The following is a 54,787-nucleotide window of genomic DNA, read 5'->3' as shown; positions in this document are numbered from 1 at the left end:
TTCAAAGGAAACGGTGAGCTTGCCGTACGGCACCTCTTTGATCGTCGAGATCGTGCCCTGCAAAATCGCGAAGTTGACCCCGGTTTCCCGGACCACCTGCGATAATACCGATTCATACGTCTTCGCGCCAAGGAAGGTGATCTTCACCAGCTTCGACCATGCCGGATGCGGCACGGAGCTTGCCAGCTTCAACCCCTCCCCGCCATCTTCGCCCGACGCGTCCCGGTTGATAAACTCCCGGGTTACAAAATGCCGCGGCTTGAGGAAAACCTCGGTCACCGGCCCTTCCTCGACGATGCCGCCCTGGTGGATGACCGCCACCCGGTCGCAGATGCTCTGAATGACATGCATCTCATGCGTAATGAGCAGAATCGTGAGTCCGAATTTCCGGTTGATGTCCAGCAGCAATCGCAGGATTGAGTCCGTCGTCTGCGGATCCAGCGCGGAGGTCGCCTCGTCGCAGAGGAGAACATCCGGATCGCTGGCCAGCGCCCGAGCGATGCCGACCCGCTGTTTCTGTCCGCCGGACAGCTGGGACGGGTATTTCCCCCGGTGCGCCTCCAGACCGACCAAGGCCAGCAGTTCATCCACCTTTCGTTGGATCTCCGCCTTCGGCGTCCCGGTCAGCGTAAGCGGAAAAGCGACATTGTCATAGACCGTGGCGGACGACAGCAGGTTAAAATGCTGAAAGATCATCCCGATCTTGCGGCGCTTCTGCTGAAGCTCCCGCTTGCCGAGCTTGGTCAGGTCGACGCCGCCGACCCAAACCTCGCCTTGCGTCGGCCGCTCAAGCAAATTGATGCAGCGGATGAGCGTACTTTTGCCCGCCCCGGAGTGGCCGATGACCCCGAAGATTTCTCCCTTGTTCACCTTCAGGTTCAAGCTGGACAAGGCGGTGGTGGTCTTTTTCTTGGTGCCGTATATTTTAGTCAGTTGTTTGAGTTCAATCAAACCGATTAGCCTCCCGCTTTCGAAGTTTCCTAAAATTATTAAGATAAAAAAATAAAGAGCCCGGCAGATTCAGAGGGCTCTCTTTACGTAAAGACAATGCCTTCTCATCTGCCAAAACCGCGTCTTCCGATTTCACGTTCCACGGTTTTGAAGGATTTAGCACCATGACACTCGTTTCTCGGCTGCGCGAATCACGCGTCTTTCCGCCGGAATACGAATCGGTTGCTGGGCTTCATCGGGCCTTTCCCTCCGCCTCTCTCGATAAGAAAAAATATGAAATTAATGATGAACATTTCCTGTAAGATCATGAAACTATTTTAGAGTATAGAAGCTTTCCGTACTTTTGTCAAAGGAAAAATAGAAAAAAGATTTTCCAGGATCACCGCTACTTGGCCGAGATTTTTTTCCAGCGCTCATTGGTATAGGTGAACACCGCTTCCAGCGTTTCGGACACCATGAGGTACCCGTTCTCCAAGTCGCGGAGATGCCGATCCAGATCCTCCAGCTCGATTTTGCCGTGGAGCGCCTGATGTCGCTGCCATAAATCATCCTGCATTTCCGAGTTCATATAATGAATCTCCGTGTTTCTGCGCTTTCTCAATACGGCCAACGCTTCCTTGTGCCTCTCTTTAATGGCGAAGAGCCGTTCCTCGAGGTCCGGATGAACCTTCAAATAGCGAAATTGCCGAAGCACCGTAAAATAGGAAAAATGCGCCTTCACCCTGGACGTTTTCAAATCATAGAGATCGTTCAGCACCGTCCCCAGCTTGTCCAGGGTAGAGAAAACACGGATAAATCCGTCTTTATAAAAGAACACATACCGCGCGTAGTCGCCCCGCTCGGCCGGATCCATGTCCTCCACATAATTGCGTTGCACCTTCCGGCGGAAAAAGCCGGCCGCGTGCAAGCACTGCTCCAACTCATCCAGTGAAGAGATCAGCCCCAGCGTCCAGATCTCCAGCTTGCGAAAATCATGGGTCGGATCCTTGGATAGCTCCGTCTGTTTGTGCAGCAGCCTTGTTGTCTGTGTCATCGCATCCATCGCCTTGGCGAGCAGTCCTTCATTTTGCCTTGGCGGTTCGCCCAGCAAGCTTCGCAGCATAATATTCCTCCGCTTCTATCGTTTATCCCGAAAGTTCCCACGGATACCACGAGATCCGGTCGACCTGTGATTATATCCTTTCCCGATCCCGCGACAGCTCTGCCAAGCGAAGATTACGGGGCGTTCCGGTGAACCTGTGGAGCTGCTTCCAAATCGGCATCCGCGCTCCGGGTTTCCTTGCTCTTCCGGCTTCCGGCCAGTTGCCACGTTCTGACGCTCATATAGCTGAGCACCCCGAAGAGCGCGGCCAGTACCAGGATATGGGCTAACGAAGTGAACAGATACACCTCGTAATTGGTCAAAGTAAACACGATGCCGGCCCCGGTCAGCACCTGCACCACGACCAGCCCGGCTGCCGCAATCCCGAGCGACCGCATTTCCTTGTTGCCCGGGTGCTTCCAGAAAGCAATGTGGCCCAGCGCGGCGATCACTATCAGCAGTATAGCCGCGGCGACCCGGTGAATGAAGGCGATTCCAACACCGCCCGAAAGTTCGGGAATCAGCGCCCCGTTACAGAGGGGCCAACCCGAGCAGCCTCCGGCCGAATCGGTATGGCTGACGTACGCGCCGATATACACCACGATATACGTATAGGCCGTAGCGAACCACGTAAAATTACGGAACCGCCGCGACACGGTATAGCTTTGAGCCTTGGTCCCCTGCTTCTCCCGCGTTTCGTCCTCCCGGATGCCCAGCACGAGCATCACGGAGCTGGCAAACGCGATCAGGGAAAAACCGAAATGCAGAGCCATTACGGCCGAAGAGGTCGGGTAAATTACCGCCATGGCGCCCATAAACGCCTGGACCATGACAAAGACGAGCGCCAGGAAGGCGTAAAACTGCAAATCCCGCCGCTGTTTGCGGTACAGCCAGAAAGCCACGAAAGCGGCCACGGACAAGAGCCCCGCCGCCCCGCTCACCGCGCGGTGCGAATATTCGATCAACGAAGCGACCGTATGGGCCGGGACAAATTTACCGTGACATAAAGGCCACTCATTGCCGCAGCCCAGCCCCGATTCCGTCTTGGTCACGACGCTTCCGCCCAAGGTGGCAAGAAACATCACCAGGCAGGACATATAGCTGAGCCATTTCAATTGTTTCGTATTCAAGGATTCTCACCCGCTAGATCATATTGGAGTCGAAGCACAAAAAAGAAAAGAGTCCAGGTTTCCGTGTACAAATCATACTCATTATACCCGATCGGACGGGTGGAATCATAGAGGTCTGTGACAGATTGTTCACCAAACAAGCAAAACCCCGGAATTTCTCCCGGGGTTGTTGTGATCTTCTTCATTTTATTAAACCGGATTATCCTTCTTTACGCTCCGGCGTATCATGCAGGGTACGGTAGACATCGATCGCCTTATTCAAGAAGTCTTCGATCTCCTCCCGCGATTTGCGCAGCTTGTTGACGAACCGGACCAATTCCCGTCCGTCGGCGTACGCCACAAAGCTGGGAATACCCAGTATGTTCTGTTCCTGGCTAACATCCCCCACCTTGTCCACGTCGACTTCGATCAAGGTAAGGCGGTCTTTGTACTTCTCCTCCACATCCGGCATAAACGGATCGATAAACTTGCAATCCCCGCACCAATCGGCTTTAAATACCGCGACGACCAGATTGCTCGATTGGATGCTGACCTGAAATTCGGCTGCGCTTTGCACTTGTTTCATGATTTCTTCCCTCCTGGTTGAATCAAAATGGATTTTTCGCGTTCCTATGTCAAGTCAACCAAAAGCGCGAGTGGAAGTCAAATTTCTGGTCATACTGGAAATAGAGTTGTTTCAAGGTACGTGACAAGAAAAAGAAAGCGAGGAGTCCCATGAAACACCTGCCTGAAAACCCGGACGGACCGTTCAAGCCCCGGGGGATCATGGAGTTCATCCGCCGGCTGCCGTCGGCGATCGGCGAGGTTGTCAAAGGCAAGGCGGCCGGGATTGCCGACTCCAACCGGCTGCGGGAGGAACGAATCCCGCTGGGCTGGGACGAAATCGCCGCCCGTACCGTGGCCCGGGAGCTCGAAGAGCTGCTGTGCCGCGGTACGGCCGACCGGGGCGGACAGGCTGTCTGGAGCGAAGCGGACCGGGCGCTTGCCGAGGAGATCGCGCTGGAGACCGGACGGGCCGGCGTCAGCAATATCACCCGCACCGAAGCCTATTTGGCCTGTTACCAGGCTTATCCCGAACTGCATTGGGCTTTTCTTGCCCATATGGTGTCCCGGAACGCCGGCTGGAATATGACGGATTTGCAGGGGCGCGTGGCCGATCTGATGGACGAGCAGCAGAAGCGCTCCAATTACCGCTTTTTGGAACGGAGCAATGCGCTGATTTTTCAGGACGCCTACCCGCAGCTCCTGCTCTATATGAAAAGCCGGGAACGGGGGGCGAGCCATTTTCACCTGCTCCCGTTCTTTCACGTGTCCCGGTTTATGCGGCCGTTCTGGGAACGGTTCTGGATCGATCGCGGCAGCGCGCTGCTGACGGTCGGCCTGATTATCAACGAGCAAAATTACATCGAAAAGCGGGTTATCCGCCATCCGTTTTACCGCAAGCACGTCACCAAGCAGCCGGCCTTCCATGTGAACAGTCTGGCCGGGCTGAACCAAGTCGTCTTCCCGCTCCTGGAAGACGACGGGGAGGGCCGCCGGGAGGCGGAAGCGGTGCGCCGGCTGGCCGGGCGCGTCGTGTCCGACTTCGGCGGCCTCGCGGACCGCATCGCGTTAGGCAAAAGCCTGTACGCGATGCTGATGGGCCTGCGCGCCGTGCGCCGCGGCGCGGAGTGCTTCGCCGCGCGCGTGCCGCACAGCGGCTCGCGCGCGGACTATTGGCCGGAATGCTTCACGGCCAATAGAGAAGAAGCGCTGACCTCCGCGGCGCAGGGGTCAGCGCTTCTGGCCGGCGGGGCGCTGCCGCCCGGCCGGCGTCTGTTCAGCCCCAAGCTGCTCGACGCTTGGGGCGACACGCCCTATGAGCCAATCTCCCGCGAGGATTGGCTCAAGGACATGAGCGCGCTGAACGCCATCAGCGCGCCGCAGCCGCCGTATTTGTGCGACATCAGTCGCGAACATCGCGGCGGCATTCTTAAGGCCGCCCTGGCGCATGATGCGCTCGCGCTGGGCGACCCAAACGAAAGGCCGCACTAGCCAATCGGCTGTGCGGCCCCCGCCCCCGTCCGCGGGCGCTTAGTCCGCGGACCCGGCGCGGCTCTGGCGCTGCAGCCGCATCAGCGGCGACAGCAGCTTGCGCAGCGGCCCGGGATAGCTGGACAGCTCGTCCCGGCGGACCACCCGCAGCAGCACCAGCATGACTGGGTACAGCGCCACCACGGCCAGACCGACGATCGCGCAGGTCAGGAAGAAGGCCACCCGGTCCGGCAGGAACGAAATCATTTGAATGCCGGCCTGATTCAGCCCGTAGCCGACGCCCGCCAGGATAACCAGGGTCGGCAGGAAGCCAATCCACCGGCCGCCCATAATGGAGAACGGAACGATCTTTTTCATCGCCCGGACATTCAGCAGCGTAATCAGGAAGAAGCCGAGCCCCGTGGCGGCGATGATGCCGTAAATGCCCCAGAACGGAGCCAGCGCGTAGCTGGCGCCCAGCTTGACGGCAATGCCGACCGCGACATGAACCATTGACAGGTTCGCTTTGTTGATGCCGAGCAGAATCGAGTTGCTGGTCATCATCGTAATCTGGAAGATGGTCATCAGGGTCAGCAGCGCCACGATGCTGCTGCCGTCCCGCGTACTGAACAGCAGGCCGTTGACGGAATAAGCGGCGGTGCTGAGCGCCAGGATAATCGGCATCCCCGTCAGGATGGACACGCGCATCGCCAGCGTCACCTGTCTCTTCAAATGCTCGCTGTCCCCGCGGGCATACGCCGCCGAGATGATCGGAACGAGCGATTGGCTTAGCGCGATGGCCAGAATCGGCGGAATGCCCGCGATCATTTGTGCGCGGCTGCCGAGAATCCCCAGGATATATGTCGCTTGATCCGAACCCAGCTGACCGCTCAGCAAAGGCTTGAGGATCGAGGTATCGATGAAGTTGACGGCCGGCACGGCCAGCGCCGTCAGCACGATCGGAATTGACAGCTTAAAGATTTCTTTATAGATCCGGGACAGCGGCAGCCGATTCTCCGGCGTTACCTTTGAAACAAGGCTTTCCGCACGATCTCCCTTACGGACCTTCGCACTGAAATAGAGCATGACGATCAGGGCGGCGACCCCGCCAAGGACCGCGCCAAACGTAGCGCCCGCGGCGATTTTTTCACCTGAAAAGCCCCAGTAGTAGAACAAAAACGCCAGGAGGATCCCTGTAATGACGCGGACGATCTGCTCGATGACCTGGGAAACCCCTCCGGCGATCATGATGTTCCTCCCCTGCAGATAACCCCGAATGATCGCAATCAGCGGGAAAATCAGGAGTGCGGGCGCCAGCGCGCGAATTGCCACGGCCGATTCCGGCACCTCCGTGGAGGCGGCATAGTAAGGGGCCATCACATACAGCAAAGTAAACATCACCACACCGGCGACCGCGGCGAAAATGAGGGCCGCCTGATAGACCCGGCCGGCTTCTTCTGGGCGGTCCAACGCATGGCGTTCGGACACCATTTTGCTGAGTGTGCTGGGAATGCCAGCCGTCGCCAGGGTAAGCAGCATAAAGTAAGCGGCATTGGCCTGACCATAGGCCGCGTTGCCGATATCCCCCAAAATATGCTCCAGCGGAACACGCTGAAACAGCCCGAGCACCCTGGCGATCAGGGCGGCCCCGGCCAAAATCAGTGTGCCTTTAATAAAAGACTCTTTCTTCGACAACCAAAACGCCTTCTTTCTAGAACGAAATGACCCAGATAAAGAAAATAATGATCATGGCCAGTTGGAGCACGATTTTGACGACAATGCTGCTGAACAGGCCGACGACGGAGCCTACCCCGACTTTAAAAGCCTGCTTGGGCGATTCCCCTTTGATCAGTTCCCCGATCATGGCGCCCAGCAAAGGACCAAGAATCAGGCCGAACGCGGGAATCAGAAACGGCCCGACGATAATGCCGATCGTGCTGAGCCAGACGGAGAGCTTGCTGCCGCCGAACTTTTTGACGCCCCAGGCCCCGACCGCATAGTCCGCGATCAGCAGCGCCACGACAATCAGGGTCTGGATGGTCCAGAACAGCCAGCCGAACGGCTCGAACGAGAAGAACCACCCGTAGACGAAAAAGGCAAAATATACGGCGAGGACCCCCGGCAATACGGGGTACACCGCCCCGGCCATGCCGATGGCAAACAGGGCGATGACCAAAATCCAACCGAGTACAGCCATCCTTTACGCTCACTCCCCCGTCAAAATATAGTCGCGGATAATCCAAGCGATGCCATCGTCATTATTCGAAGCGGTGACGACGTCCGCGTTCTCCTTGACCGCAATCTGCGCGTTGCCCATCGCTACGCCGAGCCCGGCCGCTTGAATGGCCGCCAGGTCGTTGAGGCTGTCGCCGATTGCCACGGTCTCCGACATATCCAGTCCCAGCAGGTCGCATACGATCCGAATGCCCGTGGCTTTGTTCACCCCGGCCGGGTTAATCTCCAAATTATACGGAGAGGAATTGGTAATCTCCAATCCGCCCAGGTCCTGCAGCCGCACCATTATATCGTGGCGAATGGCATCATCTTCCGTATGGTAGCCGAACTTCATCCACTGGTTGAGGTCCAGCAGCGCCGGGTCCCAGTTTTTCTCGTTATAGCTGCCTTCCACGGCATAAGCCCAAAACCACACGCCATGCTCCACCGCAATCGCGTGCATGTTCGCGATCAACGCTTTATCCAGCAGCTCCCGCCGGTACAGTTCGGTCGGCGTTTTCCAGACCTCGCTGCCGTTGACGGTGATCATCGGCGTCTCCAGGCCGAGCTGCTTGCCAAACGGCGCCGCTTCGTCGTAGCCTCTCCCCGTGGAGAAACAAACATGAACCCCCGCCTCCGCCGCACGATGGATCCATTTTTCCGTCTCCGGCGAAATTTGGTGGTTATCGTTCAACAGCGTTCCGTCCATATCCAGGGCCAGTAATTTGTACTTCAACTTCAACAGTACTCCTCCATTCCGCTTTTACGACTCTGTTCTTTATTTATCGGTTCTCATAGCATAACGCCATTTTATCACAAACGGCAGAACCCAACAAAGACGGGACGCGCCGGATGGCAGACTGCTCCGGCATTTCGTAAGAAAGCTCCTGCAGATGATTTGCAGGAGCTTTTGATTATCGTGCAGGAAGGTTCTTCAGAAATCGCTCGATTTCATCCATATATCCGGGAATTGTGATTTGCCTCGGGGCAAACAAACTGATCAGTACGGCGCGTAATTCGGAATTCGCCGTTTTGGGACTTAACATCGAATGGTCCGCAGCCGGAAAAACAGCGACGCTCAGCAGCTCCGGTGCCACATTCTGACGGTATACCCGTTCCGTTTCTTTCGCGTCGACATGAATGTCTTCCTCACCCAACAGCAGCAGGACTGGAGAATGAAAATGACGGAGATCGCCGGTAGCGTCCGACCGGAAGTTTTTACCGACAAAGGTCCATCGGTCTTCCGTCATGGCGTTGTTTGCGTCGGCTATAGCAAGATAGTCTTCATAGGATGCTCGCCGCTCCAAAAGTTTGAGAACCCGGCGGTCATCCGCTTCTTTGGCTTGAATTTCCGCTTCCGTATGCCCCGCGCGCTCCATTTCTTTGCGTGTATTATACTGTCCCTGTCTCACCCAATCCATCGCGGGCGATACCAGAATGCTAAAGGCGAGGGGCTCCTTCCCGGCCAATTTCGGGATGACCCACCCCGCCTGGCTCGCTCCCCATACGCCGATCCGCTTCCCGTTAATCATCGGCTGCTGCCTTGCCCAGGCCAGCGCATGACGCGCTTCCTCCACCCGGTCATCCATGCTCTGATGCAGCCAATTGCCTTCCGAGCCTTGAATTCCCCGTTTGTTCAGGGACAGGGACGCATAGCCGATCGAGGCCAGCCTTTCCCACAAGGGTTTGTATCCCCCATCGGCGGAAGCATCCCGGGGGCCGTCGCCATGTATAAACAATACCAGTCCCAGCGGGGCTGTGTAGTTTTTAGGCAGCACAAACGTGCCGGTCAGTTTCCCCTGGGGCGTCTGAATCTCAATCGGCTGCTCAACCATATGAAAACTATTTTGCCGCAAAATATAGGTTCCGGTGCCGCCCAACAGCACTGCAATGATCATGCAAAATATCAATAACTTCTTTCGCATCGTTACCCTCTCTTCGCTCCGAATTCCCCTTGTCCGCAGTCGTTCACCATGTAATACCATCTCGCTTCATTGAACAGTAAATACCAAAGGGGATGATACTCCCCCGACCGGGTGCGGAACGAGAATTGCTCGTAAAGCCCCTTGGCCCGGGGGTTACGCTCCGAGACGTACAGGCTTAACTTCTGCAAGCCGGGTTCCGACTGTACAAAATGCTGCGCCCACCGCAGGAGCCGCTTTCCAATTCCTTTGCCCCGGCAGTCCGGATGTACGGCCAAGTCCGCGATGTAACATTCCCCCACCTGGGGTTGATGGTCCATGAGGTACAGCCCGACTCCCAATTTGAACACATTCCATTGGCCAAACTGCCTGAAGCTTTTCCAAGAAGGGGAAGGCTGCCTTACCGGCTTCACCTTCGCCTTAACTGCTGCCTTCCACTTTATGGACAGCGTTCCCAGGACCACTCCCTCTTGGAGGGCGATTACTCTTTGACTTGCGGGTTCGTAGGGATACAGTTCCAACATTTTCTCGAAAAAAAGCGACAATTCCTCATCATTCAGCTTCGCCAGACGTTGAAACTTCCCGCGAAACCCGTGTACCAGCAGCCGCCCCACCTGGGGATTATACTTGGCTTGCATCGGTTCAATCGTGATCGGCGCTTCGTTCATTGCCACTCCCCACCTTTTTCAGATTGCGAACCCGGTTCTTTTTCCATCAGGGACTGTATCTCGAAATGCAAGGCGTGAGGGCTAAACAACGATAAGTAGGATCGTTCGATCAGGATGAGAGGTCCCGCCAAAATATAAGACTGCGCATCGGCATAGGCATAAAACGCTTCAATCGCTCGGTCGAGTTCGGCTTCCTCATAAATCAGACTCTGTTTGGACAGATAATAGCCTCCCGGTAAGGAAAGATCGCCGGGCTCTTCCGTTTCCAGACATAAAGCCATTGAGTCCGAACCCGTATAGATATAATGAATGTCGGACTCAAACAAGTTCGTCGCACGCTTGGCCTGTTCCGCCAAAAGTTTGGCATGGAGCGTCAAGTTGGCACTCACTTCAAACCATTGTTCCAAAAAAACCATCTCTCTTTGCTTTATTTGGTAAGGAGAGGATGAAGTGGATGACTGGCTGAAGTTTTGTTGTTCCTGCAACACTTTTTCGATAAACCGCTGTAATTCCTGCAATCGTACCACCTCGGCGTCTATGTCCCGCAAGGATTGCCGCAATAGCTCCCGATATTGATCTGTCGAGAAGTCCGACATACTTTCTCCAATCGACTTGACGGGTACCTCCAGCTTGCGAAGCAACAAAATATGAGCCAACCGGTAAATTTCGGTCATGCCGTACATTCTATACTGATTGCTGTCGGTGTAAGCGGGTTGCAGTACTCCTTTCTCCTCAAAATAACGAATTTGATGAACTGACACATTCATCAGTTTGGCTAACTCACTAATCGTGATCTCTTTTTTCATGGGATTCACTCCTAATTGCTGAGGCTTGGCATAGGTCTACGTTACACCTTAGGTCTGACCTAAGGTCAAGCGCAAAATTTTATAAAGGAGAGCGGGGCGATTCGGGGGGAAGGGGATTGAGGTATAATAAAGACAGACAACCAAAGTAGAAAGGGAAGTTTGTTAACGATGAAGCATGACGTATTTGATCAAATTTTCGCCATCATGGAGGCTTCTTTTCCGGAAAGCGAACGAAGAACCTATGCCGGACAACAGGAATTGCTGGCCGACCCGCACTATCGGCTGATCACGGAAACGAATGACCATAACCGGGTCATTGCCTTCATGGCCATATGGGAATTTCCGTCGTTTCGCTTTGTGGAACATATTGCCGTGGATTCAGCCATCAGGGGAGGCGGCTTAGGCAAAAAGTTAATGACCGCCTATATCGGGGAATCATTCAAACCGATTCTTTTGGAGGTGGAGCCTCCCGACACGGAGCTGGCGGGGCGGAGGATCGGCTTTTACGAACGTTTGGGATTTCATCTCAATCCTTTTGAATATGTGCAGCCTCCGCTTCAGGAAGGACAGCCCGATTTGCCGCTCAAGATCATGAGCTACCCCGAACCGCTAGCAGAGGCGGCGTTTAATTTATATAAAGATGTCTTATATGAAAAGGTGTATAAACTGGCGAAGCGGGCGTTTCGGAGTTAGGCAAAAGGGCATCTAGTGTCCCATCAGACATCCAAATCCGTATTAAGCCCACGGACTATCAAGGTGCCGAGCTCACTTCCAACTCCAAAAGATGCAAATCTGCAGGTATTTTGACCGATCCACGAGGGTATGCGAAAAAAGATGCAAATCTGCAGGTATTTCTAGCGGTTTTAGAGAAACGAGCCTATTTCGTCGAAAATTCCTGCAGGAATTGCAGGAATTTTGAAATTTTTGTTCCGAACAGGAAAAAAACCTGCAGATATGCAGGAATTCTATGTTAATCAAGGATTGTCTGACGGGGCACTAGTCGAAACGACTCCGATTCAACCGGGCGGCCCAGCGAAGCGTACGCAGGGCCAAATCTCGCGGGATGGCGAACGAACCCGCCCCATGTTGTTGCATTCTCGCTCTAAATTCATAACTAATTTGACCATCCAGAGATTTACTTCCTCTCACTTCGTAAAGTCCGCAATTTCTTCTCCCCAAAATGTCCCCTCCGTTAAAGACAGTGGATCCACCTGACGAAGACGGTCGGAAACCCAATCCAGGCATTCTTTGGGGGCATTTTTGTCAAGGTAGGCGCCCCTTCCATTGATGGTATTTATTTTATTGATAAATTCCACATACACCAATAGCGATTCCGCGAGCTGCGGAATAGAGCTATTTATAAATACTCTGGCATTCTCGTTATCCCCATCTATAAAAACAACCTCGCCATTGGATTCATCGATACAAACCGGGGAGCCGCTCCCCGTAAATCCCAGATAGATGTACCGCTCGTACGCCTCGCCCAATAGGTCATTATATTGGGTTAACCGGACTCCCCCTCCCTCAGCCGTTGATTCGAACGTGAGAAATGGCGGAGCCGATTCGGGCAAACCGGCTTGAAGCAGAAAATTCCTGGTCTCCTTAGGTAAAAAGAACGGCTGCAAACTCGATTCGTCATATTGAACCAAACCGTAAATCTCACTGTTCCACTTGTCCAAAAATGCTTGCGGTGAAATCATCTGTCTCTCTCCATTCATAAATTGAATTCATTGCCCCTCCAATCACGGGCTAAAAGCCGTGCTCAAAATCTATCTTATAAAGATCTATCCAATTCACATTGATCTCTTTCAAGAACTCATCATCGGGGTTCATCATCGTTTCACCGGTAGGCCCATGATAGGTTACCAAGCTCATTCCTTTCCCTCCCTAATTGGTGTGTCATTTTCCGCGACAAAGTTCGTTTTTCTTACGTCTAAGAAATAGTATACTAAATATTCCAATAAGGAGCGTACGAATAATGAAAAGGTTGCGGGTGGTTTTATGCCTCCTGGCGGTGGTTGCTGCTTGTTCCATGGGCCATACGTCTGGGGCGGCTGGTGAGATCAGCTTGAATGTGAACGGGGAGAAGCTCGCTGAGTTTAAGCCTGTGATTGTGGACGGTTCCACTTTTGTCCCTATACGGGCGGTTTCCCTGCTCCCTGTTTTTAAACTGGACTGGGATAAGAAAACGAAAACCGTAAGCGTAACGAATACCTCCTCCAAGGAGGTCCTCAAATTAACGTTAAATAAGAACTTGGCCTACAAAGGAAACCATAAGCTAAAAATAGATGCTCCACCTCGTAACATCCATGGATCGATTTATGTTCCTTTAAGGTTTATCGGCGAATCGCTCGATGCTCATGTGGCATGGGATACGGAAACCCGCACCGCTATGATTTACAGTTTCCCCGAGAATCCGGACCTGGAAAGCCCGGACCTGGTTACCGCCCGGCAAGCCGCATTGGGACTGCCAAAGGTTTGTTTACGCGAATCTCTGGGTTACACGAATGATGTTCGGGTCACGAAGTATTATTTTCCCTATGGGCAAGCTCGGAAGTTCTTTATTCAAAAAGGGGAGTATATCGGATATTTCGAAGTGAGAGAGGGTGCCGCTTGGCAAACTTGGGAGGGAAAAATCACCTCTAAGAAAAAACAGGAACCCGATGCCATCCCTGGTCTCGTGCCTGCGATCAGCAAGGAGTGGGGAAAGCGTCCGGATTATAAAGGGGCTTATGTTTATTATTCTCATTGGTGGATGGGAGGAACCGTCAATTATGGCATTATTGAAGAAGACGGACCCACAAAGGAAACGGGAAGCATCGATAACATCTTCGACAGGGTAAAAATAACTCCCATTGATGGAGAGAAGCGCATAGACTAGAGGGCATCCTCTCAACTTATAAACCTGCCACGACAATGGAACGTGGCAGGTTTTGATTTGCACCAAATATTCTGCACCTGAATGAAAAAACACAAGAATCATCGGACTTATGAAACAGGCTGGGGGAGGGGAGGCACCTTATGGAAAGCTTGCTTGACATTAATTCAGAGCGATGCTATCTTCAATGTAAAGCAAACTTTCCATCCAGGAATTTTCCAGAGGTGATTGCGTGAAAAATAAACTGGAAGAAATACGTAAACAGCGTGGAATTAGGCAAGAGGAACTCGCTGAAGTACTCAAGGTATCGCGGCAGACGATCGGCTCGCTGGAGAACGGGAGGTATAATCCGTCGATCATGCTGGCCTTCAAAATCGCCCGTTACTTTGGGATGAGCATAGAGGATATCTTCATTTACGAGGAGGAGCCATCATGAAAAGAAACACATCGGTTTATATAGCCGCGCTGATCACGGGTATTTTTTGCATCGCGGCCAGCTTCTTTTTCAAAGGCGAGGAAGTGAAAACCATCTCCGGGGTACTGATTGGAGTTGGGGCGGGGTTGGTCGGGATGAGCGTAGCTCAACTCTATATGAAACGGGTTGAATTTAACCATCCCGAACTTGCAAAGCAGACTGAAATCGAACTCAAAGACGAGCGGAACACGATGATTCGCCATCGGGCCAAAGCGAAAGCCGGCGACATCACCCAGTGGCTCATTATGGGCATTGCTTACTTGTCGATCATCATTTCGGCTCCCTTATGGGTCACGCTGGCGATTGTGGCCGTTTTTCTGGCCCATACCGTAATCGGTCTTTATTATATGAACAAGTATCAGAAGGAAATGTGAGCCGTAAGGAACGATACCTTGCTTTTGCCAAACAAAGAGCGGGAACCGCCAGAACGGAAGAAGCCCCGTACCAGCACTACGGTACAGGACTTCCTCCATAAGCGGATTTATGAGAGTCCGATCGCTTAGCGGTCCTTCCAGCGCTGTACGGTAGCTGTAACCGTATCTCCGCTGCCGGCGGTGGTCTTCGTGCGGTTGCCGATGTCGCTGCCGTTGCTGTTCACTTCGACGGAAGCCCAGCTTCCGCGGGTGAACTTGTACAAAAGCGTCGTGCCTGCCGCCAAATCAAGCTTGATTGTGTAGGTTCCATCCGCTTGACGAGTGAGCTGATAGGCCGGGTCCGCCGGATTCCACCCGTTGAAATCCCCGGCGAGATATACCGTGTCGCTTTCCGTGGTGTCGGACGGGACATTTACCGTAAAGGTCAGGCTGTCCGACTGCGGTTCGCCTTCGGCAATATTGCCGTTCACCAGCGTCCAAGTGCCTGTGGAGAAACGATAATTTTTGCCGTTATTGTTGTCCCATGTTCCGCTGCCGTTATTGAAGGCGGCCGTTATTCCCGTCGCCGTTCCCACCGGCAGATCAATCGAATAGTAGCCAGGCTGAGCCGCCGGTGTCATCGCCACGCCCGGTACCGTCGTCCATTCGTCCTGCCCATCTATTTTGTAGTGAATATAGGGGGTTGCGAACGATGTTTTGTAATAGATGGTTACGGTACTCCCTTCCGGTGTCGTCACTGTGGCGGAGTTGCTCGACCCGGATACATTCCCCGCTGCATCCTTGGCCTTTACGGTATAAGCGTACGTCGTATTCGGCTGCAGATTCGTGTCCTGATAGGAGGTTGTGTTTACCGTAGTCAATAAAACATCATCCCTATAAACCTCATACCCGGTTACCCCTACATTATCGGTGGACGCGTTCCAACTGATCTGAGCTCCATTGGAACCAGCCAAAACTGCCGTTACCTGACCGGGGACAGACGGCGCCTCCGTATCCGGAACTCCGCCAGGCGTCGTTATTTTCGCCGCATTGCTTAATGTGGATGCATTTCCGGCGGCATCTTTCGCTTTGACGGTGTAGGAATAAGTCGTGTTCGGCTGCAATCCCGTATCGTTGTATGAGGTTCCCGTTACCGATGCGATCTTGACCCCATTCCGATAAACCTCATACGCCGTAACCCCTACATTATCCGTCGAGGCGGTCCAACTGACATCCGCTCCCGTATTTCCGTTCAACACGGCCGTCACATTCCCCGGAACGGTCGGCGCTTCCGTATCCCCAGCCGCCTTCTTCGCCGCGTAGATTTTGTTGGAATTGCCGTTGACGGTGATGGTGATTTGCTTGCCGCCGACTCCTCCCGCTTGAACCGTGATCGTCTCTGAAGGATTCATCAGATTCGTTAATGTTGTTCCGACGGCCAGTGCGCTTTCCGCACGAAGCGGAATGGTCTGGGTAATCGAATTCCCCGAGTTGTTGAAAGCGGCGATGACTTCCTCACCCTTATGGGTACCGGAATCGATCTTCCGCGAGAAGGCATAGAGATTCGCAGCCGACCACATTTCCCTTTGTTTGCCGGTGCGGAGCGCCGGATAATCCTGACGAAGCTTATTCAGCTTGGCTACAAATTGGTACGTGTCCGTATTCGGATTAAAATAATCGGTGATCACGTTCCCGTTGTTGTCGCGCTTCACCATGGACCAGCGGTTCCACGTATCGGCAATACCGCCCGTGATGATGGAACCATTGCCGTTGCCCTTGTTCTGCTCCGTCCCCTGGAATACGACCGGTACACCGCGCACCGTGAAAATAAAAGTCAGCGCATTCTGCAGCTTCTGCACATTCCCTCCGACTTCCGTCAAGAAGCGGTTGCGGTCATGGTTGTCGATGAACGTAACCATATGATTCTCTTGGCCTTTGTACAGGTGATCCTGCGCCAATGTCGGCTTGATGGTGGTGTCGAAGGACTGGCCGTAAGCAAAACTGCTCAGGATCTGGAAGAACAGCGGAAAATCCAGCATCCCCCATTCGCCGTTGCTGCCTACCCAACGGGATACAAACTCCGTGTTTCCGTCAAAATTTTCGCCAAAGGAATTCACGCCGACATATTGCTCCAATTCGCGGATCACCGAAGGCTTGATCAGCTTGGCGGCATCCACGCGCATCCCGTCCGCTCCCGTATAGTCGAACCAGTCTTTAATCGACTTGAAAATGGCGTTCTTGGCGGCCGCATTGTCGTGGTCGATATCATCCAGGCCCGCCAGGTCATGATTTTCAATATAATCCTGGGCCCACTGGGTATAGTTGCCGTCCACCAAAGACCAGTCGATATCGCCGTTGTGGTGATACCAGGAAGGGTTGTTGAAGGGTGCGGCCGGCTCCAAACCGGGAATATCATAGTAATTATTTTTTCCGAACATGTAGTCGCCGATATGATTGGGAACAACGTCGATAATGACTTTAATCCCGAGATCATGGGCGCTATCGACCAGCTCTTTCAGCTTTTCCTTTGTGCCGAAATAAGGATTGGCCTTGTTGGGATCCTTCACGTTAAAACCATGATAGGCCGTGTTCCGTCCCGTCCCGTTGTTGTCGCGGCTCGTCACCTGCGGCTCGGCTACGGGCGAAATCCAAATGGCGGTATAGCCCATGCCCTTAATATATGGCAGCTTGTCGATCACACCCTGCCAGTCGCCGCCCTTCATGTAGCGGAAATCTTCTTCCGAATTTTCCCCGTAGCGAATCTTCGCCCCGGTCGCATTATTTGACTTGTCGCCATCGTGGAAACGGTCGACCATAATTTGATAGACGGTGTCGTTCTCGTCAAAACCGAGTCTCGCGGCTTCGGCTTTCCCGGCAGGCCCCGTAATCCCCCATAACAACGATACAGCTATGGCAAATGCTGCAATAAGGCTTGTTCCTTTTCTTATAGTCTTGAACTTCAACTACTATCCCTCCCAATTCGAATAGAATCGTCATTTTAGAATGAGGAAGCCCAATGAACCATTTGTCACATTTAATTGATAACGCTTACAATATAGTTATGTTTAACTCTTCCCTCCTCCCATAGGAATAATATCGTGCTTTAAAATCAACATTTTCTTTGCAACCAAACTGGAATTATCATGTGAGATTGCCAATTTCGCGTTTCCAATTGGAGGAACCGGTTTCCTAAAATAAAAATAGCATCTGTTTGTTCGGGGGTCAATCTAAATTTTCATATTTTTCAATATTTTGAAAAATGAGCTTTCCGGCCGGTGCGGCTTTTCCGTTTCGGTCCAATTTTCGATATAAAAATAAGCCCTTCGAACCATTCAGGCTCGTCGAGCTTCTTTTAATCATAACGCGCTTCCGGATTTTACGCTCGACTCTCTAACGATCAATTGAGGCTCGATCCAGGTCTGGCGGTTCTCCGCCTCCTCATCCGGCATCGTTTCCTCATCCTGAATAAGGTCCATCAGCAGTTCGGCCGCTTTCGTGCCGAGTCCGAAGGTATCTGTATGAAGACTTGTTAAAGTCGGGGAGGTATAAGGCGCTAAGGGTTCGTTGTCAAAAGTGACTATGCCCATCTCATCGGGAACGGAAATTCCCCGGTCCCTCAGGCACCGCAGAGCGCCAAAAGCAACGTAATTGTTCATGCATATGACCGCATCCGGAACAATGGGGAGCCTGAGCATTTTCTCCGCTGCGGCGTATCCGCTCTCTTCGGCACCACCTTCAGGAAAACTCCATAAAGGATTGACCCCGTAGCCCTGCCGGCGCAGCGCCTCGGAGTAACCGGAGAACCGCTGCGAGAATAAGTACTCCTTCTTCCGGCCGCCGATGAAGGCGATACGACGGTAGCCCTCCGCAAGCAAATGCTCCGTTATTTTTACCGCGCCCAACCGGTTATCGATGTCCACGCAAGGGAACTTAAGCGCCTCGCCCCAGGCGCCGAGCACCACAAAAGGGGATTTCGCCTTCAGCAAGTCGTCAGCAGCTTGTTTCTCCAGGATCGAAGTATCGATAATAAGTCCGTCCGCTTTCTGGCTTAACGCGTACCGATGGAGAAAGTCCCGGCTGTCCCCCTGCGGTACGTTGCAGATCGTCAAATCGTATCCCTTCGAGCCGACCACGCTCTCGATCCCGCCGATAATGTTATAGAAAAATTGATTTAAAAAATCGTTCCGGCGCGAAAGATCGATCATCACCGCCACATTGTTGCATTTCCGTTTAGCCAAGCCGGTTGCCATGCTGCTGGGGATATAATTCATCTCCCTCATAATGGCCCGGATACGCTCTTTCGTAGCGAGCGGGATGCTGGGCGAATCGTTCAGCACCTTTGAAACGGTCGATTTCGCTACGTTTGCGGCTTTGGCGATATCGTTTATGGTTACTTTCACAGGAATGCATACCCCTTTAGCCTTTATAAATAACGGCCTGTTCTGGCCAATCGCTACTTCTAAATTAAATTAAAAAGGCTGCATGTCGCAACCTATTCCGAAAATTTTAATTAAGCACGTTGAGCAAGCGATGGATCAATACGGCAGCCCCCTCGTCCAAGAATCCAATTCACGGATAAGCATGACCCATCCATCTTCAAGATCAACGGGTACGAGATCGAGATACTTTTTACCGAACGCATAGCCCATGAGAAAATGATCAAAGCTGCCGAAACATTTCCCCGGCGAGTCTACAGGTATGTCCCTGAAGAACATGCATACCTTTCCATCGGTTTTGTTGATGACCAGAGGCTCATACAGAATGAGTCCTATGAAGAGCCACGTTTCCGTTCCTCCGGCCAAGGTCTCTACATAAAACTGATTGCGGGAAAGCTCACGAGAAGGAAAAAGATCGATCTCCCCAAAGGACGCCCCGTCACATTCCTGCAAGAATTGAGTATATTCCGCCAAGCCCCCGTGCTTGTCCTCAATCTCTGGATGGGGATTCCCTTCATGAATCTGGCCGATGAGTATGCTGTCCGGATGAGATGCGAGTTGTTCTTTTAACTTATTTATATTTCTTTTTAGGCTTTCATTCATCTTTAGTCTCCTCGTTCAATAACATTAACGGGAAAACCTCCCGGTAATTTATCGCTCTTGGCCCTTGGAGCCGATTTAGCTGGAAAATTTCCAGCTATTTCGGGGCTCAACCGCCTATATTCGCAATTTCAGGAAAATTAGCGGGAGGTATTCCAGGTATTTTGTCTCTGCTGCAGCTTTGGCACCTCATTAGCGGGAGGAAATCCCGTTAATGTGCGACTGGGCTCAGGGCAAACAGGCGAAATCCATCCTATCATGTACTTTAGACAGATGTTATTCATAGTACTGAATGAATCGGGCTTCGAGCGGCAGCCATTCGTCGTCTTCGATCTCGACTTCCAACAACTTGGGCTTATGCTCCAGCTTGGCAATAAACAGGGCGTAAAAGTCGCCGTCGGTGGGATAGGAGAATAAGCCGTATCCTTTTGGCGAAATGAGCTGGTTGACTTCTTTGATCTTTTCCGGGACGTACTCATATTCAAATTTCCCCAGTTCCTCAAGCTCCTCCTCGGATGCCAAATCAAGGTGATGGGCAAATTCATAATCCAGAATAAAATTCACAATTTCTTGATCCTCTTCCCCGCGATGGTCGAGATAAAGGAATTGCTTCGTTTGAAACCCGTAATCCACCAGATCGGTGTAGTCGTACAGGATATCCGGGTTGCTTAATAGCTCCTGATTCCCTTCAAAAATCAGCGGGATAATGGCTCGTTCTGACATATTCATGTCCTCCTTGGAAATAATGTAGGATTTAAAATTATGACGTTTGAAACAGCTCCCCATGTTGGTTCGGAATATATTCGGCGTAATGCCGGCGGTAAAAATCGTCGATCACACACAGCAGGGGGTCCCACTCCGGGTAAGGCTCGGGACTTGCAAACTCCATTTTGGCTTCAGGGGTACTCATTAAAAAATCGTCACTATGCGCGGGAAGCGGCAGGCCTCGCTTGGTTCTGATATGCCTGAGGAATAAAATTTCATAAGGATAGAAACCGTATCGATAATCGCCAAATTCGTGGAACTTCCCGACCTCAGAAGCCTGTATCGCATGGAATAATGCCATGCTGTTGATCAACTGCGCTATCTCTGCCGGGTCAGACGACAACCACCGATCCAGTGCCTGCCGGTACATCCCCAGATCATCCGGGATCGAGCCATGCGGCAGCCCCGCTTCTTTCAACTGTTGCCACACAGCGATATGTACGTTCTGGTCGGTTCCCGCGACGGTCTTGTTCCTATACTGTAAGTACAACTCCAGCAAAAACCAGATGTGTTTGTTCTCCTCGTTACCGTCCAACATGTTGCCGCCCAAGCGGGTTACTATGAAATCAAAGAGAATATCTTCTTCCTTCTCCCACCCAAACATCGCAAAATGAATTAAGGCTACGATAACTCCACGAAAAGTGTAATTCTTTATCATTTTGGGATACCTGACTTTATAAAGATCCTGCGCCATACACTGATAGAAGACGACCACCTGCATCTGCTTCAGGCCGTCCAGCCGGTTTCCTCCGGTAATCAGCACGTCGCTTTTCCATTGGGATAAGTAATAGGAGGCGATGGAATTCAAATCAATCAGTAAAATATGATCTTTTTCCGTTTGGTTCGAATCGACGATTTCAATCACTTCTTTGTGATTCTCTTGATATCGTCTTTGAACTGTCTCAAACTTAATTCCATCTACGAAGTTTTTGCTGTATCTTCTGAACGACATGTTGAGCTTCTTGGGGTTAAGCAAGTTGTTCCTCCTCCGTGACCATCATGCCAATAATCAGGGAATCCATCCAGTATAATCTGCTCCAATTCTACAAGATTCTGCAAAACCCGTTCAGAGCCCGTCGGAGCTTGATAGACTAACACTACAGATCAACCCCAACCCGATACTCCATCCGCAAATCAGCCGTACTTTTTCTAAACACATCGATGAGCTTCAGAGCATTTTCGGTAGGAGCATATTTGAATTTCAGCTCAAAAATAAATCCGTCTACGGACTTCGCGTCCGGATATACCGCGTAAATCTGCCCGCCTTCAATAAATGAAAGGTAAGCATTCATTTTGTCCTGCAGCAGAGTTAAATGCTGAAGCTCGTCGCTCCAATCCAGGTGGTCCGCCAGCAGTAACGCTATTTTATTTTCCGTGTTGCTCTTACCGATCCCGTCTACTTGGTTTGTGTCCAATATTGACATATGTATTCTCCTTTGTCCTCCACCATCACAAAAGGAAGCTGCCTGGAGCTTTTCAACAACTCGACCAGGCTTCTTTCTGTGAGAGAAATAATTTAATGCACCTCTGATTTTTGCTATCCCTATTCCTGATGAATTAATTTAAACTCTTGGCATTCACACAAGTTACTTATGGCTTCATCTATATTGTCGCCAAACTTCCAAATATAGTAGTCGTCATGTGCGCCGTATACTTTTCCCGAATCGGACATAAATAATAACGCGTTCTCTCGGTAGACCGAACCAATGACTATCAAGTACTCTCCAATTAGAACGTCGTATCTTTTAAAGTGGACTTTTGTAACCCCTTCGCGAAATTGGCTTTCCGGAATAATAATAAAATTCTCACCCTCTCCCCCATCCAAGAATTCGCACACTAATCCCCCAAACCGCTCTAAAGCCTCCTTAACCGGAGTACTTACTTGAAAATCCCGACTTTCTAAAAAAGAGAGGGTTGCACTCACATCCACTTTTCGCTCGGGGTGCCATCCGGCTTTAGTCAATATTCCTAAGGTTCGCTCCGAAAATCTATTCACGTTGCCTCCTTCAAGGTCCTTCCAACTGCAAAAAGATGCAAATCTGCAGGTATTTAAGCCGATCCCCGAGGGAATGAAAAGAAAGATGCAAATCTGCAGGAATTCTATGTTATCCAGGTTGTCTGATGGGGCACTACTCCGATATCTCGCTCCTGACCGCTATTCTTCCAGAGCCAAAATGCTCGCGAAAAAAGCGGGGATCGAACAATTTTCCGGGAGAAGTTGTATATGTATGCACTGATTTTGTGGAGCGGGCCTGATTCGTTCTGCTGCTTTTCGTAAAGTCGTAAGGAATTGTTTCCTCGAGGTTAAAGGTTAAGGTGATTCGGGACCTGCTCTCCGCTACAATCATAATAGAGGCGTAGCTATCCTCCAGGAAAGATAGCCTTCCCCCGGATATACATACCACATCTCCTTTCCGAAGGGTGTATGGCCAGCTATGATACCGCCGACGTCCCGTATGAAAGTCACCTTCAACCATTTCAAAATCCGCCCCCTTAACGCCTTCGATCCGCACATGGATGGTTCCAAATACGAACAGCGAATCCTCCTCCGAACGAACTCCGAGGGCTTGCAGTTGATCTTTGAAATCAAAGATATTTATTACGGTGTTCATCAGTTCAAATTCATATGACCCGCTTATATCCCTGGGAAAGTTCAGAAAAATCACCGGCGAAAATTCTCCGGCATCCGCTACAATTCCATCGAACTCTTCGTGGCTTATATCCAGTGTAATAATCATAAGCTCACCCCAATTTCCAACTCCATCTTTTCGATGAACTTCCATGCTCCATTTGCCGCTCCATTGCCTCCAGCAATCTAAAGCGTTCCTGGTCAATCCCCGCATCGTATCCGCATATCTCAAAGTAGCGTTTTTTTAATTTGACGTACCAGTAATATAGGCTGTAATGGATATCTTCCTTGTAATAACGCTGCAGCTCCTCGGCGGAAATATAGTTCTGGATCGTTATTTCATGTAAAATTTGGATCTGTTCTATGCAATCTCTCCAGTTCAAGGAACTTCTTCCGGTTTTCTGAACAGACAAAGCGTATCCAGGGCTTCATAAATGCTGTCTCCGAATTTGTATAAGGAAGCTCCATTCTTCCCAAATACCTTGCCTGATTTCGAGATGAGCAAAATAAAATGACCGCGGTATGCCTCTCCAACGACAATAAGCGGCTCTTTCACGCGCTCCTCAAATTCCTCGAAATCTTCTTTTTCATAATAATCCCCTACAGCCACTTCAGGACTAAAATGAAAGGTTTCCCAACTCCCATCCGGATGCGCAAACTTAATTTCTCTCCCGCCAAAAAGGCTCAATGTCTCAAGCACAGCATCGAATACTTCATAACCCATAGCTTCCAAAAATTTTACGGTCGGAGTTATATCGATACTAGTGTCTGGACTCCAGCCTGCCTGATGAAGCATCTCTTTGGTTTTGATCGATATATTATCCATAAAGTCACTCTTAAAAGCTTCCAGTCGTTGGCTCATCTTGCCTCCTGCAATAAGAGAATTTCAAATCTGTAAAATAAGATATAATAGACTTATGTACATATAGCTGCTGAAACTATTTAAAATACATAAAAGGTGATTACAATGAAATCAAAAATCATGCATCCTTGGGAACTAAACGAAGAAGAAGCTGTCTCCATACAGCGGGAACTAGCCCAAAAGGTCATCCAGCAGGATCAATACCATGACATAACCTATGTGGCCGGTGTGGATGTAGCGTATTCGAAACAAAGCGATGTGTTGATTGCTGCCGTAGTTATTTTGGAGGCGGCTTCATTAAAGCTTGTGGAATCCGTGACCGTAGAAGACCGGGTCCAGTTCCCCTATATTCCCGGACTGTTCTCCTTTAGAGAACTCCCCCCGGTTATAAAGGCTTTCAAGCAAATCAAAACCCCGCCGGACTTGGTAGTTTGTGACGGTCAAGGCATCGCGCATCCCCGCAGATTTGGTCTAGCCAGTCATTTAGGCGTTCTTTTGGATATTCCGACGATCGGTTGCGGAAAAACGAGATTACTCGGAACCTATGATGAACCCGGGGATTCTCGCGGGAGTCATTCCCCTCTCATCGACAACGATGAGGTTGTCGGCCATGTCTTAAGAACGCAAGACCATGTTAAGCCTATATTCGTTTCTATTGGTCATAAAATCTCGTTGAATACCGCTTCAGCGTGGATCTTGAAGCTTTCGCCGCAATACCGCCTGCCCGAAACAACCCGTCAAGCGGATCATCTTGTAAAAATGGCCTTAAACAAGCTTAATCCTTCCTAAGGATCGAGCCTGCTACCAGGCCGCTGTTTATTTCTTTTTAGTCAGGAGGTAGCTTTGTTTGATCATCTCGTGTACTTCTTCCTCCGGAACGTTACCGTCAAGGATGATGGAATTCCAATGGTCCTTATTCAGATGAAAGGCCGGAACCACCGAAGAATAGGCCTGACGCCAGAACTCCAAGGCACCCGGTTCACATTTTACATTGATCCAAATATGGCCGTCCTTTTCAAAGATCCACGCAAATACTTTATTGGTGTACATATGCCGCACTACGGTCCAATTTTTATCACGAAAAGGAGTATCTTCATAGGCAGTTCCCAGACTCAAACAATAATCAATGGCTTCTTGTCTAGTTTTCAAGCAAATCCTCACCTCGCTATCCCATTCTCAAAACATTCCCCACGGCTTAAACCCATGCCCGCTTATCAGGTGATCCCAAGCTTCCATAGCGGAGTCGCCCAACTTCCCGGTACTGCAGTACACCTTTCCGCTCTCCGAAACAAACAGCAACAAGTTATCGCTGTCGATCATCCCCACTGGAACTAATTTCTCTCCCGCATATTTTTCCTCCGATTTGAAACTGCCGTGTCTATAATAGTCCGTGAACCGGATACTTGTATTATGCGTTTCTTCGTTTACCGTATCCTCGATCACCAAATCGCCAAATTCTCTTAAGAAATCCTCGACCGCCGGAAAAACAACATAACCCCGCTGCTCGAGATTTTCTTTCATTTCGGTTATATCGATCTTCCTTCCTTCATACCATCCGGAGTCTCTTAGTATTTTCAGTGTTTCTTTGGTCGGTATATCCCCATTCTTCATGCATCGGCCTCCTTTACGGACTCCGCCCTATGTTAGGCTTTCGATATCAAAGCGATCATCATGCGACCTTACCCGGTACAGTTCATCGAAGCCTTCCTGATAAGAAGGAGGCTGCAGCTTCTTCAAGGTACTTCGGATTCCCACGTCGGCAACCTTTTCCTTCCCTTGCCTCCGCTCGTTTCGCTCCACCGACAACGCATAGTCGGGTTCAAAATAATAACCCACGATCTTAAATTTATACTTTTGCGCCAACTCGATATACTTCTTCCGGTCCTCCATGGTCGGATTTGTGTTATCCACGACAAACGGGAGACTGGTTCGAAGCGAGGCCTCCAGAAACACGCCCTCCCGATGCCTGGACCTTAACATATCGAGGTTGATTCTCATATGGGTTTTAAAGAACTTTTCCTTGTAAAAGGTGGATTTCCCGGAAGCCTGGATCCCGATAAAAATGACGCACTCCATCACTATTCATCCTTCGCCAAATAGACGTATTGGTTGATGTACTCCCGATCCTGGCTAAAAATCGGCGTATGGAGATCCACATCCCACTTACTGCGTATCGCTTCACCTTTGCTGTAGGTTTGTTTTGTGATGCAGGCACCCCGCTTTTGCCAAACGGGCAGGTCATTCCAGTTGATGCCTTTCTCCAGGAACAGCTTGTCCTGAAGTTTTTTTCCGTCCAGTCCCTGTAATGCCTCATGCGGAAAATGAGCCTGGGCCACCATCGAAATGCTGTTTTTGGTCGCGTCCTGCTGTCTCCAGAGAAAATAGTTCGCCACTTCATCATGGGGCAGTACCCAAGCCCGGCTGTCAAAGGTAGCCAGCGGTTTGTCCGGGTAGGCTGGTTTAATCACCTCATTGAACTTGGCGGTAGCCATGGAGGCTGAAACGGAGACGATCTTTTGCAGATTATTTTCGAACCAGGACTGTGTGGTCAGCTTATCGTAATTGGTCAACAGGATGGAAATTTCGTCGCTTTGGTGGTAAACCAGCTTGCAGCCCATGATGTTCTGCGCCAGATATTTGCATGTCTCCCAAAACGCTTGAATTAATAATTCGTCAAACGGCTTCTTCATTTCCCGGGTAAAGGTGTGAAAATGAGAACCGTCGATCCGAATAATCACCGGGAGCCGCTGGGGCAGCGTTTGCCGGAAAATATTCTCGTACCCCTTCATGCGATTGCCAAAGTCGTCTTTTTTCATAACGTCCGCCCTCCTTATTTAAATTTACTCATATCGGCTTCCCGCAAACAACATGGCGGCGAACCGATTCCAGTCGGCATGCTCCGTCTGATCATGGTCCGAGCCAGGGAAAAGTCCGTCCGTATCTTCGACCCAAGACGCCATCCCGTGGAGAAAATCTTCAAGCGAAGTATTTTCCCATTCGTCGGTGTTTTGTTTCAGATCCTTGATCAAGCTATAGACAAAGTTGATAAAATCTTCTTTGTTCCTTACCGCTTCCGAGCTCTCTTGTATGTCCATCGTTAATTCCCCCTATCAGATAAACGCTCGAAAAAAACTCCAGCATCAGGATCTCTGATATTCTCGATTTTGTGGATGGTGGATTAGAGCATCTCTTTCACCTTTCTGTTTGATCGGTAGGGCCTTTATGGTTCCAACCGTATTTTTTCATATTCAATATGTAATCTCTTACCGGTATAAAAAAGATGGGGAAATTAAAGGGAATTCTTCCCGTTAATTTGGTGCGTATGCGGCTGCAGAGGCGAATTAGCTGGAAAACCTCCCGTTAATTCGCCTGAAATTGTGTATATCGGCAATAGGGCCGCGAATTAGATGGAGTTATTCCAGCTAAATCCGATCCAAGAGCCAAGAGCGGTACATTAACGGGAGATTTTCCTGTTAATGTGCAGACTCTGACGGGGGCGCTTTATATCTACAATTGTGGGTGTTGGCAACCTATCTCCGAAACCATTTCATGAACTTTGCCCAACGCCAATTCTTTAGTTCAACCTATTTAATTCCAAACTCGCCTCAGCCTGCGTAGCCACAGACAAATCACCTCTCCCCCTAACCATTGGTAAAAGTATCAAAAATTGATGTATGGATTCCGATTATATTGTAGAGACAACTCCAACAACCAAATATTAGCAACCCAGAAAGGTGGAATGATATGTATTCCAAGTTAATAACCTCACTCGTACTGTTTACCCTTTTGGCAGGCTGCAGTTCTTCTCCGGATTTGACCCGCAACCGGGGCTCATCCGATCTGGCCGCGTCCGGGAAATCTACGGCATCTGCAGCTACGGAACAAAAGATTTCGATCACAAAGGGGAAATATGTAACTGTCCCGGGAACCTCCTTAAGTTTTACTCTTCCAACGGATTTCCAGCCTGCGAGCGGTTTTGTAGGTTATGAGAGTCTGAAACACCAATCCAGTATCCTGATCCTTGAACTTCCCGTGCCCGATGGTTCGCAGGCTATCTCCCATTTAGACGAAATGTACACCGCCGACCGGCTAAAAACCAAAGGGATCGAGCTAGTTTCAAAAGAAACCTTAACGACTTCCCATCAAAATAAGGCTCTCCTCCTCAAATGCAGTATTAATAAGGACGGGATCACTTATACCCAATGGATTTATCTTTTGGAAAGTAACGAGCAGAAGGTGGGGCAAATTCAGGTAAGCGCTCCGGAAAAGCAATTTAAACTCATTGAGGATCAAATCATGGATATGCTATCCACCTTTCAATGGGAAAGTAAATCCCTGGAATCGGATACTTACTATGCACTCGATTTACCGACGGATTGGAAACTGGCGAAACAATTTGGTGTCATGGAACTGTACAGTAAAGGCGGCATGTTTCCCATCCCCGAAGGTGAGCCCTCCCTCGGCGTGACGAACCTGCAACAAACCGTTCCCGTCAAAAAGAGACAGGCGTACATAGAAAAGATGAACTTGAAACGAAATTACTATACCGACCTGGAAGTCATCGATTCCAAGGATGTTGAAATCCATGGATACCCCGCTAATATCTCCTATGTTTCCGGGATCGAAGTAGAGACATCAAAACCGGTGGTCAAGCAGTATTGCTACATATTTCTGGATCAAACCGTTATTTTTATTGAAGCCGATCAAACGAAAGACCTTGAAGAATCGGAATTCGAAAAGATTGCGACCTCCTGGAAATTAAAATAATTCACAAGGCTCATTCCCTCTCCTTCATTTAAGTGGAATGAGCCTCTCATGGGAACAAGGCTCATTCCATTACCGCCAAGACCTCATCCCCTGGCTCTATCTTCGTAAAATCCTCGGAATCATAAATAATAAGTCCAATATTTATACCTCCCCAGATCGAGGTGGAGATATCCATTTTTTTCACTTTAAATCTCAACTCTTCAGTGGCGGTTCTTACTATAATATACTTATCGACAAGATAAGGTATTTTTAAATGGTTTAAGGAAATCTCCGGACCCAATCCCCCTGAGATCAGAGAACCCAGTTTTGTATCAATGATAGCCATCCCGACCCGCATGATGTGTTTATATGCCGAAGGCTTAGAGCGAATATCGTGTTTTTGCATTCCATACCTTCCTTTTCACTTACTTTTCGTGTTACATGAACAAAGAAGGAACATCCAAAATTTGGAGGTTACTAAATGAAGCATCTCAAGTTACCTTTTTCACTAATCCTCATTTTGATTGTACTTGTGTGTGGTCTCGTTGGTTTATCCACGAAGAATCGTAACGCTTCTACCATCACCAATTATACCAAAAATGGGGAAATTGAACTTAAAAAAAGCGACTTCAGCAAAGTTTTTGAAAGCGACGGGCCGGTTTACTTGGGGGACAGATTGTGGGCTAAAGCATTATCCTATGAGGAATTAATTCATCAGATTGCCGCAAATCGGAATGAATCTACAGAGAAGATCAAGAAAATTTTTAGCAAGAGTAAATCATCCGATGAGATTTTTTATGTTCATTTTTATCAACCATTTGAAGTTGGATATACCGGTTGGTACCCACAGATAGATGTTTATGTGAAATGTAAAGGAGCATATAAAGATTTTGTAGGGATCGAGGATCTTCATTTGAGAAGATCCTATAATTCAGGTTCTAAAGCATTTAGCGGGAAAATCCGGGCAAAAATGGAGAGCAGCAAAAGAATCTACTGGGTCATAAATGGCGACTTTTACGATAATGGTACTACCAGGACATCATTTAGCGGAGCGGTTGGTGTGGATAATGACGCTACGCTAAGCTTTTCTATTGAAAGTCAAAAGGATCACTTCGGGTATGTTTATAAAACGGGTTATATGGACAACCGATAAAACGAAATTTTTGATAACTAATACAAAAAGGGATTCGTAGCCGATGGCTATGGATCCCTTTTGTACAATACCGCCCGAGCTGCCTTAATCTACATTTCCAAATTGCAGGCCGCCGTTATTAAGCTCAAATCCATACGTGTTACCCAGAACCTGCAGTTCGCTTTCACTCACTTCAGCTATCTTGCCGATTTTGTTGTCTTTATCCCTGACGACTTGAAAATCGGTTGCTCCGTCCCCGTCAAAATAAAATTTGGTGAATTTTCCTTTGTCTTTGGGATCCTGATCCAGAAACAACCGAACATGTTTGCCATTATACAGATATCTGTCCTTGGCTTTATCGTACGTCAGTCCATAAGCCGTGTAATCCTTTAGCTCCCCATAGTTAAAATCGGATGTTGTATCGCCTTGTTCCGATGAGGCCGAGTAAGCCCCAGAATCAGGTCCGGCGTGGTCGGCACTTTCCGCGGCGTTCATTTCTATCGCGGTTCCTGCGAAACTGCTGCTTTCTTCTCCGCTTGATTGTTCCGCAAATGCGGACACGGCCCCCAACACTAAAATGAGCGAAATAGCCGCTGTCACGATCGTCACTTTTTTCAATTTCATAATGGACACGATCCTTTCCCGGGTCGCATTTTTGCTGAACCCCTGATATAAGGGAGTGTATCTCCCTTTTTGCTCCGCTACCGACAAGAGGCATAACGCATAGTCCGCTTTGTGCTTGGCACCGAGATGGTTGATCACTCTTGCATCGCACACCATCTCCATATCCCGGCCCAGATAGAAGTACATCAGCCAAACCAGCGGATTGAACCAGTGCAGGCACAGAGCGGCAACCGCAGCCATTTTCCATACCGCGTCGAAGTGCCTGATGTGCATGTATTCATGGGTAAGAATATACTCCATTGCGGCCTCGTTGTCCGTATCCAAGGTTTTGGGCAAAATAATCTTCGGCCGCCATATCCCGCAGGTCAGCGGTGTATCAATCCGGTCATAGGTCAAGATGGAGAGCTTCCGCCGCAGGGGGTGTTTTTCCAGCCATGCTTCAATCACAGGGTGATCTCCCCGCAAAGGCAGCGCGGTCCGCAGTTCCCTTAGGCTTTTATAATAAATCACCATTACCGCCATAAGCAGCAGAACAGCGCCAGCAAGCCAAAAGGCTGTAAGATGCTCCGGCTTTGGCCGCCAATCGGAATCCGTCAAGGCCGCACTATCCGCTTTAAGCTTTCCGTTCTGCTCCACGGTATGCCCGGAAGTTTGACCGGGGCCTGGGGACACCACGGCTGAACCTGTATTTGCGTCATAACCGGAATCAAAGAATTCAATCGGCGCAGGCAACTGCGGAAGGATGGGAAGGGATACGGGAACCAGCAGTCTGGCAAGCACGATTCCCCAAAGAACGAGAAAGAGCAATCTGGGTAATCTATGGATAGCCACAGACCGCAGCAGGGCAACAAGAATAATCAGAGCACTCGCTGACAAACTCATCTGGAGAATATCCATCATCGCCGCCTCAGCTTAAGTTTTCCACAATTTTTTTCAATTTGTCGATCTCTTCTTTGCTCAAGTTCTTCTCATTGACAAACGCGGAAAAAAACATCTCCGCCGAGCCATCGAACATTTTGTTAATCAATTCCTTGGTCTCGTGCGACTGCACCTGCTCTTTGGGAATAAGCGCTTCGCAGACAAAACCCGGGTCGGATCGCCGGATGGCTCCTTTATCGATCAGCCTTTTGATCACCGTGTAAGTCGTATTCCTGTTCCAGCCCGTTTCCCGTTTTAAAACAGCCGCCAGTTCACCCGCCGCCAGCATCCCGTCCCTCCATAAAATTTCCATTACTCTTAATTCGGAATCAAACAGTTTAATTTCCGTTCACCTCTTTCCACTCAGAATGACTACTGTTGTAGTCATTTATTATACTACTCCAGTAGTCACCACTTGTCAAATATATCCTTATGTTAGGCGTATAAACAACTTTGTGCCGTGCGCGGGCCAGCGTGTTTCCGTTCCAAAGCCCGGGGAGCCGATTAGAACTGAAAAGCCCGAGCAGCGTTTCATACGCGCCCCGGCTTTTGAAAAATTGCAATTAGCTTGATCCCTTCCTCTTCCTAAGTCCCAATTTGTCTAAAATATCAACCCTCTGAACTTCCAATAGAACAGAATAATCATGATTGGGACAAATAATGGATGGATGCTTTCCTGTATCTGGACCTTGATAGATTAGGATTTCACCGCATGTTGGGCACGGTACTTTTTCACCCTTTAAAACCCTGTTGTCAATATCCTTGAATTCGTCATATTCATGGGGATTCATATCTATTACACGTTTGAATTTCATGATTTCAATCAAGAGCTCCGTATTTACGTTGTCGAGGGAAAGACTTAAAATCTCCTCAAAATCCGACTTCCTTTTTGAATTGTCCAGCCATTCATCTAGTTCGATATCTTTTAACCCTGGAGGCAAATGCTCGAAGTCGTCCCACCATTTATTCATAGCCTGAAGTAACCAACCATATTGTCTAGAGTTCTCCGAAACTTTTCTATCCAATGCGATAAATATGTATTTTAACGCCTCTCCTAACAGGGCATCTTGAATATACTGTGTATTGTCTCGATAACGGATTGCACTTTGGGCCACTTTAAATCGCCTTCTTCACTTTAGAGGTTAGTAAATGTTGAATCGGGGCTGTAATCCCAATAATCCTTACTCACCAAGCCATTGCATTCACATTCAACTGTTTTTTGAAAAAGAGGACGCATCGCTCTAATAATAGTCGGACTATCGTATTGTAAATTTCCATTTAACAATATAGCTTCGCCGGCTCCATTATTTTTGTGGAACCAGCCTTTACCCTTAAGTTCGTCATTTTGATAAAACCTTACGGATATCCAGTAACCATTTACTGAATCGGGCCAATTCATCACTTTTATATCATTTATTGATAGTAACTCAACAGTACAGGCTTCATTGGTAGGTACGAAAATATCCCCGTCTGCAGCACTTGATCCAGATTCGTCTAAGGTTGCAGGCATTACTTTTGATAAAAAAAACGCATCTTTAGCTTCGGGAGAAGGGGTGATATGCCCGCCGAAATTCAGAGCACTGACCCTTTTACCGCTTCTGATTCCCGTGTATTCCGTGATTCTCAGTTGTTCTACATCCAGCGGGATTATGGTTGATGGAGTGACTTTTTTATCTCGGAGTTTCAGAGGACGTAAGGAATGTTCAAATAAGATAAACAAACCTTATTTCTCCTTTCGAGCTGTTATAATCCAGTTTCATAGTCTTCTATTAGATGTGACCAATATCCTTCAACATCTTTCATTGCTATGGGATCAATTTGGTCATAAAGCTTGCGTAGTTCTCGCGCATATTTTTGAGTAGTATATTCACCATCTTGTCTCATTTTCATTGCCAATTCATTTCTTATTAAGTGAAACAAAAAAATGTTCGCAAGTTTTTCCGATCTCAAACGTACGGGATATAAATTGAATGCTAATAAGGACATTGGTATCCACACCATGATCTTCGAGATTCATCTCTCGAAAAACGTTCTAGATATTCCTCCTCTTCATCTAAATCAATGCTCATAGAAAAATAGGTGCAACCGACATTTACGTGTTGGGTATAGGAATCAGCCCATACTTCTACCTCATAATCAATTAATTCTACAAAAAATACTTCGCACAAGATATTGTAGAGCAACCTCCCCAATTCTTCCCTGGGCAAATTAGAACCAACTGATAAACTAAAATCCATCCTCTTCAAACCTCCAGTACGCTTTAAAAAAGGTGAATAAGCCCTGCGTGCCCACTATAGAATTACAGTTTTAATGAATCCTTCAATTCCCTATACTCATCTGTCATTAAATCATTTACGGTCACATGAGTGATATAATTCTCATAATCAACACCCATATTTACGTGTAGCATAACTTAATTCCGTATCACTATAATTCTCCGGTAAATTTCATACATAATATTTATAAGCTTATTTTTTTATCCAAACCCAAATTTTCAATCACATTATTATCTTTATAGTCAATCATTACTTTGAAATCGTTATTTGGACAAAAGACAGAAGGATGTTTCCCACTACCCAATTTATTTATAATAAGCAGTTCACCACACTTTGGACAGTACACTTCTTCCCCGGCCATAGCTCTATCAGCAATTTGTTGTAAAACTCTAATCTCCTTTATATACTCATTTTCATTCATATCTTTGCTCCTTTCTGTATGACAACTCCGGATAAAGTCAATCCACCTGATTGATGATATTCGAATTACACGTTACATTTCTTGGAAAATGTTAAGTCCAGAATAGCACAGTATATGCCCTCCTCCACCTAAGAATCTGTTCGGTGGGACCTTCAATTTGTCAGTTTCTAAAAAAGAACCAACAACATTTTGCTTCAAAGGGTACTTCTCATCTAGTACATTAAGTATTGATTTATGTAAAAACACCCTATGACAAACCTCGAATGTATTATCAGAACGTCAATTGATCAAATATTCTAACAAAAATCTTTGATATATTTTTAGCATCATCAATTCCTCGGTGATATGTTCCATCCAAAGGCAAATTAAACATCTTAAGTGCTCTTTGCATACCTATTCCTTTTTCTAAACCGATCATCTTTCCATGTTGATGTTTAATGCTAATATGCTTTTGTAACCATTCAGTGTCTATCCTATGTAATTCGCAATCTTTCTTTAATTGGCTTTTATCATAAAATCCCCAAGAGCAAAGATAATACGGTTCGCTCTTACCAATCCATTCACGAAACTTAAAGATGGCCTGTTCAAACCCTGGGGCAGCATTAACATCTTCTTGAGTGATCGAAGTGAGTTTTTTGCAGAAGTCAGATAACTGAGGGTGTAGTTTAGGTTTAATGAAAGTTTGAAACTCACTAACCATCTCAAGTTCCTCATTTAATTTAACTGCACCAATCTCAATAATTTCGTTTGGTTTTGATCGCTCATTTTCCCAACAGGTTGCTTCTAAATCAAAAATAATATAGTTCATGTTATTCTCCTATTCCTAATATTTCTGTTCGCTAAGGTCTGTAGAATTCATTGTTTTACCAAATTCCCAATTTATAACCCCCTAGCAGTTAAGCTTATACATTCTCTATCTTCACAAAATATCCTATATGAGGTCAAATTTCCTTGAAACATAAGTTTTTTACTACAGCGAGGACAGACAAGATCAGTATCTCCTTTTGTACAAATCTGTACACGAATCGAATGTTTCATCTGCGTAGCCCTCCAGTTCTGCAAGCTGAGCTACCTTTTCAGCTAGTATCTGCCTTGTTTGTTCCTTCCAGACGTTCTTCTGCATCCTGAATCATTTTCGCCGCAGCCGCCTTTGCATCTTCAAGTTCTTGTTGCTGCCGATCTAGAACTGTCTGGTTATACTGCACAAGTTTCCTGCAATCGGACGCTTCTTGCTCTAGTCTGTCTATGAGTTGTAATGCTTGCTGGCGCGGCAGTCCATCTTTCTGATTTGCTACCACATCCAAATGTTTCGCATGTTTCAACAACTGCTGAATCTCTTCGCTAATCTGAAAATCTGTACGTCCTGATCGCTGTAGCACTGCCGCCTGCTCACGTAATTCCCTTGCTTGCTGACAATAACCACGAATTTCATTCATAAACTGCTCGTATGCTGCTCGTGCCTGAGCAATAGACCTCACTTCTTTTTCTGCTTCCTGTGCTAGTTGCTGGTTCTTCAACTCTTCTGCCACTACCTGTTCACGTTTTGCCATTCGTTTCATCCTCCTTTGATTTTGGGCACGCAAAAAAGGCTCATTCCTACTCATAAAACAAGTTGGAAAGAGCTTTGAAAGTTTATCAAGTGTTTGAATCAGTTAGTGTTTGGTTTGTTGGTTGTATTGTACGATCTCGTTGTTGGGGTTGTAAAGTAAGTTACACAATATTTCTGGCACATCCTTCGTACGGTTTCATAATCCAGTTTCATAGTCTTCTATTAGATGTGACCAGTATCCATCAAGATCTTTCATTGCTACGGGATCAATTTGCTCATACAACTTCCGTAGCTCTCGTGCATATTTTTGTTCATTATATTCACTTTCTTGTTTCATTTTCATTGCTAATTCATTCCTTATTAATTCAAACAAAAAAAATGTTCTTAAGTTTTTATTTAGCATATAAATTGGTGGCTTATGATGGGATGAATTAATAAAAAGTCCATCACTACCTTTTTTTAAGTAAAGTGCATTCGGGTCAAGTATACCGTAACATGAATAATGACCAATATTAATAAATTCTACACCTTCAATTAATGTTTCTTTAAAAGTATCCCTTCCATAGAATACAAAATCATCATAATTCTCTGGTACTCCAATAGATACCATAAAGTCAGCATCATCATGACTTATACCAAGTCTCACCAATTCGTTGTAATCATAGTCTCGTAATTCAGAATCATAATACTCTCGAATTTCACAAATATCAAAATCCAAATCCATACTCTCACTCCTCCTTTAACTTTTCAAGTATTTTAGCTAATTCAGCATTTCCACGATTTCTTGAATCGGGATCCCCATACTCAACACTGTAGGTTACTTCAGCATCAGGAAATTTTGTGGCAAGTAGATCTTTACAATTATGACCACCAAGAATGCAAGGTTCCCTTTCAGTATATACACGATGAACAACATACGTCTGTCCATTTTTTTCCGAGAAAATTTTGTCCTCATATAGAACCATTTCGGAATGCACATTTCTGTCCTTTACTTTTCCACTCGGCCTTACTTCTGTTCTCTTTGTACTTTCAAAAACCTTCAAAGTACGAACGCCATCTACTTCAATCTCTGCCACTACGAGATTCCTTAAGTCAAACGCTTTATTTTCAATTCGATACTTTTTCGCCATTGCGCTTAAATCTGTTTCACCATACCCAACTTGTATCGGAGGTTTCGAATTAGCATCTCTATTACCCGTGCTATCTTTACTATCTTTACCCTTCCCACTAGTCTCCCGTGTAACATTTTCATCTCCGTATTTAGATTTAAAATATGCATCCCAATCCTCGGCGAACATGGGATTCTGAGCTCTCCTACTGCCACCATTACCCGTCCCCTCAATCCCCTTCCCCTCTACCTTATCCAACTCCGTAGTCGTGTTAACCTTAAACGCTCCACTACTTTTATTCAAATCGGGAATGGAAGGCTTGGTGGGTTTCATTTTAACCGGACTTGTAAGCATGGCCGCCAGGCCGATGCTGTTTAGCCAATGCTCCTTGGAATAGGCTTCTTCCGGATGAACGGCCCCCACAAACGTTTGATGCACCCCGGATAATAACCCGGAAGATAACCAATCTATATAGTCATAAGTTGATTCGTTCCGCTTCTCCCCTCGAGCTACATAGCCATCGTAAATCCCCTTAGGAATGCCCATGGTCAGATAGTTCAAAAAATCGCCCGGCGAATCAAACGCCTTCTGAAACCGCGCATCGGAGGCGGCCAGCATATCGGAGCCGATTTCCTTGAAGCTGTCGATGGACTTTTCAAATCCGTTTCTCGTGTCTTTCATTTTTCCCAACATGTCCGGGATATAGCACACATTAAAAAGATTAGGGGTCTGCTCGATCAGTCCCTTTTCCAAATAAATCAGGTTCAGCAGCTTGTAGTCTATTTTACCATCAACCCCAAAGCTGTGTTGCAGTTCCTTCGAAAGCCCGCTTCGGTTGAACTCCGCTTGAAAGGCCTCGATCGCTTGCAGCAGCTCGGGACTATACTCCCCCGTAATCTCACCTTGAAAAAGACCCTTCTCCGCTAAATGCTGCTGCACATACTCGATGTTCGGTTTCGGTATGCCTTCGTTATACTCTGCAATTTTCAAAGCGATTTCCTTGCGTTTGGCCTCCGCCGCGATCGCGCCTGCCTCGATCCGATCATAGCGTTCCCGCGCCCAGGCTTGATACTTGCTATGGGTCATCCCCAAAGCGATAGCAAATCGCTGCTCGCCTATGGTCGGCATCACCGAGCCATCAGTCCTGTACGGATCATACCTCAACGCATCCAAAGGCGACCCTGAATAAAGCGCCCTTAAATCGACCTTCGTGGCGTACCACTTCTCCGACACCCCTAGCTCTTTTAGCTGGGCCCGGGCCTCAACCGCCAATTGATGCACTTCATCCATATACTTGGCATTCCCGAATCTGCCATAGACCGCATATTCCGTCTGACACCGGGCGATTTGGTCAAAAGCGTTCACGATCAGCGTAAGCTGTTGTTCCGCCAATCGCTGTTCTTCCAAGGTTCCATGCTGGAGCATCTCCAAGTACGCCTTGATTTGCTCATCTTCCCTAAACCTGCTCAGTTTCGCTTGAAGCGTGAGTTCCTTGGCTTGCTGCAGGGCTAATTTGACCAGGTCGAATGGACTATATCGTTTCACTAAGTCAAAAAAGAGCTGAGATAGCTGCTTGGGTCCTATGACGAATTTCAGCGGGCTCTTCTTCACAAGATCCTGACTCTTACGCTCGACTTCTATGTACTCTTCCGCCGCCGTTTTAAGTGCATGGCCCTTATTATGTAAACGATCATGTAATTGCTTGGCGTGGTTTCGAGTGTCCGTCAGCACGGCTTCGACCTCAGCAAGCGCCGATTGCACGCCGTACTCCGGATAACCCGCCCTCACTTGAGAGGCGACATTCCTCAACTCCGTCTCCAACTTCGTTACCCGTTCCTCCACAATTTGCTCCAGACGCCTCATATCGTTGGATAACTGAAGCAGCCGATCCGGATCGACACTTTGCTTCATGCTCATTTCCTTCACCTGCTTTACGCGTTACATTTATTGACAAATGCTAAGATCAGAATAGCAGGACTGGGAAATTTTATCATGATGCAGAGGAACTAGCTCCTTTACTTCAAAGTGAAGTTAGGATAAGCTGAACACAACCGAAATAAGCAGTACCCACTTCTATGGTAGGTATTACCCGAAAGGATAGTGTAGATATGGGGATGACGGACTATAAAGGAAAGGTTAGGCGGATCGAGGACACCCCTTTTGGCTATACCCTTTCCGTGATAGGCGGCAAGTGGAAAATGGTGATCATCTATCTTTTGGCGGAGAATCAGCCGGTTCGCTTCAATGATCTGAAACGCCAAATCGGGGCGATTACCTATAAAACCTTGAGTGCGCAACTCAAAGAACTGGAAGCGGACGGCCTGGTCCTGAGAAAAGAATACCCTCAAGTTCCCCCGAAGGTGGAATACCGTCTCACCGAAAAGGCGGAAACTTTATTGCCCGTGCTGGAAGGATTATGTGAGTGGGGAGCGAAGAATCAACATACTTAAAGGGTTTTCCTAGAAAAGTTCTTCCTTTGCGGCGCATACTTCCATCATCATCAACGTTCCGAGCTGAAACCCGTGCACAAATGAAGCGGTGGCATACATTGACTCCGACTGACCGCGTAAATCGAGCAGCTTTTCAAGCTGGTCAAAGTCGTCGGGAGACAGTTTTTCTTTCCAGAAGCACATAGCATCGGATATGCTGTTGTTTATGATGCGGTACTTGGGATTTTGGGGAAGGATGGTTTCCTCTGGACGGAGGTTACCGTAAAATAACGATTCCAAAATACTCTTCATATTTTCTCCTTCCCTTCCAGCAGATTTTAACCACATTTACGATGATCACAGTTGCTAGTAGCGGATTTCCGTTACGCTGTAACGTCACAAGTTAATTATATGACGTTACAGCGTAACGGTCAATGTTTTTTTAGGATATCATGATATATTGGTCAATATATAACTGAAGGAAGGATCATAATGAGGATCAAAATTAAACTGCAGCAAATTCTGGATGAAAGAAATATTTCTCAACGCCAGTTTGCACTGATGGTTAACATGCGCCCCGGAACAATAAACGCCCTCTGTCGAGGAACAACGGACAGAATTTATATCAGCACGCTTGAGCAAATATGTAAGGCACTGAATATTCATATCCATGATCTGATCGATATGGAGGAATAGAGACACAAAACGGGACTTCAAAGTGATAACAAAACCAGGTCAATTGGATAGGCTTATCCCAATCGGCCTGGTTAAGTCAAATTTGATATAGTTTGGGCACCCCACACCCCCTTACTGGGACCAGCTTATCGTATCAGTGGGTGATTCAGAATCATCTTATGAACAAAATAACTAGTTTGAGTAGCCGTTTGGCAGCAAGAATACCACTATACGGACGGGTCAGCTCGCATTCTCGCATTATGGTATTTTTTTTGAGTTATTGTTAACAAGGCTGCTTTAATGGTAATCGGCAACGCCCTAGAACAACGGATATGTTGGGGTCATTTCTAACCGCCTGTTTAACCTCGGCTTCATGATCGGTTCGAAACCAAGCCAGTTCCTGGACTATATCGGGCTGCCACCAAGGCTCCACCCATTTGCGATTCTTAAATACCGTCCTTTCTTTTATATAAGGTATCTGTTTCGTATTTATACATCACGGCATTGAAACAAAGATAATCCCCATTTTCCAAAAAACACAGCAATATATTACTTTTAATTTTCCACAATAAATCAAACTGCTCGAGGATAAAGTAGTTACGAACCTTTTTTAATACCGGCCGAGTATTCATAGGTTGACCTCCGATCCTAATATGCCAAACACTGCATGTTACTCTACATCAGCCTTAATTTCTCGGATAGAACATCGATAACTTTTTGCACAAACACCTTATTTCTAGCTTCATCGTAATAAACTCCCGCGGTTTCAATATTAAGTTTTCTCAATTGCTCCCAGTCATCCATTGCTTGGATCGAATTCAATTCCGTTAACAATTTTTCTACATCTGTTTTATCTTCATATTCTATAAAGTTATCAATCGCCATCCCTAGTTCATTCCATCTGTAACTTATATTAAAATAGGCTGAAATAAACGACTTGTAGGTATTCAAATCCTCATATTCACTCATTCCTTACTCCTTTCCCTGCAACGAAAAAATAACCTCAAACGGATCTTTGCCTTCGAAAAAATCATCATATAATTTCCTTACTTCCGGCGAATCCAAATCTTTTTCTTGCGTATAGATTAACTCTTCGAGCCTTTCCAGAATACGTATTTCCTTTATTGACAGCACGTTTGCCTCAATCAGGGTTTCCTTTCTATTCGGAAGCAAACCTCTGGGCCAACAGTCCGCGTATACCCCCTCATAGGAGTCATACAAGAATGTAATCTGGCTGACTTCCGCATATTTCCGAACATGAGGATGCACCAATAATAAGAACTGGGCAATAATTCCGGAACGCCAGCTTATACTAGACAATTCCTTTGCCTCAGCTAACCATTCCGATCGATCCTTTGACACATTCACCGAATCATCGATTTCTAACCGTGAGAGTATTCGCAATAAATTCTCTTTACTGTCCAGATTTTCAACTAACTTTACGACAACCTCACTTTTGCTAATCCCCGCATGAAAAAAACCATACAAACATTGAATAATGTCATCGATATTGGCAGCATACTCACGCACACATAGCATATATTCATCAAGGAGTTCCAGACAGTATGTCTTATCGACTGCTTCACAACTGTAAAAACACTGGACAAGCGCTTCGATTAATCGTGCCCTATCATACTTATCCTCAATTTTAGGCAGCAATTCTATGAGGAATTGAACGAATTCTTCTCCATAAAAATCAAGTAAAGGAGGGATATTCTTAATCTTTTCGAGTAGAGTAAAAAAAGTGAGATACTCCTCCGTTTCATGATCCTGTGTTAAATAACGGAATACTTCATTCATAGCACTGACTCTTTCAGATAGACTTGCTTCCCTCTTCCACCTCATGGTACTTAAGCTCCTATAATTTGTATATTTAAAGACATACAGGTGATATCGGAAAATCCACCTAGATTATTTAGAAAATATTAACTTTCGCGTTTAAACCAAAAAGCCCACTCCAAAACTTATGGATCAAGTTGGAATGAGCCTGTTATTTTCACGAAATTCAGACTAAGATAGCCCTTTAAACTGCCGATTGTCTATTTACATTAAAGGGGTCAACGTTCTTTTCCTCTAATAAGTCCTCAAATTTTTCTGCTCCGTATTTAGCAAAATAATCGAATTCTGACTGAGAGATATAGAAGGCCGATAGTATTCTGCCAACCTCATCGTTAGTATGAGTACGAACAACACTATATTCTTCTGGAAAAGTGTAGGGTTCAGTAAAATATATTGCGCTTTTATTATATTTTTGAACAAACGTGGGATCCAGGTTTTCAATGCCTCGAATCGCTACCCCAGTACCTATTTGCATTTTGTTACCGATGCAATAAAATAAAGTGCTTGCTAGAAGATATCCAGTACTCCTAAAAGCCCCATCAACTACCATGGATACCTCAACGTTGGCCCCTACGATTTCCTCATACTTACTGAATCCAAGTGAATTGTATACCAAACACTCCTCAAAAACATTTTCATATTGCAGAATCTGTATACTTGGCATTTCATTAGTACTTTTAAACACCTCCCGGCCAATAGGCTCCCTTAAAAAATCGCTAAAATGGTCATAATAAAGTTCTCCATAATTAATCATGTTTTTATTCCTTTATAATAAGATTTTGTAGACTGCCTTGTTCAATGGAGAAGCTTCCAAGATCATCTACTATTTCTCGCATTTGTGGTGTTACTGCAAAACAATCCTCTAAATCTATTTCATCTTCCAGCAGCGCCCAATAGATAATTGTATTCCAGTGGATCATAACATCATTTGTAAGAAAGTATCTAATTTTCTGCCACGCCGCATTTTGTTCTTCGCCGTCAGATATTGCATCATTATATGAACCGACAATCACGATCATGAGGGCGAATTTTTCTTCAACGTTCAGTTCTAGACTTTCGTAATATGAAATGAATTCCGATAATCTTGTCGAATCCGCCACAATATACTCCCAGTCCTGAAAAGGAACATCATCTGGAAATTCTATTTTACTGCGGAGGCTTTTTATAGCCTCTCCGGTAACAAATTCAGGAAACGAATGTTCCATCTTTATCTTACACCCACTTTTATATACTGTTGTTATATATATTTGCGGTAAATGCCCATCATTTATTCCTCGCGATAATAAAATTAGCAAGCGCTTCTTGGCTCTGTAAGATATTGTTGCTTATAAAAAGTAGAAAATCAAATTCCTCGGGGTCAGAATCATAAATGGAGATTCCGGGATCAATATATGTAGATATTCGAACACTCGAAATTTGTATGGCTAAGTTCATGTTCTTTCTTACCTATCATAAAGAATGCATCATGATGCTTTGCAAACACACCAACTATATCGTTGTTTTCCGTAAACCCACAAATTCCATGTTCTTTTTTTGCAACAACTGTGTCTTTATCTACAGTTTTATAGCTGCTCCCATCCCAAATTATATACTTTTGATATTCTGAATAATTGCGTAAGATTATTTCATTGCTCATGGAACCAAATCCTTTCGTTAATGATTGGCCTGTATGTTTATCTAAATTTCCGCCATGGCAAAAAGGCCCACCCCTGACTCTTTGGGTCAAGCTGAAATGAGCCTGTTATTTTCAGTAAATTCAGAATGAGATTGTCCGTCTCCGAATTAGAGGATGAACCTGGATGTCAAACTCAATTACATAGTTCCAAAACGTCATAAAAAACAGCAAGCTCAACAGTTAAACTTCTATTAAAAGACTCTATACCAGGAACCTCCTCCCAATCAAAAATCGTATCACTAGAGTCATACTTATCGTAAAGTTCTATATAACCTTTTTGTTTCAACTTTTCCTTTACTTCCTTTTGGACTTCTAACATATCAAATGTTTGAGGAGCTCCCGATAAATCTAATATTCCATCTAACTTATCTTGTTTAATCCCGTAAAGATAATTCATTTGATACACTGGAATAATTTTAGATACCTGCAAATGAATCTCCTGAGTTAACAAAAACCCGCCCTCACCTTTAACATTTTGTAGTTTTAAGTAGATATCGAAAGAGGGGAAATATCCATCTCTGTTCTCGATTTTCTCAACTTTCTTTAGATCATGAAAATCACCATATAAATTACTTTGTTCCTTACAACAATTGATGTACCATTCATCCAATTCTCTCAGTATAAATAATTTATGAAATAGTTTTTCAAATTCCGGATATTCTTTTACAAATCTAATGGATTGATTCATAGTCACCTTACCTATCCTACTGTCTTCCTTGTTTTTGTGGATATTTTGCTTATGTAAATGCCCCTCCACCAAGTACCATAGCGATTTCGCCGCTATTCCGATAACTTACTTATTAGAATCTGTATAAATTCTCTGTTCCTAGCCTCATCATAATAGATCCCTGCTGTTTCAATATTTACTGAACGCAGATATTCCCAATCATCCAATTTATTTATGTAATTTACTTCTTCTAATAATCTTTCTACATTTTCTTTATCCTCAAGTTCTATAAAATCTTTAATAGTCATTTCAAGATCATCCCATTTGTAACTCATATTAAAATAGGCATCAATAAAGTATTTATAAGTATCTAAACTCACGTTCTCGTTCATTTTTTCCTCCTGATTCAACAAATTTCTGTTTTTAATCTTAAAGGTTATCTGGCACTAATTTCACCCTCTCTATCTCTACCCGTTAGCATGCTTCCATAGCATACTTTCAATCATGGCTACTATTTCTTCTTTACTCTTAGTAGAATAAGTTTCGATGGGGTTGAGCCAGTCCTTATCTTTTATTAAAGATACTTCATATCGGCCATTCGGGTCAGCTTCCGGAGACCAGCCCATGTCCAGTATGAGGCCTGTATGCTGATGAGTTAAATGCAATAATTCCGAGGTAAAGCTCAACCATTTTTGATCATTTTCAAATAATCTCTGCGGATCGATACCAATGAAACCATTATAAGTAACAATCCACGGAGAGGGTATGCGTAACGGTTGTAGATCTGGCAACCCATCCATTTTACTAACCTCCTAAAAGCTTTCGGATAAACTGCTCACCACTTGATATCATAACCAGACATTTTATAAAACCTAGCAGATGATTTTTAAATGACTGATTTAAAATGGATTCTCAATTCTTCACGAAGTGCTTTTTCCAAATATTTTTCAAAGTTGCTTGCTACAGTTACTTTTTCACCAAAATCAAAATCAACAGAAATAATTTCTGTATGAGGGGAAGCAAAACCTATGGGATTGCCGGCACCATCTAATCCAATAACAACAAAATTCTCAATTTCAACGGGAAGAATCCCCCGAAACTTCAGTGATATATCTACAAAAGATGGTGTAGAAACAAACTCCGCCTCAGTTAACCCTAGAACAATTGCTTCACCGACTGCTCCGGAACCATATCTCAAAAGAAACATTCTGAAGTCCTCTGGTAACCTCACTTTAAGCCTGTCCTCAGCCTGGTTCAACATTCTATTCGCCCAATATGAGTAGGGGTGCACCGCAACAGGATCCACTTTTTTAAATTCTTCAATCACTTCTCTTGCACATTGGTACCCTTCCAATTCGTCATCATCCACATTCGGATATTTTGACTCTATCATAGACATAATCGTTTCAAACATTACAAAATCATCATTAATTCTTGTATTACATAGTTCTTTGGTAAATCCATCATATTGGTTTGGAAGATGATTTTCTTCCCTTTCATGTTCTTTTTGGCGAAGCACTTCAATTGTTTCTATTAACATATAATTCAGCTAGTAATGTTTCACCAACATTATCTATTTGTTTATCTAAATCACCTACAATAAACCCACACAAAGCATTATTCCTACTTTCGACGTAAAAGCTAATGCCGTCTTTAAAACCTATGTGATGAGTCAAGTCACTAAACCATACTCTTTGAAAATCATATGTTTTCGAAAATTTACCAATTATGCTAAGAACATCCGATTCATTGTGCCTCTGTATTGCTTCTTTAAGCATGTCAGGTGATCCAGTAAACATTATACACTTATCATAATTTAAACTTTCATATTTACTAAATGCACATTGAAATAACAATTTTTCAAAGTTATCTGCAAAATAACTTACAAACTGGCTGTCCTCATTAGTCATAACAATTTGAGGATTATCAGTTTGGGTAAAATCAAATGATAGTTGACCATCAAATAATTCTATTTGAAAAAAATGTACATATTTATCACTTAAAGTATCTGGTTGTTCCTCATGTATCGCTTCATAAGAAGCAATTATCTCAGAAATTGATGCATATCCTGGAAGTTGAGTTTTAAGTAAACCCTTATCATCCTGCCCCATATATTTTAAATAAATCTCATATTCTTTAGGATAATGATAGTTATATTGATTGATTTGAGTTAGATTTTTCAGCGTATCTATGTCCTCTTCTTTTGCTGGTTCTATTTCATTTACCCATTTTTCATCAAATCTTGAGATATACTTTGATAATCGATCAAAAAGGTTTGTACAATCTCCTTTGGGTGGGATGTGGTTACTTTTTATTGGCATTTGCATATTTCATGTAATCCTCCATATTTTTTATATCACTACACGTTAAACATGGATTCATTGGGTTTGAATTTTCTGCATATGGGTACGGATTTTCTTTTTTAGATGTGCGCCAAGCAGTATCCATACCTGTTATTTTACTTGTTATCAATGTGCAGCATTTACGTAAGTGTCAAACAGCCGCCACCTTATCTGCGAGATGAGGGCTAAACTTCTTGAATCCTCACCGACTCAGAAATGTTAATATCTTGGAAGCTCGCCATTATATTTCTTTATCAAAAACTCAGAAAATGTATTACTAAATTTAATAAAATCACTTTGAGTATATGACTTATCATAACTTTCTTCAAAAAAGTAAACAGGTGGATTATCTCCATCATTTAAGTTAAAAAACCAGTACATATATCCTTGATGTCCCATAAAAACAAATTGTTCATCACCGATTTTTTTATTAAAACCACATTCCTCCAATACCTCCAATGCTCCTTCTTTTAATCCTTTAAATCTTTCCAAATCTTTAAAACTGTAATCAGAGCCATTAAACATAATATAACCTCTACCTGCACATTTCATAAAGGTAACATAAGCTTCTGGCAGTTTTTGTCCATTCGCAATTTCTGTTAACTGCTTCATATCATTTACATTACATGGTATAAGTTCATCATTGAAATGTCCCTTTAAAAACATAAAAAAAGAATCAATGTTGTCTTCACCTAAGTATTTTTCCCTTTTATCGCTGCTCATACAAACTCCTTAATTTGTACTCGAATAACTATAATATTTTCAAAATCTTTTTCAAACATAAAACAGTCCATATACTATAAACTTAATTTAAGTTATTCTTCCAAAACCTCTAATACCTGCTCTATTTGTAATTGAAGCTTTTGTTTCTCATCATCAGATAGTTGATTACCTACTTCATTTACGTTAAAGTTTTTCAAAGTGTTCTTAATGACTCAACTTTCGCAGCATAAAATCGGCAAACAAGCCTTGATGTAACTAGGCAAAACTGCAATCCATTGCTGGAGTTGACGCTGAATCAAAGCCGAGAGTTTTTTGCCCGCCTTCGCAGCGATTTCGTTGATGAGATCGAGTAGTTGCTTCAAAGCAACCGCCCAATCTAGCGTACCGACTTCGTCACACAGCAAATAAAACAAGCCGCCGAATGAGCGCGAGTCTGTGCTTTGTCGATGCTGCCAAGCGAGCAGAATATAGCGCGAAAACACAATTGTGGTATGGCTGACCATCAAATCATAAGAGCGACCTTGAAACTCTTTTTGTAAACGAAGTAGTGATTTGGTGCATTTGAAGAAGACCTCAATGTCCCAGCGGATCGCATAAATGCGGATGATATCCTCCACCGTAAGGGAAAGATCCGTTGTTAGAAGTGCGAGCCATTCGTTCTTCTTAGTACGGTGACGAACAAATACCACGTGAACCGGAATGTTGGGGGCCAACTCAGTCATAATGCAGCGAAGGACGCCACGTTTCTTGCTCTCGACAGAAGACGCGACCGCATACATTTCTTTTAGCGACAATTTACGGCCCTGAACCAGAAAACGCTTATTGTCATTCTTGACCATGCCGATCACGTTCAGCCCACGGGCAACGATTTCGCCAATGAGCGGTACATGCGTGAACCAGCTGTCCATCAATACGTAAGAAGCAGTAGCCCCGGCTGCCAAAGTACGATCCAGCATGGATGCGATCACTTGTGGAGCCGACTGTAGCGCTTCCTGACGGCGCTTGTAGCCATGTGTCCGCTTGTCGATGTTCTTGTTTATGCCGTTGATCGCCGAGTAATTGGAACTGAGTAGCGCGAAATCGAGCGGCAAGAAGGTGTGACCGTCCGACCAACCCATGGTAAGCATGCGAAATCCTTTGTAATACGCGCCAGTGGCATGATCTTTGAATCTGGCAAGCAATTCAACAGCTTTGCTACGATTGCGCTCGAACATCGAATCGTCAACAATGAAAACGGAGTCCCGGTCCGCAGACGTCAGAACACTGACCTTCTGTACCGTGGCGACGCTGAGCGACGTCAAAAAGCGACGCCATGCAAAGCCGGTATGATTAAGGAAACGATAAACGGCATCCTTACCAGGAAACGAGTCTCCCTTGCTGCTTTCAAGCAGACGAAACCAATTTTTCTGGTGAAACAACAGGACGAAGACAAGTTGGAAGAGCCGGAAACAGCTGAAACCAAAACGCTTGCGAAATCCAGCTTGCCGAAGATATTTCATGATGTTCAGTTCTTGAAAAGCAGACTTTAATTCGGTTGGCAGTTGATTTAGATCGTGCTGATGATCTATCATGATGGAAGACACCTCTTCTGTTTGATAGTGATTGCTGGACACTCTCACTGTACCAAACAAAGCGGTGTTTTTCTATTTTGCAAGACAAGTATCTCATTGCTTACAAAGCCAGTAGCTACATTGATTTATGCCAATTTTGGCTCTGCGAAAGTTGAGTTAATGATAATTAAGCGATCAGTATCCCTTAAATGATTTCCCAATAATCGTTCGGCTAATGTAGTATAAACTACAATCTTTTCACCAATAGTATGTTTACAATCTCGTTCAAAACGCATCAATATATCTTCTGCTAGTTCATTAGCAGATTTCGTAGGAATAAAAATTTCATTAAAGTATCTATTTACTTCATTTTTCATTTCTTCATAGTACCAGAAAGTTCTTGGGTAAAAATTCAAAGGTTTTATTTGGATTTCATTTAAAACATAGTTTTTTCTGGTAATCAAATCATGATACTGCTCGTTTGTTAGCTCTTGTTCTATTAATTCAAATGCAATTTCATTAATTTTCTCTGCCAAATATTCTTTTGACTTATAAAACAGATATGGTTGTCTCAATGCAAACTCACCATAAGAAATCAAAATGATAGCTTTCTCAAGGTCACCTCTGTCCATCAGTAATTCAAAATCATCCATAGTTCGTTCTAAAGATTCAGAGTTGTTCATCCCGTTTTGTTTATAACTTTGGTACGTTTCATTAAAGGACTCAAATAATTCTTCATATATACTACTCATATTAAAAGCTCCTTTAATGTGCTGTTGAACCATGATCATCACCATTACCCGTTCCCTAAGTTGTAATCTTAAACTTGGGAATAAAGAAGGTGCAACTCGCTCTTCCAATTACCACCATTATATCAGCTTGCTTTGCGTTAGTCAGAGTTGCCGCCCGATATTCTGTCTTGTGCTTCATCATGCTGTAGATGATGTTTACAAGCCTTCTCATGACGCATATGAGAGCTTGCTTCTTCGTCTTACCTTCTGCTAACTTCCGTTGATAGAACTCGTTAGAACAAGGGATTACGCTGTGTCTTGTTCTTTCCTTTGGCAACTTGGATTTGCTGTACGGCTAGGTTGGAAGATGGCATTCAGTACACGATTACCTTGTCCACTGGCTTGGTCTTTGCCCCTGCCGCCCGAACTAAAGCGTACAGGAGCGATTCCGGCAAAAATTGTAGGAGAGATGCAGGAAGTGTTCTCCTGTGTTGATTCTGATACGGTATTGAAATCCTCTTTCCCCAACCTTCATCCTGCCCCCATAATAGTGACGGATTCGTTCATGGAACTCATTGAAGAAGTCCTAATATACGTCTGTAAAGTCAATGACAATACGGTCTATGGATACCATTACCCACTCATGTTCCGCCCTCTCCCCGAATTTTTTCATGAATTTCGGGCTTAATTAGAGGGCAGGCGGCTAAATCCGAAGCCCATTCACCTTGGGGTAGGGGAAGTATACCCTTTTGCACCGCTTTGTTCATTTCTGGCTGGATTAAATCCCTTTTTTGTTGTCTTTAGTTGGCGGTGTGTTCATGCAGTTCTTGTATCTATAGGCTTTCGAAATTCAAAATTATATATCGTTAATATCAAATGGTTCGTTTTGTGAACGGCTTAACCAGTTACGAACTGGAAAAGATCCTACATTAGTAACATCAATAAAACCTGACCTAACTATAAAATGTACGCCCTTCTCGAATAATCTTATTATTGGATCATAAATGTCTAGATACTTTTGAACTTCTTTAATTTCATCTGATATTACTGATAATTTTAAATATGATTTAATCAAATAATATGCATACATGTTATTATTCACATATTCAAGCATTTCTCTAGAATAAAACTTCTCTGTATCTATGTTGTTATGAAAACCCAATTCATTGGCAATATCAATGACAAAAGGATTTTGAGGCATTACGTTATGGGATACAGAAAAAATAGCCATTCTTCTCAAAAACTCTGCCATTAGTTTCGAATCTTCTCGTGTACCTGCTGTACCAAAAGTTGTCCAATTTACTTTATTTATTCTTTCTATTGCAATTTTACTATACATAATTTTAACCACCCGGCTTATTTTGTATTAGTAGCCATCTGAGTTTTTTAATGCTCTGTTAAAGCTGAATTCCGGATCATTCATAATACCTACCTGGCTGTGCTGGTGCTGCAAAATGAGCGCTCTTGCTGGGATCAGGAAGATAATCGCCTGAAATAGGATCATATGTGGACACATCTTAATGGCCATCCTTGATCCATTAATACTTTCTCCCCCAATTCATGATCTGCCATTTTTCTGAACCACTCTTTCTGAGCAACAGTTAATTCTTGCTTTTGGGCGGTTTTCCATGCACACGCTAAATCAACATCTGCTTGGAAATAGCTTGTCGAATAACTCTTACCTATCATGTAAATCCAGAAAGACATGTTTTTTCATATTAATCACTTCTTGTTCTGTTAATCCTGTATTCTTTGCAACAGTAACAACATCATCTAAACCAACTTTTCTTATTTCAATATAATATTTTTCTAACAATGCTTGGTATCCATCGCCTGGTGCTGGTTCAGGTATATATTTTCTCATTCCATCAGTATAAGGAGTAAATTCACCCGTCCCCTCAACACCATCCTTATTCCCATCCCCCTGATCTTTATCCTTCTTAGGCTCTGGTTCTTGATGTTGTTCAGGCTTTTTGTCGGGTTCGGGTTCGGGATGTCGCTTAGGCGGTGGTGGATCCTTCCGATCCGGGGGATTCGGCTCATTGTTTCTTCGAGTCGGTACTTCAACTTCAATGTCCGGGCCGCCTGCGGGGACCGCTCGGGTTCGGCTGAACATGCTCTGCGCCAGCTTGCTGCCATGTTATCACCAAAATATTTTATAGTTATGTCTATATTATTCTCAACTAACAATTTAACAATCTCAAACCACCATATATTGCTGAAAACAAAGGATTTCTTTCTGGTTCACTGGTATCAATCTCAATATTATGGTTGATATTATATTCTGCAATATCTAAATGTCCTTTTGCAGTTGCTCTTTCAAGGGCATTTGTAGAGTAAATCCCCTCGGAAAATATAAAAGCTTGCTTCTACTTAAAAAAGCAGAAACAAGCTTAAAAAATTTACGTATATACATTTTTTGTTTCCAATGAATACAACCTCAACAATACTCTCCTTTAGCTTTATATACTTCAATCATCATTAACGCACCAAGCTGAAATCCGTGGGAAAAGGAAGCTGTCGTGTGCATCGATTCAACTTGGCCCCGTAAGTCAAGCATCGCCTCAAGCTGATTAAACTCATCGCCAGACAGCTTCCCTTTCCACAATTCCATCGCTTCAGATAGGCTATTGCTAATTTTGCGGTACTTTGGATTTGTTGGGACGATATTTTCCTCCGGATGAATTTCACCATGAAAAAATGCTTCCAGCATACTCTTCAATTCTCATCTTCCTTTCATCTCGACTACAACTCCTTGAAAGTAAGATCTGCGCATGATAGAGTAAATGTGCAGTCTGCTCAAGGCAGTTGCTTGGAGGAAGTGGTAAGGACTTTGTTCAGAGTGTATGCCACTTCCTTTCTTTTACTCAAGTTCATCCAGCTTCTCAATGCCCCGTCTTACAGCTTCATTTCTCGTTATTCTGTGCTTCTTAACATAACGTTCGAGAATATCACTATGCTTTTTATCAAGTCGTACCGTAAGACGTATTTCTTTAGGGTTTTCTGAAAAAGGCCGCCCTATCTTTTTATTGATGGTTCTCACCTCCCGTTTTCATTTATTGGCTGACAAAAACAACATAATAAATGTCTGCCAAAAAGTCAATAACATATATGTCACACATAGAATATTTGAGAAGGAATAATAATAAATTGTGTTCGCTAAATAGCCCCCACCTTGCAGATGGGGGCCAGAGTATAGTAAATGAAGATCATGAAACAGCAAGAGTCTAATCTAAAAGAGACCATGGCAAGAACGGCTCTAGTACGTTGGATTTCAAACTATTTTCTTTTGTTGCCCTAACAGGGAACGCACACATTCGGACAGCTTGCCCGCGCCACCAACAACACAACTCACGTCAACTAGAGAACATTTTGCATTAGTAGTACCATCATTACTCAAATAAAATAAAGACACCTTGATCTTTAATCACCTCAATTAGGGCCTCAAAAAGAGGTCTGTCACCCAATTCTTCAAATTCAGACAGTTCAAATAGCTTATCGTTTATAATCCGCTTATATTGAATTTCCTTAATCCATGAATGAGTATCTAAATACTTTCTCGCTATCAAGTGGTTTTTCCATATAAGAGTAAACGGTGCGTCTGCCCCAAAACCTCCATGTAAGCAATCGATAAGGGAAGAAATATCAAAGCCATAGTAACCTCCTGGCCCATTAATCGCCTCTCCTATTGCGCAAAAGAAAGAGGGATAGTCGGTTACATACGTTCCGTCTAAGTAATATTTAGCCTCAAGCTTAGGTTTTCCACTACATTCAAGCGGTTTGGTGAAATTGTAGTTTTTCACCACTTTCAACCAAGCCCTTCTTCCATCTTCAGAAAGTGTAGCCCATTCACTTTTTTTAAAAGGAGGGGAAACCTTCCACTGGTTCCATATTTGAATTTCAAGATCTGATATGACCTCGTCTAACGACCCTCTCCAACAAATGTCTGTTGGCTCTTCAGGAAATCCAGTTTTATGGTAATAGATATCATCATCAATTGAAAATGAGTACCGTCCTATAGTCTTCTTATTATTATCAATTATACAAATATAAACTAATCTACTTATTGATTCTTTGTGATGACAAAGATATTCTTTTAATTGCTTTGCAAAAACAAACTTTTTTAGTTCTAACTTATGAAATGATGAGTTCTCATCCGAATGAACCTCTCCGTCCAAACCTATTATTTCCTTACAGTAGCCGATATCTAATTCACTATTAGCATCAAGAATTAAAAAATTTAACTCCATTTAATTCAATCCTCCATGACCCCTTATGGTCAATGCACACACATTATACGTTAAGGATATATTAGACAAAATAGGGTAAGGGATCCTCCCAGAGATTTATAGAGAGTTTCATTTCTTGCACTTTTTTTACAGCTCGTTCGCATTCTACTGTACTTCCGATATCAATATAATAGTCATAATCGAATCGAACATACATAGCATCTGATTCCAATTCCGTCCAGATATACCCCCTTAAAGCTAAACGAGTGATGTATTCTACTTCACTGAAGGATAGCTGGGTTCCCTTTTCAATAGTTTCAAAAAAACCGAGCATTTCTTTCGACTCATCCAAGCTAAATCCCCTATTTATAAGACTTTCCTTAATCGCAGTAATACCTAAAGGCCTTTCAAGTTGCTTGATTGCTAAAGTAGATGAGTTTGAACAACTCATAAACCACTGAATAGCCTTAACAAACAAACTCTCAAAGTACAAATATTCGTTTACCGAAAATACCTTACCGTTATAGACCTTTCCAATATCGGATACAGATGTCCAAGTTGGTGTTACATCTACTCTATATAAGGGGAGTTCATCATCTTTATACTTGCAAATTTGCCAAAAGTAATTAATGCTAATCACCTATCCTACACATCAACATGACAGTAAATTCCAAACTATATGGATTTTTATTTCCAAAAAATCAGTATACAGCTCTTTAGCTTCGATTGAGTCTAAATTTCTATCCATAAGTAATAAACTACCTAATCTCACCAATAATTCTGCCTCTCTTGTAGTTATGATCTTCCTTACTATTAACATTTCCGTGCTTTTTTGAGTTAACCACGCACGATATCGTATTCTCTGTTCTTTTTGAACACGCATAGCCAAAGCCCCCAGATGGTTTGGTACCTCCCCCCAATTGGAACTCCCATTGTAACTAAAATTTCAATACCAAATTCATGATCTACGTTTTCAGCTATCTGTAGTAATATCTCATTATTTGAGTAAACTGAAGCCGTAAATGCACCTAAGCATCTTGCAGCAGCCTCAACGGTAGCAGTGCCTTTTGATAGTTGTTGCACATATTCCTCCAGTAACCTGCTCCCATTCTTAGTGTAATATGGAGACTCGACGATGGTCTCAATTAGAAGCGCCTTTAAGCTGTCATCCTTGACTAGAGGAGATATACGAATAAGATGAGAGTAGTTGTCACCCTTTAATTCTTCCAAGTTATACTCATTCTTAAGTATGTTTAGGGCAGCTCTTAAAAGTGTAGCGTCTTCATTTTTCCGGTATCCGCCTGGATTTGCATCCGGCCATAAATGGTAACTAGCCCTTTCCTTTGTCAGTTTTTTCGATAAAGTGACT

At 45.3% G+C, this 54,787-nt stretch carries 71 protein-coding genes, 2 pseudogenes and 1 riboswitch (2 of these 74 running past the window's edge); of the genes and pseudogenes, 10 read left to right on the top strand and 63 right to left on the bottom strand.

Annotation, left to right across the window (positions count from 1 at the left end; all coding sequences use genetic code 11):
* The 4 genes from V4U88_RS12460 to V4U88_RS12445 all read right to left on the bottom strand — a co-directional run.
* Window positions 1-951, bottom strand: the 5' portion of a protein-coding gene (locus V4U88_RS12460) for a methionine ABC transporter ATP-binding protein (protein ID WP_334073589.1). It extends 75 nt beyond the left edge of the window; the window shows 951 of its 1,026 coding nt (coding positions 1-951); the start codon lies at window positions 949-951; the stop codon falls past the left edge of the window.
* Window positions 952-1,052: 101 nt separating this feature from the next.
* Window positions 1,053-1,219: riboswitch (SAM riboswitch) on the bottom strand.
* Window positions 1,220-1,336: 117 nt separating this feature from the next.
* Window positions 1,337-2,053 carry a Cthe_2314 family HEPN domain-containing protein gene (locus V4U88_RS12455; RefSeq protein ID WP_334073588.1) on the bottom strand — a complete coding sequence of 239 codons (717 nt, stop codon included), beginning with the start codon at window positions 2,051-2,053 and terminating at the stop codon, window positions 1,337-1,339.
* 113 nt (window positions 2,054-2,166) lie between these two features.
* On the bottom strand, window positions 2,167-3,162 hold the full coding sequence (locus V4U88_RS12450; RefSeq protein ID WP_334073587.1) for a COX15/CtaA family protein: 996 nt from the start codon (window positions 3,160-3,162) through the stop codon (window positions 2,167-2,169).
* Window positions 3,163-3,361: 199 nt separating this feature from the next.
* Complete coding sequence (locus tag V4U88_RS12445) at window positions 3,362-3,727, bottom strand: thioredoxin family protein (RefSeq protein WP_334073586.1); 366 nt, start codon at window positions 3,725-3,727, stop codon at window positions 3,362-3,364.
* Between the two features lie 149 nt (window positions 3,728-3,876).
* Between V4U88_RS12445 and V4U88_RS12440 the strand changes: the two genes are divergently transcribed.
* On the top strand, window positions 3,877-5,196 hold the full coding sequence (locus tag V4U88_RS12440; RefSeq protein ID WP_334073585.1) for a DUF2515 family protein: 1,320 nt from the start codon (window positions 3,877-3,879) through the stop codon (window positions 5,194-5,196).
* A 39-nt stretch (window positions 5,197-5,235) separates the two neighbouring features.
* Here V4U88_RS12440 and V4U88_RS12435 read toward each other — a convergent pair whose 3' ends face one another.
* The 6 genes from V4U88_RS12435 to V4U88_RS12410 all read right to left on the bottom strand — a co-directional run bounded on the left by V4U88_RS12435 (window position 5,236) and on the right by V4U88_RS12410 (window position 10,785).
* Window positions 5,236-6,870, bottom strand: a complete 1,635-nt coding sequence (locus V4U88_RS12435) for a putative polysaccharide biosynthesis protein (protein WP_334073584.1) — start codon at window positions 6,868-6,870, stop codon at window positions 5,236-5,238.
* Between the two features lie 16 nt (window positions 6,871-6,886).
* Entirely contained in the window at window positions 6,887-7,372 is a 486-nt protein-coding gene (locus V4U88_RS12430; RefSeq protein ID WP_334073583.1) for a DUF456 domain-containing protein, read from the bottom strand.
* Window positions 7,373-7,381: 9 nt separating this feature from the next.
* Window positions 7,382-8,125: a Cof-type HAD-IIB family hydrolase gene (locus V4U88_RS12425; RefSeq protein WP_416367219.1), complete on the bottom strand. Its 744-nt coding sequence runs from the start codon at window positions 8,123-8,125 to the stop codon at window positions 7,382-7,384.
* Window positions 8,126-8,303: 178 nt separating this feature from the next.
* The gene (locus V4U88_RS12420) at window positions 8,304-9,314 is read right to left on the bottom strand and encodes an alpha/beta hydrolase family protein (protein WP_334073582.1); all 1,011 of its coding nucleotides are present in this window, start codon (window positions 9,312-9,314) and stop codon (window positions 8,304-8,306) included.
* A 2-nt stretch (window positions 9,315-9,316) separates the two neighbouring features.
* Window positions 9,317-9,979 carry a GNAT family N-acetyltransferase gene (locus V4U88_RS12415; protein ID WP_334073581.1) on the bottom strand — a complete coding sequence of 221 codons (663 nt, stop codon included), beginning with the start codon at window positions 9,977-9,979 and terminating at the stop codon, window positions 9,317-9,319.
* Window positions 9,976-10,785 (bottom strand): helix-turn-helix domain-containing protein, encoded by an 810-nt coding sequence (locus tag V4U88_RS12410; RefSeq protein WP_334073580.1) that lies wholly within the window; start codon window positions 10,783-10,785, stop codon window positions 9,976-9,978. The genes V4U88_RS12415 and V4U88_RS12410 overlap by 4 nt, the downstream gene beginning before the upstream one ends.
* Window positions 10,786-10,953: 168 nt before the next feature.
* Here V4U88_RS12410 and V4U88_RS12405 point away from each other — a divergent pair, with 168 nt between their 5' ends.
* Window positions 10,954-11,478, top strand: coding sequence for a GNAT family N-acetyltransferase (locus V4U88_RS12405; RefSeq protein ID WP_334073579.1), 525 nt, complete (start codon window positions 10,954-10,956; stop codon window positions 11,476-11,478).
* A gap of 452 nt (window positions 11,479-11,930) precedes the next feature.
* Here the strand turns inward: V4U88_RS12405 and V4U88_RS12400 are convergent, their stop codons facing one another.
* Window positions 11,931-12,485, bottom strand: a complete 555-nt coding sequence (locus V4U88_RS12400) for an SUKH-4 family immunity protein (RefSeq protein WP_334073578.1) — start codon at window positions 12,483-12,485, stop codon at window positions 11,931-11,933.
* Between the two features lie 49 nt (window positions 12,486-12,534).
* Entirely contained in the window at window positions 12,535-12,660 is a 126-nt protein-coding gene (locus V4U88_RS12395; protein WP_334073577.1) for a hypothetical protein, read from the bottom strand.
* Window positions 12,661-12,763: 103 nt separating this feature from the next.
* Between V4U88_RS12395 and V4U88_RS12390 the strand changes: the two genes are divergently transcribed.
* The 3 genes from V4U88_RS12390 (at window position 12,764) to V4U88_RS12380 (ending at window position 14,512) form a co-directional block, all read left to right on the top strand.
* Window positions 12,764-13,666, top strand: coding sequence for a copper amine oxidase N-terminal domain-containing protein (locus V4U88_RS12390; RefSeq protein WP_334073576.1), 903 nt, complete (start codon window positions 12,764-12,766; stop codon window positions 13,664-13,666).
* Between the two features lie 229 nt (window positions 13,667-13,895).
* Window positions 13,896-14,099 carry a helix-turn-helix transcriptional regulator gene (locus tag V4U88_RS12385; RefSeq protein ID WP_334073575.1) on the top strand — a complete coding sequence of 68 codons (204 nt, stop codon included), beginning with the start codon at window positions 13,896-13,898 and terminating at the stop codon, window positions 14,097-14,099.
* Entirely contained in the window at window positions 14,096-14,512 is a 417-nt protein-coding gene (locus V4U88_RS12380; protein WP_334073574.1) for a hypothetical protein, read from the top strand. The genes V4U88_RS12385 and V4U88_RS12380 overlap by 4 nt, the downstream gene beginning before the upstream one ends.
* Before the next feature lie 125 nt (window positions 14,513-14,637).
* On the opposite strand, the gene V4U88_RS12375 is transcribed toward V4U88_RS12380, so the two are convergent.
* From V4U88_RS12375 to V4U88_RS12330, 10 genes are all read right to left on the bottom strand, one after another.
* Window positions 14,638-17,454, bottom strand: coding sequence for an alpha-amylase family glycosyl hydrolase (locus V4U88_RS12375; RefSeq protein WP_334073573.1), 2,817 nt, complete (start codon window positions 17,452-17,454; stop codon window positions 14,638-14,640).
* Window positions 17,455-17,847: 393 nt separating this feature from the next.
* The gene (locus V4U88_RS12370) at window positions 17,848-18,891 is read right to left on the bottom strand and encodes a LacI family DNA-binding transcriptional regulator (RefSeq protein WP_334073572.1); all 1,044 of its coding nucleotides are present in this window, start codon (window positions 18,889-18,891) and stop codon (window positions 17,848-17,850) included.
* A gap of 135 nt (window positions 18,892-19,026) precedes the next feature.
* Entirely contained in the window at window positions 19,027-19,530 is a 504-nt protein-coding gene (locus V4U88_RS12365; protein WP_334073571.1) for a hypothetical protein, read from the bottom strand.
* 273 nt (window positions 19,531-19,803) lie between these two features.
* On the bottom strand, window positions 19,804-20,250 hold the full coding sequence (locus V4U88_RS12360) for a DUF6630 family protein (RefSeq protein WP_334073570.1): 447 nt from the start codon (window positions 20,248-20,250) through the stop codon (window positions 19,804-19,806).
* A 37-nt stretch (window positions 20,251-20,287) separates the two neighbouring features.
* The gene (locus V4U88_RS12355; RefSeq protein WP_334073569.1) at window positions 20,288-21,268 is read right to left on the bottom strand and encodes a hypothetical protein; all 981 of its coding nucleotides are present in this window, start codon (window positions 21,266-21,268) and stop codon (window positions 20,288-20,290) included.
* Between the two features lie 121 nt (window positions 21,269-21,389).
* Window positions 21,390-21,716 carry a DUF6572 domain-containing protein gene (locus tag V4U88_RS12350; protein ID WP_334073568.1) on the bottom strand — a complete coding sequence of 109 codons (327 nt, stop codon included), beginning with the start codon at window positions 21,714-21,716 and terminating at the stop codon, window positions 21,390-21,392.
* 119 nt (window positions 21,717-21,835) lie between these two features.
* Window positions 21,836-22,288 (bottom strand): SUKH-3 domain-containing protein, encoded by a 453-nt coding sequence (locus V4U88_RS12345; protein WP_334073567.1) that lies wholly within the window; start codon window positions 22,286-22,288, stop codon window positions 21,836-21,838.
* Window positions 22,289-22,421: 133 nt separating this feature from the next.
* Window positions 22,422-23,075, bottom strand: coding sequence for a hypothetical protein (locus V4U88_RS12340; RefSeq protein ID WP_334073566.1), 654 nt, complete (start codon window positions 23,073-23,075; stop codon window positions 22,422-22,424).
* Window positions 23,035-23,304: a hypothetical protein gene (locus V4U88_RS12335; protein ID WP_334073565.1), complete on the bottom strand. Its 270-nt coding sequence runs from the start codon at window positions 23,302-23,304 to the stop codon at window positions 23,035-23,037. The genes V4U88_RS12340 and V4U88_RS12335 overlap by 41 nt, the downstream gene beginning before the upstream one ends.
* Entirely contained in the window at window positions 23,301-23,783 is a 483-nt protein-coding gene (locus V4U88_RS12330; protein WP_334073564.1) for an SUKH-3 domain-containing protein, read from the bottom strand. The genes V4U88_RS12335 and V4U88_RS12330 overlap by 4 nt, the downstream gene beginning before the upstream one ends.
* 105 nt (window positions 23,784-23,888) lie before the next feature.
* Between V4U88_RS12330 and nfi the strand changes: the two genes are divergently transcribed.
* On the top strand, window positions 23,889-24,572 hold the full coding sequence (gene nfi / locus V4U88_RS12325; protein ID WP_334073563.1) for a deoxyribonuclease V: 684 nt from the start codon (window positions 23,889-23,891) through the stop codon (window positions 24,570-24,572).
* Window positions 24,573-24,599: 27 nt separating this feature from the next.
* On the opposite strand, the gene V4U88_RS12320 is transcribed toward nfi, so the two are convergent.
* From V4U88_RS12320 to V4U88_RS12300, 5 genes are read right to left on the bottom strand one after another with little or no spacing between them, the layout of a single operon-like run.
* Window positions 24,600-24,932 carry an MmcQ/YjbR family DNA-binding protein gene (locus tag V4U88_RS12320; RefSeq protein ID WP_334073562.1) on the bottom strand — a complete coding sequence of 111 codons (333 nt, stop codon included), beginning with the start codon at window positions 24,930-24,932 and terminating at the stop codon, window positions 24,600-24,602.
* Between the two features lie 27 nt (window positions 24,933-24,959).
* Window positions 24,960-25,394, bottom strand: a complete 435-nt coding sequence (locus tag V4U88_RS12315; protein ID WP_334073561.1) for an SUKH-3 domain-containing protein — start codon at window positions 25,392-25,394, stop codon at window positions 24,960-24,962.
* Between the two features lie 27 nt (window positions 25,395-25,421).
* On the bottom strand, window positions 25,422-25,859 hold the full coding sequence (locus V4U88_RS12310; RefSeq protein WP_334073560.1) for an ATP-binding protein: 438 nt from the start codon (window positions 25,857-25,859) through the stop codon (window positions 25,422-25,424).
* Between the two features lie 2 nt (window positions 25,860-25,861).
* Window positions 25,862-26,599 (bottom strand): tRNA(His) guanylyltransferase Thg1 family protein, encoded by a 738-nt coding sequence (locus V4U88_RS12305; RefSeq protein ID WP_334073559.1) that lies wholly within the window; start codon window positions 26,597-26,599, stop codon window positions 25,862-25,864.
* Between the two features lie 24 nt (window positions 26,600-26,623).
* Entirely contained in the window at window positions 26,624-26,878 is a 255-nt protein-coding gene (locus tag V4U88_RS12300; protein ID WP_334073558.1) for a DUF7660 family protein, read from the bottom strand.
* Between the two features lie 649 nt (window positions 26,879-27,527).
* On the opposite strand from V4U88_RS12300, the gene V4U88_RS12295 reads away from it, so the two are divergent.
* On the top strand, window positions 27,528-28,550 hold the full coding sequence (locus V4U88_RS12295; protein ID WP_334073557.1) for a hypothetical protein: 1,023 nt from the start codon (window positions 27,528-27,530) through the stop codon (window positions 28,548-28,550).
* A 61-nt stretch (window positions 28,551-28,611) separates the two neighbouring features.
* On the opposite strand, the gene V4U88_RS12290 is transcribed toward V4U88_RS12295, so the two are convergent.
* The gene (locus V4U88_RS12290) at window positions 28,612-28,935 is read right to left on the bottom strand and encodes a hypothetical protein (protein ID WP_334073556.1); all 324 of its coding nucleotides are present in this window, start codon (window positions 28,933-28,935) and stop codon (window positions 28,612-28,614) included.
* Window positions 28,936-29,010: 75 nt separating this feature from the next.
* Between V4U88_RS12290 and V4U88_RS12285 the strand changes: the two genes are divergently transcribed.
* Window positions 29,011-29,682, top strand: a complete 672-nt coding sequence (locus tag V4U88_RS12285; RefSeq protein ID WP_334073555.1) for a hypothetical protein — start codon at window positions 29,011-29,013, stop codon at window positions 29,680-29,682.
* An 84-nt stretch (window positions 29,683-29,766) separates the two neighbouring features.
* On the opposite strand, the gene V4U88_RS12280 is transcribed toward V4U88_RS12285, so the two are convergent.
* From V4U88_RS12280 to V4U88_RS12230, 11 genes are all read right to left on the bottom strand, one after another.
* A complete protein-coding gene (locus V4U88_RS12280; protein ID WP_334073554.1) occupies window positions 29,767-31,167 on the bottom strand; it encodes a M56 family metallopeptidase in 1,401 nt (466 codons plus the stop codon).
* Window positions 31,168-31,192: 25 nt separating this feature from the next.
* Complete coding sequence (locus V4U88_RS12275) at window positions 31,193-31,540, bottom strand: BlaI/MecI/CopY family transcriptional regulator (RefSeq protein ID WP_334073961.1); 348 nt, start codon at window positions 31,538-31,540, stop codon at window positions 31,193-31,195.
* A gap of 226 nt (window positions 31,541-31,766) precedes the next feature.
* Window positions 31,767-32,318 (bottom strand): hypothetical protein, encoded by a 552-nt coding sequence (locus V4U88_RS12270; RefSeq protein ID WP_334073553.1) that lies wholly within the window; start codon window positions 32,316-32,318, stop codon window positions 31,767-31,769.
* Between the two features lie 20 nt (window positions 32,319-32,338).
* Window positions 32,339-32,923, bottom strand: coding sequence for a hypothetical protein (locus V4U88_RS12265; protein WP_334073552.1), 585 nt, complete (start codon window positions 32,921-32,923; stop codon window positions 32,339-32,341).
* A 23-nt stretch (window positions 32,924-32,946) separates the two neighbouring features.
* Window positions 32,947-33,093: a hypothetical protein gene (locus tag V4U88_RS12260; RefSeq protein WP_334073551.1), complete on the bottom strand. Its 147-nt coding sequence runs from the start codon at window positions 33,091-33,093 to the stop codon at window positions 32,947-32,949.
* 83 nt (window positions 33,094-33,176) lie between these two features.
* Window positions 33,177-33,440 (bottom strand): hypothetical protein, encoded by a 264-nt coding sequence (locus V4U88_RS12255; RefSeq protein WP_334073550.1) that lies wholly within the window; start codon window positions 33,438-33,440, stop codon window positions 33,177-33,179.
* Between the two features lie 223 nt (window positions 33,441-33,663).
* A complete protein-coding gene (locus V4U88_RS12250) occupies window positions 33,664-33,900 on the bottom strand; it encodes a hypothetical protein (RefSeq protein ID WP_334073549.1) in 237 nt (78 codons plus the stop codon).
* 271 nt (window positions 33,901-34,171) lie between these two features.
* Complete coding sequence (locus V4U88_RS12245) at window positions 34,172-34,708, bottom strand: 3'-5' exonuclease (RefSeq protein WP_334073548.1); 537 nt, start codon at window positions 34,706-34,708, stop codon at window positions 34,172-34,174.
* Between the two features lie 268 nt (window positions 34,709-34,976).
* A complete protein-coding gene (locus tag V4U88_RS12240; protein ID WP_334073547.1) occupies window positions 34,977-35,450 on the bottom strand; it encodes a hypothetical protein in 474 nt (157 codons plus the stop codon).
* A 195-nt stretch (window positions 35,451-35,645) separates the two neighbouring features.
* The gene (locus tag V4U88_RS12235) at window positions 35,646-36,173 is read right to left on the bottom strand and encodes a hypothetical protein (protein ID WP_334073546.1); all 528 of its coding nucleotides are present in this window, start codon (window positions 36,171-36,173) and stop codon (window positions 35,646-35,648) included.
* Window positions 36,174-36,177: 4 nt separating this feature from the next.
* Window positions 36,178-38,475 carry a nucleic acid/nucleotide deaminase domain-containing protein gene (locus V4U88_RS12230; RefSeq protein ID WP_334073545.1) on the bottom strand — a complete coding sequence of 766 codons (2,298 nt, stop codon included), beginning with the start codon at window positions 38,473-38,475 and terminating at the stop codon, window positions 36,178-36,180.
* Window positions 38,476-38,666: 191 nt separating this feature from the next.
* Here V4U88_RS12230 and V4U88_RS12225 point away from each other — a divergent pair, with 191 nt between their 5' ends.
* Window positions 38,667-39,008 carry a winged helix-turn-helix transcriptional regulator gene (locus V4U88_RS12225; protein ID WP_148456725.1) on the top strand — a complete coding sequence of 114 codons (342 nt, stop codon included), beginning with the start codon at window positions 38,667-38,669 and terminating at the stop codon, window positions 39,006-39,008.
* A 9-nt stretch (window positions 39,009-39,017) separates the two neighbouring features.
* On the opposite strand, the gene V4U88_RS12220 is transcribed toward V4U88_RS12225, so the two are convergent.
* Window positions 39,018-39,299, bottom strand: a complete 282-nt coding sequence (locus V4U88_RS12220; protein WP_334073544.1) for a DUF6809 family protein — start codon at window positions 39,297-39,299, stop codon at window positions 39,018-39,020.
* Between the two features lie 180 nt (window positions 39,300-39,479).
* Between V4U88_RS12220 and V4U88_RS12215 the strand changes: the two genes are divergently transcribed.
* Window positions 39,480-39,683: a helix-turn-helix domain-containing protein gene (locus tag V4U88_RS12215; RefSeq protein ID WP_334073543.1), complete on the top strand. Its 204-nt coding sequence runs from the start codon at window positions 39,480-39,482 to the stop codon at window positions 39,681-39,683.
* Window positions 39,684-40,337: 654 nt separating this feature from the next.
* Here the strand turns inward: V4U88_RS12215 and V4U88_RS12210 are convergent.
* The 23 genes and pseudogenes from V4U88_RS12210 to V4U88_RS12100 form a co-directional block, all read right to left on the bottom strand.
* Complete coding sequence (locus V4U88_RS12210; RefSeq protein ID WP_334073542.1) at window positions 40,338-40,631, bottom strand: hypothetical protein; 294 nt, start codon at window positions 40,629-40,631, stop codon at window positions 40,338-40,340.
* Between the two features lie 3 nt (window positions 40,632-40,634).
* Window positions 40,635-41,462, bottom strand: a complete 828-nt coding sequence (locus V4U88_RS12205; protein ID WP_334073541.1) for a hypothetical protein — start codon at window positions 41,460-41,462, stop codon at window positions 40,635-40,637.
* Window positions 41,463-41,685: 223 nt separating this feature from the next.
* Complete coding sequence (locus tag V4U88_RS12200; RefSeq protein WP_334073540.1) at window positions 41,686-42,255, bottom strand: suppressor of fused domain protein; 570 nt, start codon at window positions 42,253-42,255, stop codon at window positions 41,686-41,688.
* 4 nt (window positions 42,256-42,259) lie between these two features.
* Window positions 42,260-42,706, bottom strand: a complete 447-nt coding sequence (locus V4U88_RS12195) for a hypothetical protein (RefSeq protein WP_334073539.1) — start codon at window positions 42,704-42,706, stop codon at window positions 42,260-42,262.
* A gap of 179 nt (window positions 42,707-42,885) precedes the next feature.
* Window positions 42,886-43,227, bottom strand: a complete 342-nt coding sequence (locus V4U88_RS12190) for a hypothetical protein (RefSeq protein ID WP_334073538.1) — start codon at window positions 43,225-43,227, stop codon at window positions 42,886-42,888.
* Window positions 43,228-43,309: 82 nt separating this feature from the next.
* On the bottom strand, window positions 43,310-43,864 hold the full coding sequence (locus tag V4U88_RS12185; protein ID WP_334073537.1) for a hypothetical protein: 555 nt from the start codon (window positions 43,862-43,864) through the stop codon (window positions 43,310-43,312).
* A 92-nt stretch (window positions 43,865-43,956) separates the two neighbouring features.
* Window positions 43,957-44,235: a hypothetical protein gene (locus V4U88_RS12180; RefSeq protein WP_334073536.1), complete on the bottom strand. Its 279-nt coding sequence runs from the start codon at window positions 44,233-44,235 to the stop codon at window positions 43,957-43,959.
* A 75-nt stretch (window positions 44,236-44,310) separates the two neighbouring features.
* Window positions 44,311-44,643, bottom strand: a complete 333-nt coding sequence (locus V4U88_RS12175) for a hypothetical protein (RefSeq protein WP_334073535.1) — start codon at window positions 44,641-44,643, stop codon at window positions 44,311-44,313.
* Window positions 44,644-44,729: 86 nt separating this feature from the next.
* The gene (locus tag V4U88_RS12170) at window positions 44,730-45,383 is read right to left on the bottom strand and encodes an SMI1/KNR4 family protein (protein WP_334073534.1); all 654 of its coding nucleotides are present in this window, start codon (window positions 45,381-45,383) and stop codon (window positions 44,730-44,732) included.
* The gene (locus V4U88_RS12165) at window positions 45,364-46,170 is read right to left on the bottom strand and encodes an SMI1/KNR4 family protein (protein ID WP_334073533.1); all 807 of its coding nucleotides are present in this window, start codon (window positions 46,168-46,170) and stop codon (window positions 45,364-45,366) included. Before V4U88_RS12165 ends, V4U88_RS12170 begins: the two co-directional genes overlap by 20 nt.
* Window positions 46,171-46,404: 234 nt before the next feature.
* Window positions 46,405-46,908, bottom strand: coding sequence for an SMI1/KNR4 family protein (locus tag V4U88_RS12160; protein ID WP_334073532.1), 504 nt, complete (start codon window positions 46,906-46,908; stop codon window positions 46,405-46,407).
* Window positions 46,909-47,120: 212 nt separating this feature from the next.
* The gene (locus V4U88_RS12155) at window positions 47,121-48,479 is read right to left on the bottom strand and encodes an IS4 family transposase (protein ID WP_334073531.1); all 1,359 of its coding nucleotides are present in this window, start codon (window positions 48,477-48,479) and stop codon (window positions 47,121-47,123) included.
* A gap of 125 nt (window positions 48,480-48,604) precedes the next feature.
* Window positions 48,605-49,318, bottom strand: a complete 714-nt coding sequence (locus tag V4U88_RS12150) for an Imm3 family immunity protein (protein WP_334073530.1) — start codon at window positions 49,316-49,318, stop codon at window positions 48,605-48,607.
* A gap of 49 nt (window positions 49,319-49,367) precedes the next feature.
* Window positions 49,368-49,645, bottom strand: a pseudogene (locus V4U88_RS12145) (transposase); the annotation flags it as partial.
* A gap of 400 nt (window positions 49,646-50,045) precedes the next feature.
* On the bottom strand, window positions 50,046-50,528 hold the full coding sequence (locus V4U88_RS12140) for a hypothetical protein (RefSeq protein WP_334073529.1): 483 nt from the start codon (window positions 50,526-50,528) through the stop codon (window positions 50,046-50,048).
* A gap of 27 nt (window positions 50,529-50,555) precedes the next feature.
* Window positions 50,556-50,717, bottom strand: a complete 162-nt coding sequence (locus V4U88_RS12135) for a hypothetical protein (protein WP_334073528.1) — start codon at window positions 50,715-50,717, stop codon at window positions 50,556-50,558.
* 150 nt (window positions 50,718-50,867) lie between these two features.
* Entirely contained in the window at window positions 50,868-51,305 is a 438-nt protein-coding gene (locus V4U88_RS12130) for a hypothetical protein (protein WP_334073527.1), read from the bottom strand.
* A 20-nt stretch (window positions 51,306-51,325) separates the two neighbouring features.
* A pseudogene (locus V4U88_RS12125) lies at window positions 51,326-51,534 on the bottom strand (ankyrin repeat domain-containing protein); the annotation flags it as partial.
* Between the two features lie 95 nt (window positions 51,535-51,629).
* A complete protein-coding gene (locus V4U88_RS12120) occupies window positions 51,630-51,902 on the bottom strand; it encodes a DUF6809 family protein (protein ID WP_334073960.1) in 273 nt (90 codons plus the stop codon).
* A 679-nt stretch (window positions 51,903-52,581) separates the two neighbouring features.
* A complete protein-coding gene (locus V4U88_RS12115) occupies window positions 52,582-53,439 on the bottom strand; it encodes a barstar family protein (RefSeq protein WP_334073526.1) in 858 nt (285 codons plus the stop codon).
* A gap of 61 nt (window positions 53,440-53,500) precedes the next feature.
* The gene (locus V4U88_RS12110) at window positions 53,501-54,058 is read right to left on the bottom strand and encodes a hypothetical protein (RefSeq protein ID WP_334073525.1); all 558 of its coding nucleotides are present in this window, start codon (window positions 54,056-54,058) and stop codon (window positions 53,501-53,503) included.
* Between the two features lie 197 nt (window positions 54,059-54,255).
* Window positions 54,256-54,648, bottom strand: coding sequence for a hypothetical protein (locus V4U88_RS12105; RefSeq protein WP_334073524.1), 393 nt, complete (start codon window positions 54,646-54,648; stop codon window positions 54,256-54,258).
* Between the two features lie 116 nt (window positions 54,649-54,764).
* Window positions 54,765-54,787, bottom strand: partial view of a hypothetical protein gene (locus V4U88_RS12100; protein ID WP_334073523.1) — the 3' portion only. Its footprint extends 607 nt past the window's final position; the window shows 23 of its 630 coding nt (coding positions 608-630); its start codon lies beyond the right edge, outside the window; the stop codon is at window positions 54,765-54,767.

Source organism: Paenibacillus sp. A14 (genome assembly GCF_036864815.1).
Lineage (GTDB): Bacteria > Bacillota > Bacilli > Paenibacillales > Paenibacillaceae > Fontibacillus > Fontibacillus sanfengchensis.
This window is presented reverse-complemented; position numbering and strand designations above follow the sequence as displayed.

What these genes read in the sequence shown, in the direction of transcription:
- V4U88_RS12420 (WP_334073582.1), bottom strand. Translation starts at nt 9,314, where the DNA reads ATGCGAAAGAAGTTATTGATATTTTGCATGATCATTGCAGTGCTGTTG.
- V4U88_RS12415 (WP_334073581.1), bottom strand. Translation starts at nt 9,979, where the DNA reads ATGAACGAAGCGCCGATCACGATTGAACCGATGCAAGCCAAGTATAAT.
- V4U88_RS12405 (WP_334073579.1), top strand. Translation starts at nt 10,954, where the DNA reads ATGAAGCATGACGTATTTGATCAAATTTTCGCCATCATGGAGGCTTCT.
- V4U88_RS12205 (WP_334073541.1), bottom strand. Translation starts at nt 41,462, where the DNA reads ATGAATGAAGTATTCCGTTATTTAACACAGGATCATGAAACGGAGGAG.
- V4U88_RS12225 (WP_148456725.1), top strand. Translation starts at nt 38,667, where the DNA reads ATGGGGATGACGGACTATAAAGGAAAGGTTAGGCGGATCGAGGACACC.
- V4U88_RS12180 (WP_334073536.1), bottom strand. Translation starts at nt 44,235, where the DNA reads ATGAACGAGAACGTGAGTTTAGATACTTATAAATACTTTATTGATGCC.
- V4U88_RS12285 (WP_334073555.1), top strand. Translation starts at nt 29,011, where the DNA reads ATGAAGCATCTCAAGTTACCTTTTTCACTAATCCTCATTTTGATTGTA.
- V4U88_RS12260 (WP_334073551.1), bottom strand. Translation starts at nt 33,093, where the DNA reads ATGAAAATGAGACAAGATGGTGAATATACTACTCAAAAATATGCGCGA.
- V4U88_RS12135 (WP_334073528.1), bottom strand. Translation starts at nt 50,717, where the DNA reads ATGGCCATTAAGATGTGTCCACATATGATCCTATTTCAGGCGATTATC.
- V4U88_RS12115 (WP_334073526.1), bottom strand. Translation starts at nt 53,439, where the DNA reads ATGGAGTTAAATTTTTTAATTCTTGATGCTAATAGTGAATTAGATATC.
- V4U88_RS12215 (WP_334073543.1), top strand. Translation starts at nt 39,480, where the DNA reads ATGAGGATCAAAATTAAACTGCAGCAAATTCTGGATGAAAGAAATATT.
- V4U88_RS12445 (WP_334073586.1), bottom strand. Translation starts at nt 3,727, where the DNA reads ATGAAACAAGTGCAAAGCGCAGCCGAATTTCAGGTCAGCATCCAATCG.
- V4U88_RS12390 (WP_334073576.1), top strand. Translation starts at nt 12,764, where the DNA reads ATGAAAAGGTTGCGGGTGGTTTTATGCCTCCTGGCGGTGGTTGCTGCT.
- V4U88_RS12315 (WP_334073561.1), bottom strand. Translation starts at nt 25,394, where the DNA reads ATGAAGAATGGGGATATACCGACCAAAGAAACACTGAAAATACTAAGA.
- V4U88_RS12255 (WP_334073550.1), bottom strand. Translation starts at nt 33,440, where the DNA reads ATGGATTTTAGTTTATCAGTTGGTTCTAATTTGCCCAGGGAAGAATTG.
- V4U88_RS12175 (WP_334073535.1), bottom strand. Translation starts at nt 44,643, where the DNA reads ATGGATGGGTTGCCAGATCTACAACCGTTACGCATACCCTCTCCGTGG.
- V4U88_RS12310 (WP_334073560.1), bottom strand. Translation starts at nt 25,859, where the DNA reads ATGGAGTGCGTCATTTTTATCGGGATCCAGGCTTCCGGGAAATCCACC.
- V4U88_RS12395 (WP_334073577.1), bottom strand. Translation starts at nt 12,660, where the DNA reads ATGAGCTTGGTAACCTATCATGGGCCTACCGGTGAAACGATGATGAAC.
- V4U88_RS12170 (WP_334073534.1), bottom strand. Translation starts at nt 45,383, where the DNA reads ATGTTAATAGAAACAATTGAAGTGCTTCGCCAAAAAGAACATGAAAGG.
- V4U88_RS12185 (WP_334073537.1), bottom strand. Translation starts at nt 43,864, where the DNA reads ATGAATCAATCCATTAGATTTGTAAAAGAATATCCGGAATTTGAAAAA.
- V4U88_RS12290 (WP_334073556.1), bottom strand. Translation starts at nt 28,935, where the DNA reads ATGCAAAAACACGATATTCGCTCTAAGCCTTCGGCATATAAACACATC.
- V4U88_RS12295 (WP_334073557.1), top strand. Translation starts at nt 27,528, where the DNA reads ATGTATTCCAAGTTAATAACCTCACTCGTACTGTTTACCCTTTTGGCA.
- V4U88_RS12440 (WP_334073585.1), top strand. Translation starts at nt 3,877, where the DNA reads ATGAAACACCTGCCTGAAAACCCGGACGGACCGTTCAAGCCCCGGGGG.
- V4U88_RS12235 (WP_334073546.1), bottom strand. Translation starts at nt 36,173, where the DNA reads ATGGATTTGGATTTTGATATTTGTGAAATTCGAGAGTATTATGATTCT.
- V4U88_RS12455 (WP_334073588.1), bottom strand. Translation starts at nt 2,053, where the DNA reads ATGCTGCGAAGCTTGCTGGGCGAACCGCCAAGGCAAAATGAAGGACTG.
- V4U88_RS12120 (WP_334073960.1), bottom strand. Translation starts at nt 51,902, where the DNA reads ATGCTGGAAGCATTTTTTCATGGTGAAATTCATCCGGAGGAAAATATC.
- V4U88_RS12305 (WP_334073559.1), bottom strand. Translation starts at nt 26,599, where the DNA reads ATGAAAAAAGACGACTTTGGCAATCGCATGAAGGGGTACGAGAATATT.
- V4U88_RS12430 (WP_334073583.1), bottom strand. Translation starts at nt 7,372, where the DNA reads ATGGCTGTACTCGGTTGGATTTTGGTCATCGCCCTGTTTGCCATCGGC.
- V4U88_RS12250 (WP_334073549.1), bottom strand. Translation starts at nt 33,900, where the DNA reads ATGAATGAAAATGAGTATATAAAGGAGATTAGAGTTTTACAACAAATT.
- V4U88_RS12400 (WP_334073578.1), bottom strand. Translation starts at nt 12,485, where the DNA reads ATGATTTCACCGCAAGCATTTTTGGACAAGTGGAACAGTGAGATTTAC.
- V4U88_RS12195 (WP_334073539.1), bottom strand. Translation starts at nt 42,706, where the DNA reads ATGGAACATTCGTTTCCTGAATTTGTTACCGGAGAGGCTATAAAAAGC.
- V4U88_RS12210 (WP_334073542.1), bottom strand. Translation starts at nt 40,631, where the DNA reads ATGAGTGAATATGAGGATTTGAATACCTACAAGTCGTTTATTTCAGCC.
- V4U88_RS12380 (WP_334073574.1), top strand. Translation starts at nt 14,096, where the DNA reads ATGAAAAGAAACACATCGGTTTATATAGCCGCGCTGATCACGGGTATT.
- V4U88_RS12130 (WP_334073527.1), bottom strand. Translation starts at nt 51,305, where the DNA reads ATGTTCAGCCGAACCCGAGCGGTCCCCGCAGGCGGCCCGGACATTGAA.
- V4U88_RS12155 (WP_334073531.1), bottom strand. Translation starts at nt 48,479, where the DNA reads ATGATAGATCATCAGCACGATCTAAATCAACTGCCAACCGAATTAAAG.
- V4U88_RS12240 (WP_334073547.1), bottom strand. Translation starts at nt 35,450, where the DNA reads ATGGCAAAACGTGAACAGGTAGTGGCAGAAGAGTTGAAGAACCAGCAA.
- nfi (WP_334073563.1), top strand. Translation starts at nt 23,889, where the DNA reads ATGAAATCAAAAATCATGCATCCTTGGGAACTAAACGAAGAAGAAGCT.
- V4U88_RS12280 (WP_334073554.1), bottom strand. Translation starts at nt 31,167, where the DNA reads ATGAGTTTGTCAGCGAGTGCTCTGATTATTCTTGTTGCCCTGCTGCGG.
- V4U88_RS12220 (WP_334073544.1), bottom strand. Translation starts at nt 39,299, where the DNA reads ATGAAGAGTATTTTGGAATCGTTATTTTACGGTAACCTCCGTCCAGAG.
- V4U88_RS12340 (WP_334073566.1), bottom strand. Translation starts at nt 23,075, where the DNA reads ATGGAAGTTCATCGAAAAGATGGAGTTGGAAATTGGGGTGAGCTTATG.
- V4U88_RS12160 (WP_334073532.1), bottom strand. Translation starts at nt 46,908, where the DNA reads ATGAGCAGCGATAAAAGGGAAAAATACTTAGGTGAAGACAACATTGAT.
- V4U88_RS12230 (WP_334073545.1), bottom strand. Translation starts at nt 38,475, where the DNA reads ATGAGCATGAAGCAAAGTGTCGATCCGGATCGGCTGCTTCAGTTATCC.
- V4U88_RS12365 (WP_334073571.1), bottom strand. Translation starts at nt 19,530, where the DNA reads ATGAATGAAAGCCTAAAAAGAAATATAAATAAGTTAAAAGAACAACTC.
- V4U88_RS12165 (WP_334073533.1), bottom strand. Translation starts at nt 46,170, where the DNA reads ATGCAAATGCCAATAAAAAGTAACCACATCCCACCCAAAGGAGATTGT.
- V4U88_RS12350 (WP_334073568.1), bottom strand. Translation starts at nt 21,716, where the DNA reads ATGTCAATATTGGACACAAACCAAGTAGACGGGATCGGTAAGAGCAAC.
- V4U88_RS12245 (WP_334073548.1), bottom strand. Translation starts at nt 34,708, where the DNA reads ATGAACTATATTATTTTTGATTTAGAAGCAACCTGTTGGGAAAATGAG.
- V4U88_RS12360 (WP_334073570.1), bottom strand. Translation starts at nt 20,250, where the DNA reads ATGTCAGAACGAGCCATTATCCCGCTGATTTTTGAAGGGAATCAGGAG.
- V4U88_RS12300 (WP_334073558.1), bottom strand. Translation starts at nt 26,878, where the DNA reads ATGGACATACAAGAGAGCTCGGAAGCGGTAAGGAACAAAGAAGATTTT.
- V4U88_RS12140 (WP_334073529.1), bottom strand. Translation starts at nt 50,528, where the DNA reads ATGTATAGTAAAATTGCAATAGAAAGAATAAATAAAGTAAATTGGACA.
- V4U88_RS12200 (WP_334073540.1), bottom strand. Translation starts at nt 42,255, where the DNA reads ATGATTAATTATGGAGAACTTTATTATGACCATTTTAGCGATTTTTTA.
- V4U88_RS12330 (WP_334073564.1), bottom strand. Translation starts at nt 23,783, where the DNA reads ATGAGCCAACGACTGGAAGCTTTTAAGAGTGACTTTATGGATAATATA.
- V4U88_RS12410 (WP_334073580.1), bottom strand. Translation starts at nt 10,785, where the DNA reads ATGAAAAAAGAGATCACGATTAGTGAGTTAGCCAAACTGATGAATGTG.